This window comes from Pseudomonas citronellolis (assembly GCF_900112375.1).
In the GTDB taxonomy this organism is placed as follows: domain Bacteria; phylum Pseudomonadota; class Gammaproteobacteria; order Pseudomonadales; family Pseudomonadaceae; genus Pseudomonas; species Pseudomonas citronellolis.
Window position 1 is genome coordinate 172627 of record NZ_FOLS01000007.1, and the last position, 50936, is coordinate 223562.

Annotated in this window: 31 protein-coding genes (1 of these 31 running past the window's edge); 20 read left to right on the plus strand and 11 right to left on the minus strand. The window is 69.5% G+C overall.

Going from position 1 to position 50936, the window contains the following annotated elements; genetic code table 11:
* Together BM060_RS32320 and BM060_RS09185 are read left to right on the plus strand one after the other, a co-directional pair.
* Positions 1-192, plus strand: partial view of a retention module-containing protein gene (locus BM060_RS32320; RefSeq protein WP_135499931.1) — the end only. Its footprint begins 13809 nt before the window's first position; the window shows 192 of its 14001 coding nt (coding positions 13810-14001); the start codon falls outside the window, past its left edge; its stop codon occupies positions 190-192.
* Between the two features lie 64 nt (positions 193-256).
* Complete coding sequence (locus BM060_RS09185; protein WP_074979342.1) at positions 257-589, plus strand: tryptophan synthase subunit beta; 333 nt, start codon at positions 257-259, stop codon at positions 587-589.
* A 396-nt stretch (positions 590-985) separates the two neighbouring features.
* Here the strand turns inward: BM060_RS09185 and lapD are convergent, their stop codons facing one another.
* A complete protein-coding gene (lapD, locus tag BM060_RS09190) occupies positions 986-2938 on the minus strand; it encodes a cyclic di-GMP receptor LapD (protein ID WP_074979344.1) in 1953 nt (650 codons plus the stop codon).
* A gap of 10 nt (positions 2939-2948) precedes the next feature.
* Complete coding sequence (lapG, locus tag BM060_RS09195; protein ID WP_135499930.1) at positions 2949-3650, minus strand: cysteine protease LapG; 702 nt, start codon at positions 3648-3650, stop codon at positions 2949-2951.
* A gap of 443 nt (positions 3651-4093) precedes the next feature.
* On the opposite strand from lapG, the gene BM060_RS09200 reads away from it, so the two are divergent.
* The 9 genes from BM060_RS09200 (at position 4094) to BM060_RS09240 (ending at position 26847) form a co-directional block, all read left to right on the plus strand.
* Positions 4094-15421: a cadherin-like domain-containing protein gene (locus BM060_RS09200; RefSeq protein ID WP_074979346.1), complete on the plus strand. Its 11328-nt coding sequence runs from the start codon at positions 4094-4096 to the stop codon at positions 15419-15421.
* 47 nt (positions 15422-15468) lie between these two features.
* A complete protein-coding gene (locus BM060_RS09205) occupies positions 15469-17073 on the plus strand; it encodes a TolC family protein (RefSeq protein WP_074979348.1) in 1605 nt (534 codons plus the stop codon).
* Positions 17057-17842: an efflux RND transporter periplasmic adaptor subunit gene (locus BM060_RS09210; RefSeq protein ID WP_074979350.1), complete on the plus strand. Its 786-nt coding sequence runs from the start codon at positions 17057-17059 to the stop codon at positions 17840-17842. Before BM060_RS09205 ends, BM060_RS09210 begins: the two co-directional genes overlap by 17 nt.
* A gap of 6 nt (positions 17843-17848) precedes the next feature.
* A complete protein-coding gene (locus tag BM060_RS09215; RefSeq protein ID WP_074979352.1) occupies positions 17849-19189 on the plus strand; it encodes an efflux RND transporter periplasmic adaptor subunit in 1341 nt (446 codons plus the stop codon).
* Positions 19189-21288 carry a site-2 protease family protein gene (locus BM060_RS09220; RefSeq protein WP_174672431.1) on the plus strand — a complete coding sequence of 700 codons (2100 nt, stop codon included), beginning with the start codon at positions 19189-19191 and terminating at the stop codon, positions 21286-21288. Before BM060_RS09215 ends, BM060_RS09220 begins: the two co-directional genes overlap by 1 nt.
* Positions 21289-21874: 586 nt before the next feature.
* Positions 21875-22408: a cytochrome b gene (locus BM060_RS09225; RefSeq protein ID WP_074979356.1), complete on the plus strand. Its 534-nt coding sequence runs from the start codon at positions 21875-21877 to the stop codon at positions 22406-22408.
* Between the two features lie 193 nt (positions 22409-22601).
* Positions 22602-23369, plus strand: coding sequence for an SDR family oxidoreductase (locus BM060_RS09230; RefSeq protein WP_043271625.1), 768 nt, complete (start codon positions 22602-22604; stop codon positions 23367-23369).
* 278 nt (positions 23370-23647) lie between these two features.
* On the plus strand, positions 23648-25465 hold the full coding sequence (locus tag BM060_RS09235) for a DUF1302 domain-containing protein (RefSeq protein ID WP_074979358.1): 1818 nt from the start codon (positions 23648-23650) through the stop codon (positions 25463-25465).
* 17 nt (positions 25466-25482) lie between these two features.
* Positions 25483-26847: a DUF1329 domain-containing protein gene (locus BM060_RS09240; RefSeq protein WP_074979360.1), complete on the plus strand. Its 1365-nt coding sequence runs from the start codon at positions 25483-25485 to the stop codon at positions 26845-26847.
* 900 nt (positions 26848-27747) lie between these two features.
* Here BM060_RS09240 and BM060_RS09245 read toward each other — a convergent pair.
* The 7 genes from BM060_RS09245 to BM060_RS09275 all read right to left on the minus strand — a co-directional run bounded on the left by BM060_RS09245 (position 27748) and on the right by BM060_RS09275 (position 35863).
* Entirely contained in the window at positions 27748-29175 is a 1428-nt protein-coding gene (locus BM060_RS09245) for a DUF1254 domain-containing protein (RefSeq protein ID WP_074979362.1), read from the minus strand.
* Between the two features lie 49 nt (positions 29176-29224).
* Complete coding sequence (locus BM060_RS09250; protein ID WP_074979364.1) at positions 29225-30172, minus strand: SphA family protein; 948 nt, start codon at positions 30170-30172, stop codon at positions 29225-29227.
* Between the two features lie 12 nt (positions 30173-30184).
* On the minus strand, positions 30185-31711 hold the full coding sequence (locus BM060_RS09255; RefSeq protein ID WP_135499929.1) for a DUF1254 domain-containing protein: 1527 nt from the start codon (positions 31709-31711) through the stop codon (positions 30185-30187).
* Positions 31712-31775: 64 nt separating this feature from the next.
* Positions 31776-32600 (minus strand): SDR family NAD(P)-dependent oxidoreductase, encoded by an 825-nt coding sequence (locus BM060_RS09260; RefSeq protein ID WP_074979367.1) that lies wholly within the window; start codon positions 32598-32600, stop codon positions 31776-31778.
* Positions 32597-33637: an NAD-dependent epimerase/dehydratase family protein gene (locus tag BM060_RS09265; RefSeq protein WP_051879013.1), complete on the minus strand. Its 1041-nt coding sequence runs from the start codon at positions 33635-33637 to the stop codon at positions 32597-32599. The genes BM060_RS09260 and BM060_RS09265 overlap by 4 nt, the downstream gene beginning before the upstream one ends.
* 1 nt (position 33638) lies before the next feature.
* Positions 33639-34172, minus strand: coding sequence for a 2,4'-dihydroxyacetophenone dioxygenase family protein (locus BM060_RS09270; RefSeq protein ID WP_051879015.1), 534 nt, complete (start codon positions 34170-34172; stop codon positions 33639-33641).
* A gap of 86 nt (positions 34173-34258) precedes the next feature.
* Positions 34259-35863: an arylsulfatase gene (locus tag BM060_RS09275; RefSeq protein ID WP_083426744.1), complete on the minus strand. Its 1605-nt coding sequence runs from the start codon at positions 35861-35863 to the stop codon at positions 34259-34261.
* Positions 35864-36005: 142 nt separating this feature from the next.
* Here BM060_RS09275 and BM060_RS09280 point away from each other — a divergent pair, with 142 nt between their 5' ends.
* A complete protein-coding gene (locus BM060_RS09280; protein ID WP_159458812.1) occupies positions 36006-36935 on the plus strand; it encodes an AraC family transcriptional regulator ligand-binding domain-containing protein in 930 nt (309 codons plus the stop codon).
* A gap of 4 nt (positions 36936-36939) precedes the next feature.
* On the opposite strand, the gene BM060_RS09285 is transcribed toward BM060_RS09280, so the two are convergent.
* Complete coding sequence (locus BM060_RS09285) at positions 36940-37650, minus strand: Crp/Fnr family transcriptional regulator (RefSeq protein WP_074979371.1); 711 nt, start codon at positions 37648-37650, stop codon at positions 36940-36942.
* A 179-nt stretch (positions 37651-37829) separates the two neighbouring features.
* Between BM060_RS09285 and BM060_RS09290 the strand changes: the two genes are divergently transcribed.
* The 5 genes from BM060_RS09290 to BM060_RS09310 all read left to right on the plus strand — a co-directional run bounded on the left by BM060_RS09290 (position 37830) and on the right by BM060_RS09310 (position 47655).
* Positions 37830-41339 (plus strand): indolepyruvate ferredoxin oxidoreductase family protein, encoded by a 3510-nt coding sequence (locus tag BM060_RS09290; protein ID WP_074979373.1) that lies wholly within the window; start codon positions 37830-37832, stop codon positions 41337-41339.
* A gap of 13 nt (positions 41340-41352) precedes the next feature.
* Complete coding sequence (locus BM060_RS09295) at positions 41353-42747, plus strand: FAD-binding oxidoreductase (protein ID WP_174672432.1); 1395 nt, start codon at positions 41353-41355, stop codon at positions 42745-42747.
* A complete protein-coding gene (locus BM060_RS09300) occupies positions 42744-43967 on the plus strand; it encodes an alpha-hydroxy acid oxidase (RefSeq protein WP_074979375.1) in 1224 nt (407 codons plus the stop codon). The genes BM060_RS09295 and BM060_RS09300 overlap by 4 nt, the downstream gene beginning before the upstream one ends.
* Positions 43964-45412 carry an aldehyde dehydrogenase family protein gene (locus BM060_RS09305; protein ID WP_074979377.1) on the plus strand — a complete coding sequence of 483 codons (1449 nt, stop codon included), beginning with the start codon at positions 43964-43966 and terminating at the stop codon, positions 45410-45412. The genes BM060_RS09300 and BM060_RS09305 overlap by 4 nt, the downstream gene beginning before the upstream one ends.
* A gap of 122 nt (positions 45413-45534) precedes the next feature.
* Positions 45535-47655 (plus strand): PQQ-dependent dehydrogenase, methanol/ethanol family, encoded by a 2121-nt coding sequence (locus BM060_RS09310; RefSeq protein ID WP_074979379.1) that lies wholly within the window; start codon positions 45535-45537, stop codon positions 47653-47655.
* A 10-nt stretch (positions 47656-47665) separates the two neighbouring features.
* Here BM060_RS09310 and BM060_RS09315 read toward each other — a convergent pair whose 3' ends face one another.
* Entirely contained in the window at positions 47666-48385 is a 720-nt protein-coding gene (locus tag BM060_RS09315) for a Crp/Fnr family transcriptional regulator (RefSeq protein WP_081884662.1), read from the minus strand.
* 209 nt (positions 48386-48594) lie between these two features.
* On the opposite strand from BM060_RS09315, the gene BM060_RS09320 reads away from it, so the two are divergent.
* From BM060_RS09320 to BM060_RS09330, 3 genes are read left to right on the plus strand one after another with little or no spacing between them, the layout of a single operon-like run.
* Positions 48595-49362, plus strand: a complete 768-nt coding sequence (locus BM060_RS09320) for a class II aldolase/adducin family protein (RefSeq protein WP_058070924.1) — start codon at positions 48595-48597, stop codon at positions 49360-49362.
* Positions 49363-49372: 10 nt separating this feature from the next.
* On the plus strand, positions 49373-50353 hold the full coding sequence (locus tag BM060_RS09325; protein WP_074979381.1) for a 2-hydroxyacid dehydrogenase: 981 nt from the start codon (positions 49373-49375) through the stop codon (positions 50351-50353).
* Positions 50350-50652 (plus strand): Dabb family protein, encoded by a 303-nt coding sequence (locus BM060_RS09330; RefSeq protein ID WP_074979383.1) that lies wholly within the window; start codon positions 50350-50352, stop codon positions 50650-50652. Before BM060_RS09325 ends, BM060_RS09330 begins: the two co-directional genes overlap by 4 nt.
* Positions 50653-50936 lie beyond the last annotated feature (284 nt).

The following is a 50936-nucleotide window of genomic DNA, read 5'->3' on the forward strand; positions in this document are numbered from 1 at the left end:
CTCAGCTACCTGAAGGTGGACACCGCGACCTCGACCCTGCAGATCAGCACCACCGGCCAGGTGAACAGCTCGACCGACGTGACCATCAAGCTCACCGGCGTCGACCTCAAGACCTACGGCGCGACCTCGGCGGACATCGTCAAGTCGCTGGTGGCAGGCGCCGACCCGCTGGTGAAGACCGAGCACCACTGAGCCCGCCTGGCGGCGCCCCACGGGGCGTCGCCAGGTATCCCGAACACCTGATGGAGACGAGGCGATGCCTTACATCCAGCGTGACGCCGAAGGCCGGCTGATACGCGTCGAAAGCGCCGCCTTCGCCGGCATGAGCGGCAGCCTGACCGACGACGACGAGGAAGTGCACGCCTGGCGCGAGGCCGAATACAGCCTGCGCCAGCTGCAACGCAGCGACCTGGAGATGATCCGGGTGCTGGAGGACCTGATCTCGGTGTTGATGGCCAAGGGCGTGATCCGCATCACCGACCTGCCCGAGGCGGCGCGCTCCAAGCTGCTCAGCCGCACCCAGGCGCGTGAGGCGCTGGGTGGTCTGCATCGGTTGATCGACGAGGAGGAGGATGGGGGGTTGATCTGACATCGCGAACAGCGCTTGCGCCGGCCCGAAGGGGAATGACCCAGTGACCTTCATGTCGCCTGGTCTCCTGAGCGGGTTTCGCTCGGGCTTCTGAAGAAACGTTCCGATGCGTGCGGATATTTCTGCGTAGGTTCCAGGAAGCACGACTTTTCGTAGGATGGCGTTGAGCGAAGCGATACCCATCAGCGCAACCGCATGGGTTTCGCAAGCTCAACCCATCCTACGAAGAGCACCTCGGCACAAGACAGTTGCTCCTACGGCTCCAGGAAGCGCGGGCGTAGGAGCGGACTTTGTCCGCGATTGGACTCACCGGCCACGCCGGACACCCCGGTGACACGAACACCCAACTGTAGGAGCGCGCCCTGCGCGCGAATCGCGGGCAGGGCCCGCTCGTCGCTAACCCCGCCCCCACGGCCGTGGCGCGCCGAACAGTTGCCCCTGCGCCCCTTCGATGCCCATCCCGCGCAGCACGCGGAATTCCGCTTCGGTCTCGACGCGTTCGGCGATCAGCGGCAGGTCGATGCTGTGCGCCGCGTGCTGCATGGCCTCGATGAACAGGCGCTTGTCGTTCTCCACGTCGATGGCGCGGATGTGGCTGCCGTCGATCTTCAGGTAGGCCAGGCCCAGGCGCGCCAGGTTGCCGATCATGCTGAAGCGCCCGCCGAAGTGCTGCAGCGCCAGGCCGTAGCCCAGCTCGCGCAGGCGGCGAGTCAGTGCCTCCAACGCCGCCTGGTCGGGCAACTGGTCTTCTTCCAGTTCCAGCACTAGGCGGCCGCCGTACTGCGGGTGCTGGCGCAGGCGTTCGAAGGCCCGGGCCAGGGCGCGTTCGTCGCGCAGCAGCGCGCCCGAGAGGTTCAGCGCCAGCACCTGGTCGTGGCCGGCCAGGTGCGCCAGGGTCAGGTCGAGCATCAGCAGGTCCAGCTGCGCCGACCAGCCGAAGCGCTCCAGCCAGGGCAGGAAGCGGCCCGCCGCGAGGCTGCCGCCTTGCCCGTCCGGCAGGCGCGAGAGCACCTTGTGGTGCAGCACCAGCTCCGTGTCCTCGCAGGCCACCACCGGCTGGAAGTACAACTCGAAGCGCTTCTCGCGCAGCGCCCGCTCCAGCAGTTGGTGCCAGCTGTGGCGCGCGTCGGCCACCGGCGCCGCCTCGCTGTCCAGCCGTGCCCAGGCACTGTGCTGCTGGCGTTCGGCCTGGGCCAGTGCCTCGTCGGCGCGCAGCATCAGGCTGGCCGGCGCCTCGCCGGGATGGAACGGCACCAGGCCGAAGGCCGCCACCCGCGGCTGGTCGCTGGCGCCGGTGCTGGCCAGGCTGGCGAGCATGCCTTCCAGGCGCGTGGCCAGTTGCTCGGCTTCTTCCTCCAGCAGCCCGGGGGCCAGCAGGGCGAACTCGCCGCCCCGGGTGCGCGCCAGGGTGCGCCCGGCGCCCAGGCCCTGGCTGGCGCGCTGCAGTTGTTCGGCTACCGCCTTGAGCAAGGCGTCGGTGTGCTGGGCGCCCAGGCGCAGGTTGAGCCCGGCGAGGTCGAGCACCCGCAGCAACAGCAGGTAGCCGCTGCTGACCTGGTCCTCGGCGCTCAGCCGCGCCTGCAGCTGCAGGTCGAAGAAGCGCCGGTTGCCCAGCCCGGTCAGGCTGTCCTGGTAGGCTTCGTCGCGCAGCCGCTCGCTGCGCTCGGCCTGTTCCTGGAACAGCGCCTTGAGCTTCTCCACCATCTGGTTCATCGCCTGCACCACGCGGCGCAGTTCCGGGGTGCGCGGCAGCTCCGGCAGGCTGAGGAATTCGCGGCGGGCGATGGCGTGGGATTGCGCCACCATGTAGTCCAGCGGGCGCAGCTGGCGGCGCAGCAGCCAGGCGCCGAGCAGCGCGCTGACCACCCCGCACAGCAGCAGCCAGCCGAGGCTGCCCAGGGCGCTCTGCCAGAGCCTGGCGATGGCGAACATCGGGTGGCTCACCACCTCCACCCGCGCCGCCTGGGTCCAGCCGCGGCTGACCACGGCGTCGCCGCCGGCGGACGGCAGGCCGATCAGCGAGACGAACCACTGCGGCGCGCCCGAGGCCACCGCGTCCGGCACGCCCTGGCGCTCCACCAGCACCTTGCCGGTGGCCAGGTCGACCACGCGGATGCGCTCGAAATAGCCGCTGTCGAAGATCGAGCTGACCATCAGCTCGACCATCGCCGGATCGTCGATGTTCGGGGTGAGCGACAGCCCCAGCGCCGTCGCGGCGTCCTGGGCGTGGGAGCGCAACTGGTTGACGTACTGCTCGCGGGAGCTTTCCAGGCCGACCATGAAGCTGCCGCCGAAGGCCACCACCAGGAACAGGCAGATGGCGATCAGGAGTTGTTTGAACAGGGACATCTCGACTCCGCTACTCGCGCGAGGGGAACCCCTCGGCCTCCATTTTCCGCAACAGGTCCTGCCAGCGCGACAGCCGCTTGCTGTCGCCCACCTGCTTGCCTCCGCCGCCGTCGGCCAGCCACAGCCCTTCGCCGTTGAAGGCGTACACCGGCTGCAGGTCGTCGCGCTGCGAGGCCGGCAGGATGCTGCCGATCAGGTTGTCCAGCACCAGCGGCACCGCTTCGGGCCGCGGGTAGTAGGTCAGCACCATGTGCGCCTGGTTCAGGCGCAGCGCCTTGACGTAGGTGATGCGCAATTTCTGCGCCGGCACCCCGAGGTGGCGCAGGCTGACGTACTTGGCGATGGCGAAGTCCTCGCAATCGCCGGCCCCCTTGAGCAGGGCCTCCACCGGCGTGGCCCAGTAGTCCACCTGGTGCCACAGGCCGAGGTCGTCGGTGAAGCGCAGCTGGCGATTGAAGAAGTCGTTGACCGCCCGCAGCTGCTCCTGCTCGTCGGCGCCCGCCTCGTCGGCCAGCACCCGCTGCCAGGCCTCGATGCGCGCGCGCCCTGCCCCCAGCGGGCCATACAGCGCCTCGGCGCGGCGGGCGATCAGGGTGAAATCCCAGTCCGCCTCCAGCCACCCGGGGAACCATGCAAAGGTAGCGGTCACGACCACGGCGGCCAGCCACGGCAACCTCCGCCGCGGGCCCCCCATTCGCCCGTTCGACAACATCGTCACTTCCTGCCAGCGGACCATCCGGCGCCCCACGGGGGCCGGCGCCGCATGGTGCGGGCTGGCGCTGGAAAAGGCAATGGCAATATGAAATCACCAAGGCATCACAGCGGGTTTTCCCGCCTGCCCGCCCAGCGTTGTTTTCGTCTTCGAAGCCGGTTGTCACAAAATGAATACATCCGGGCCATGGCTGTTTCCAGAGCGCGGCTGCACAGCAGGAAAAGGCGTTCTAGAGCGTCTGAGGAATCATGACCATTGGGTCATGAAATACTGCCGGGAGCATTAATTCGTACGGTGCATATACCTCAGAAACTTCCTTAAGAAATTGATGTAACAAAACTGAGCAAATTCACGATTCCTGGCTAGGCTAATGGCCAGAGAAAGCTCGCGTTAGAAGTCCGGGCGTTGTTTTTCGATCGCTGATTTCTGATGTGGGTATTCGTATGGAAATGTCGAAACCAAGCCGTCCGATCGCTGCATTCCGCCCCCGCAGCCAGGCCTTGGCACTGGAACCCAGAATCCTCTTCGACGGCGCCGCCGCCTCCGCCGCCGACCAGCAGCACCACGCCACCGACCACGCCGACCAGGCCGACGCCAGCCACACCCCCAGCACCCCGGACGCCGCCGCGGCCAAGGCCCCGGGCCAGCCGCGCACCCTGGTGGTGCTGGACAGCCGCGTGGAGAACCGCGAGCAGTTGACCGCCAACCTCGCCGCCAACGTCACCACCCTGGTGGTGGATGCCGGCCAGGACGCCCTGGCGGCGATCAGCGCGGCGCTGGCGCAGCTGGGCAAGGTCGACTCGATCCAGATCTTCTCCCACGGCGCCTCCGGCCAGTTCACCCTGGGCAACCAGACCTTCACCGCGGCCAACCTCGACCAGTTCGGCAGCACCCTGAACGGCTGGCGCGGCGAACTCGACGCCGGCGCCGACATCCAGCTCTACGGTTGCGCCGTGGGCGCCGGCAGCGCCGGCCAGGCCCTGGTCGACCGCCTGGCGCAATGGACCGGCGCCGACGTCGGCGCCTCCAGCAACGCCACGGGCGCCAGCGCCGCCGGCGGCGACTGGAACCTGGAAGTGCGCCACGGCGACCTCGACAAGAGCATCGCCCTGTCCGCCAGCACCCTCGACCATTTCCAGGGCCTGCTGGCCGACGCCGCGCCGACGGTGAGCATCAGCATGCCCGACAGCGACGTGCTGATCGGCGGCCAGTTCACCTTCACCGTCGACCTGAACAACGCCTCCAGCCAGGTCGGCTACGCGCCCTACGTCGACCTGTTCCTGCCGGCCACCGGCAAGGACGGCGACGACGGCATCAGCTTCGTCAGCGCCACCTACCTGGGGCAGACGGTGAAGAGCTACGTCATCACCTTCGACGCCAACGGCAACGCCACCCACCCGCTGGCCAAGGGCCCCGACGGCAACCCGCTGGTGATCACCGCCGCCAGCGTCGGCATGCGCCCGGGCGACCAGATGGTGGTGCTGCAGGTGCCCTACGCCAGCGTGTCCCAGGACCAGCCGACCATCTCCCTGCAGATCACCGCGAGCCTGAGCAACCTGGCCGACACCAGCCTCACCGGCGGCAACCCGGACCTGACCATCGGCGCCCGCGGCGGCTTCGAGTACGGCAACGACTCGCTGAACAACCCCACGGTCGACCCCAGCCTGGTGGAAGCCACGCTGCACCCGCTGGTGATCCACCCGACCCTCGTCGACCTCACCCAGAACCTCGACATGACCGAGGGCGAGACCGCCACCGGCCCCAACTTCACCCACAACCAGACGGTCACCGTCACCCCGGCCAGCGGCCAGACCCTGCACAACGTGGTGGTCACCCAGAACGTGCCGGGCGACGTCCAGGTCACCGCCATCACCCCCGGCGCCGGCGGCACCCTGACCTCCATCACCCTGCGCGACGGCAGCGTGCTGACCGACCCGACGGCGATAGCCGCGGCCATCGCCAACGACAATATCTTCATCACTGCCTACAGCATCACCTACGCGACCCTGAGCGCGCCGGCCACCTCCACCGTGACCTTCTACGTGCCCGAGGTGGGCGCCGACGGCAATGCCGTGCTCGACCCCGCCACCGGCAACGCGGTCAATATCGACTTCGGCGCCCCCAGCGCCACCGGCCAGTGGACGCCGCTGGACCCGCGCGACCTGACGCCGCCGGAAACCGACGTGGACTTCAGCGCCACCGGCGACGGCACCGGCGGCGAGTTCGTCGCCAAGTCCATCACCCTGTACAAGCAGGCGGTGCTGCAGACCGACGTCGGCACCGCCGGCCTGAGCCCGGGCGACACCCTGCGCTACGTGCTCAACGTGGCCCTGTCGGACTACTTCGCCTTCGGCGAGAACATCCTCCAGGAAGGCCAGTTCACCATCACCGACACCCTCGCCGACGGCCAGACGCTGACCGGCCCGCTGACCATGACGCTCAGCCAGAACGGCGCCAGCGGCACCATCAACCTGCTCTACACCGCCACCGCCAACGCCGACGGCACCACCAGCATCGTCATCGACATCGGCGAGTCGCTGCGCCAGGCCTCGGAACTGCTCGGCGCGCTGTTCGGCGACCTGGCCTTCGACAATGTGCAGACCGCCGCCACCACCGCGGTGATCAGCTACAACGCCTTCATCGACCAGGCCTACACCTCCAGCTACCCGCAGAGCGAGATCAACGAAGGCGACAGCTTCGGCAACGACGCCACCGTCACCGCCACCGTACTCGAAGACGTGATCAACCTCGGCGGCATCCAGAGCGACGGCTCCAGCACCAGCAGCAGCATCGCCACCAGCCAGGTGGATATCGACATCGTCCAGGTCAACGGCGGCACCCCGCCGGCTTCCGGCGAACTGCGCCCGGGCGACCTGGTGACCTTCCAGCTGTCCTACGACCTGCTCACCGGCGACTACGAGAACTTCAAGCTCACCGCCTACCTGCCGCTGCCGCTGCTGGACGTCAGCGCCCTGGGCAACCTGGTCCAGGGCGACGGCGTCAACCAGTGGAGCTTCGGCGCCGGCGACAGCGACCCGACGCGGGCGGTCACGGTGTCCGTCGGCCCCGGCAACTCGATCGTGTTCGACTTCGGCGACTACGAGATCAGCCAGACCGCCGGCGGGCGCATCGTCGTCACCTTCACCCTGCGCGTCGGCGACCAGCCCTTCGCCGACCAGCGCTCCCTGGACGTGCTCGCGCAGTCCAGCCAGACCACCACCATCGACCAGACGCCGCTGATCTCCTCGGATGTCGAGGAAGTGGTGTCCATCGCCGAGCCGGTGCTGGACATCAAGCACGGCGTGGTCTCCAGCAGCAACGGCACGGTCACCGGCACCAGCGGCACCTGGACCGCGCCGGGCACCGGCGGCAAGCCCTTCAGCGGCAACGTCACCGACCTTGCGGCGATCGATGGCGACGTCAGCGGCATCGACGCCGGCGACACCCTGCGCCTGGCCACCGCCATCGAGAACAGCGGCGGCGGCGGCGCCTTCGACGTGGTCACCAGCATCACCCTGCCGCCGGACCTGGCCTTCGTCGGCGGCAGCCTGGCCGCGGCCAACCTGCAGATCTACCGCGGCGACGGCACCCTGCTGCAGCTGAACGTGGACTACAGCGTCTCCGGCAACACCATCACCTTCCTCGACGCCGGCGCCGTGGCCTCGCTGCTGCCGGGGCGCTCCGGCACCGCCGCCGACAACAGCGGGCAGAACATCGTCGTCATCACCTACGACGTCACCGTCAATACCGCGGTGGCCGCCAGCCGCACGCTGCAGAGCACCGCGAGCCTGTCCCACTACGCCAGCGTCGAGGGCGGCAGCGACTTCCTCCCCGGCGCCGACCTCACCGAACTGGCCAACCAGCAGGTCGCCGCCCCGGTGATCAGCAAGGTCTTCGCCGGCGGCAGCCTGGACGACGGCGACTCCAGCGCCAGCCACACCACCGGCAGCAACCTGGTGGTCGGCGAGAGCATGCTCTACGACATCGTCGTGCGCCTGCCCGAAGGCAGCACCGGCAACCTCAGCATCGACGACCTGATCCCGCCGGGCATGCGCCTGGACACCAGCTTCAACGGCGGCCAGGGCTACCAACTGATCCTCACCGCCGCCGGCAGCGGCGGCAGCCTGGCCCAGGACTTCGCCGGCAACGTGGTGATCAGCGGCATCGCCGGCGTCGGCGGCACCCTGGGCGCCGACGGCGTCGACGCGCGCTTCAGCTTCAGCGCCTTCGCCACCAGCGCGGACAACAACACCGGCAACAACACCTTCGTCATCCGCGTGCAACTGGTGGTCAGCAACGTCATCGGCAACCAGGCCAACAAGTCGCTGCAGAACAGCGCCAACCTGCACTACCAGGACCCCGACGGCGACACGCCCAACGGCGCCACGCCGCTGGAGCGCCAGGTCAACCTCAGCGGCGGCGCGCCCACCGTCACGGTGCGCGAGCCCACCCTGCAGATCACCCAGACGGTCGACACCGTCCCGGACTTCGTCGGCTTCGAGGAAGGCGACGTGGTGGACTTCACCATCACCCTGCGCAACGGCAACGGCGCCAACGACTACGCCGCCTTCGACATCAGCCTGCTGGACACCCTGCCCAGCGAGCTGGACGGCGTGACCATCACCGGCGTCATCTACTCCGGCGCCACCAACAACGGCGGCGTCGACTTCGTCATCCAGGGCGGCCAACTGGTCACCGCCAGCGGCGCCAACATCGACATCGCCAAGGGCGGCAGCATCGTCCTGCACCTGCGCGGCACGGTGAACGCCAGCGCCGCCGGCCAGGCGGTATTCAACAACGTCGCCCAGGTGCAGTGGACCAGCCTCGACGGCGCCAACGCCGGCGAGCGCAGCGGCGCCGACGGCGTGCTCGACGGCGGCAGCCTGAACGACTACCGGCTCGACTCCATCCTGCCCTTCCCGGTCAGCAACGGCATCCGCATCTCCCGCGTCGGCGGCGTGCAGGACACCCCGCCGGCCACCAACGGCAGCGGCGCCACGGACACCTCCGGGCTCAGCGAGAACGTCGTGGTGGGCGAAGTGATCCGCTATCGCGTGGTGGTGCTGGTGCCCGCCGGCGACAACCCCGACTACCAGATCCGCATCGAGCTGGCCGCCGGGCTGGAGCTGATTCCCGCCGACCTGAACAACATCCTCATCGCCCTGGTGTCGAGCAACCTCGACGGCCTGTCCAGCGACCGCAGCCTGGTCAGCAGCGGCAGCGTCTGGATGCAGGGCAACCAGAACAGCGCCGTGGCCCAGGCGATCAACGCCGACCTCAGCGGCGTGGTGCCCAGCGGCGTGTTCGACGGCAACCCCGGCAACCTGAGCATCGTCACCAACCCCGACGGCACCCAGACGGTGACCTTCAACCTGGGCAACCTGACCAACACCGAAATCAACGACAACGACATCGAAGGCGTGGTGCTGGAATTCAACGTGCGCGTCACCAACGTGGCCAGCAACCAGAGCAGCGCCGCCCTCGGCGTGCAGGCCTTCGAGCACGTGGGCCTGCCGGGCCAGGACGTCGACCGCGGCACCAGCGAGATCATCTTCGAACGCGTGGTGGAACCCGGCTTCAGCGGCCTGGACAAGCAGGTCATCGACATCCAGCCGGGCGTAGGCACCACCGCTACCACGGTATCGGTGAGCTTCACCCAGAACGGCGAGATACCGGCCTACAACGTGCACCTGCAGGACCAGTTCCCCAACGGCAGCAACTACCAGGTGCAGAGCATCCTGATCAACGGCGCGGCGCTGGACCTGGCGAACCTGCCGGCGGGCGTCAGCGTCAGCGCCAACGGCGCCATCTCCGTCGACTTCGAGCGCCTGGCGGTGGGCGACAAGGTGCAGGTGATCTACACCGTCACCGTGCCCAACACCGTGGTCGCGGACGATGCGTCCAGCGCGGCGGTGCTGACCTGGACCAGCCTGCCGACCAGCTTCGAGACCGGCGGCTGGGGCGGCTCGCTGCCCGGCACCGCCGGCAGCGGCGACGGCGAGCGCACCGGCCAGGACGGCACGGCCGGGCTGAACAACTACGTGCTCAGCGAAGGCGCCGGCCTGGGCCTGGTGCAAGGCACCCTGTGGGACGACACCCCGTCGGCGGACAACAGCACCACGCCCGACGGCACCGGCTTCGCCGGGCTGACCGTGCAACTGACCTGGGCCGGCGCCGACGGCATCTTCGGCAACGGCGACGACCGCGTGTTCAGCACCCTCACCGACGCCAACGGCCACTACGAGTTCGCCCTGCTGCCGGCCGGCAACTACCTGATCGTGGTGCCGCAGAGCGTTCAGCTCAGCGCCAGCAACCGCTTCCACGTGCGCATCGATACCGACACCGGCACCAGCGCCAGCGGCCTGGGCAACGTCAGCATCGCCCTGGGCGAAGGCGCCAGCGGCACCGCCGACGCCGGCTACGTGCACATCAACGAGGCGCCGATCAACACCATCGCCGGCCAGCACGGCCAGGAAGACACGGTGCTGCACCTGACCGGGCTGGCCGTTGCCGACTCCGACGCCGGCAACGGCATCCTGAGCATCACCCTCAGCGTGCAGCACGGCGTGCTCTGGCAGAGCGCCACCGCGCCGGGGCCGAACGATACGCCGCCCGGCGGCGCCAGCGGCAGCCTGGTGCTCACCGGCACCCTGCAGCAGCTGAACATCCTGCTGTCGCAGGTCTATTACAAGGGCAACCAGGACTTCAACACCTTCCGCGACCGCGAAACCCTGACCATGCTCACCAACGACCAGGGCAACTTCGGCGACGCGAACAACGACGGCATCCCCGGGCAGAACCCGCAGGACGCCCTGAGCGACACCGACCAGGTGCAGATCATCATCGACCCGGTCAACGACGCGCCCATCGCCAACCCCGACACGGCCAGCGCCGTCGAGGCCGGCGGCACCGACAACGAAACCCCCGGCACCAACCCCACCGGCAACGTGCTGAGCAACGACACCGACGTCGACGTCGCCACCAACAACGATGTCCTGCGGGTGCTCAGCGCCGGGCTGCAGGGCCAAGCCGAGGCCGGGGTGCCGCCGAACAGCTTCCGCATCGTCGAGGGGGCCTATGGCGGGCTGGTCATCTCCAGCACCGGCGGCTTCACCTACATCGTCGACAACGACAACCCCACCGTGCAGGCCCTGCGGCTCAACGGCAACACCCTGACGGAAGTCTTCACCTACACCATCACCGACCTGGCCGGCGCCACCAGCACTGCGACCCTCACCATCACCATCCATGGCGCCAACGACACCCCCGTGGGCGTCAACGACGAAGGCAGCGCGACAGAGGCCGGCGGGGTGAACAACGGCAGCCCGGGCTCCGACGCCACCGGCAACGTGCTGGACAACGACACCGACGTCGACAGCGTGGCCAACGGCGAGACCAAGGCCGTCACCGGCATCCGCAACCTGCGCGAATCGGCCTCCGGCGGCATCACCAACGTCGTCGACGGCACCCCGACGGTCATCACCGGCACCTACGGCACCCTGACCATCAACGCCGACGGCAGCTACACCTACGTGGTCAACAACGACAACACCGCGGTGCAGCGCCTGGTGGTCGGCGACCGACTGTTCGAATACTTCACCTACCGCGTCACCGACGCCGGCGGCCTGAACGACCTGGCCGAGCTGCGCATCACCATCGAGGGCGCCCACGACAACCCGGTGGCCAGCGACGACCAGGCCGTGGCCCAGGCCGCCGCCACCAACGACCCCTCGCTGGAAAGCAACCCCAGCGGCAACGTCATCCTCTTCCCCAGCCGCCCGGGGCCGATCACCCAGCCCGGCGGCAACGGCGTGGACACCGACGTCGACCGCATCGACCGGCCCAGCAGCAACCTGCACGTGACCGGCATCAGCTCGGCCACCGAACTGTCCGCCCCCGGCATGACCGCAGTGGCCGCCGGCAGCACCTCCGGCAGCAACGGCACCGTGATCCAGGCCACCTACGCCGAGCAGAACGGCGCGCAGGTCACCGACCCGGACTCCTTCGGCGCCCTGACCATCGGCGCCGACGGCTCCTTCACCTTCGACGTCAACAGCGACAACGCGACCATCCAGGGCCTGGCCGCCGGGCAGACCATCCAGGTCATCTACACCTACGAGATCACCGACACCGAGGGCCTCACCGACCGCGCCCAGCTGGTCATCACCATCCGCGGGGTGAACGACCCGCCGGTGGCCCAGGTGGTGGTGGCCACCGCCGTGGAAAAAGGCGGGGTGAACAACGCAAGCCCGGGCAGCGACCCCAACGGCGACATCACCACCCTGGCCTTCGACCCGGACGGCGACCCCATCAGCGTGGCCACGGTGAACGGCACGCCCCTGCTCGGCAACGGCCCCACCGTCATCGTCGGCACCTACGGCACCCTGACCATCAACGTCGACGGCACCTACAGCTATGCGCTGGACAACGCCAACCCGGACGTCGAGGCGCTGCGGCTGGACACCGACCGCCTGTTCGAAGGCTTCACCTACACCCTCACCGACGGCAGGGACGGCTTCTCCGACCCGTCCTTCCTGCTGATCGTCATCCACGGCCAGAACGATAACCCGGTGGCCCTCGACGACAGCGCCGGCGCGGTGGAAGCCGGCGGCATCAACAACAACCAGCCGGGCGTCGACCCCACCGGCAACGTGCTGGTCAACGACAGCGACGTCGACTCCCCCGGCAACGGCGAGACCACCACCGTCAGCGCCGTGCGCACCGGCGCCGAGGGCGGCAGCGGCAGCGCCGGCAGCCTCAGCGTGGAACTGCGCGGCCAGTACGGCTGGCTGACGCTCAACGCCGACGGCAGCTACCGCTACCGCCTGGACAACAGCGACCCGCGGGTGCAGGCCCTGCGCAGCAGCGCCGACCAACTGGTCGACACCTTCACCTACACGGTGATCGACACCGCCCTGGCCACCGACCAGGCCACCCTCAGCATCACCATCAGCGGCGCCAACGACACCCCGGTGGCGCAGAACGACAGCGCCACCGCCATCGAGGCCGGCGGCCTGAACAACGGCACGCCCGGCAGCAACCCCACCGGCAACGTGCTCGGCAACGACAGCGACGTGGACGCCGGCGACGTGCTCAGCGTGGCCGGCTTCCGCCAGGGTTCCAGCATCGGCAGCGTGGGCAGCGCCTTCACCGCCACCTACGGCACCCTGACGCTGAACGCCGACGGCAGCTTCAGCTACGTGCTGGACAACGCCAACCCGCTGGTGCAGGCCCTGCGCACCGCCGGCGACACCCTGCAGGAAACCTTCACCTACACCCTGCGCGACCTGGCCGGCGCCACCACCACCGCCACCCTGACCATCACCATCCAGGGCCGTAACGACAACCCGCTGGCGGTCGACGACGGCACCGAGGCCGTCGAGGCCGGCGGGGTGAACAACGGCACCCCGGGGGTGAATCCCAGCGGCAACGTACTGACCAACGACACCGACGTGGACGCCGGCGACAGCAGGACGGTCGACGGCATCCGCACCGGCACCGAGGCCGCCGGCGGCGCCTTCACCACGGTCAGCGGCAGCCAGGCGATCAGCGGCCAGTACGGCACGCTGACCATCGGCGCCAACGGCGCCTTCAGCTACGTGCTGAACAACCAGGATGCCCGGGTGCAGGCGCTGAAGGCCGGCGAGACGCTGGTCGAGACCTTCAGCTACCGCATGCACGACACCGCCGGCGCCAGCGACATCGCCCAGCTCACCCTGACCATCCGCGGCGCCTACGACACCCCGGTGGCCAACGACGACCTGGACCTGGCCCTGGCGGCGAAACCGGACATCAGCGACGGCTTCGACCCCAGCGGCAACGTGCTGGACAACGACACCGACGTCGACGCCGGCGACAGCAAGAACGTCAGCGGCATCCGCAGCGGCCAGGAAAGCGCCGGCGGCACCCTGGTGGCGGTGAGCCCAGGCACCAGCAATGCCAACGGCACCATCATCGACGGCCTCTACGGGCAACTGATCATCGGCGCCGACGGCACCTACACCTACCACGTCGACAACGGCAACCCCATCGTCCAGCAGCTGGGCCTGCTGGAAACCCTCAGCGACTACTTCACCTACGAAGTCCGCGACGGCGGCGGCCTGGTGGACCTGGCCCAGCTGCACATCGTGGTGTTCGGCCTCAACTCGCCGCCCGTGGCCAACCCCGACGGCGCCGACGCCACCGAGGCCGGCGGCCTGAACAACAACGTGCCGGGCGTCGACCCCGGCGGCAACGTGCTGGACAACGACACCGACCTGGAAAACAACCCGCTGACCGTCACCGAAATCCGCACCGGCACCGACACCAGCACCCCGCCCGACGGCGTGGTCGGCACGCCGCTGCAGGGCCGCTACGGCACCCTGACGCTCAACGCCGACGGCAGCTGGAGCTACCGCGTGGACAACGCCAACCCCGAGGTGCAGGCCCTGCGCACCGCGGGTCAGACGCTGACCGACGTGTTCACCTACACCATCGCGGACACCTGGTTCTTCACCAGCAGCACCCAGTTGGTCATCGTCATCCACGGCGCCAACGACACCCCCATCGCCCACGACGACGCCGCCATCGCCGTGGAGGCCGGCGGGGTGAACAACGCCACCCCGGGCGTGAACCCCACCGGCAACGTGCTGGACAACGACACCGACGTCGACAGCCTGGCCAACGGCGAGACGCGCCAGGTGCTCAGGGTGAGCAGCGAGACCGGCGCCGTGGCCGCGGCCGGCAGCGTGCTGCAGGGCCGCTACGGCACCCTGGTGATCAACGCCGACGGCAGCTACCGCTACGAGGTGAACAACGCGGACCCGGTCGTGCAGGCCCTGCGCACCGCCGGCGAGACCCTGCGCGAAGTCTTCACCTACCGCATGCGCGACACCGCCGGCGCCACCTCCGATGCGCGCCTGACCGTGACCATCCAGGGCGCCGACGACAACCCGGTGGCGCGCAACGACAGCAACACCGCCAGCGACCAGATGGTCGCGCCCCAGGCCAGCGGCAACGTGCTGCCCAACGACAGCGACGTCGACGGCGGCGACCGCCTGACCGTGGTCGGTGTGCGCGTCGGCGCGGAAAACGCCAGCGGCGCGGCCGGCAGCGTCGGCCAGGTGCTGGCCGGGCGCTACGGCTTCCTCACCCTCAACGCCGACGGCAGCTACACCTACAGCATCGACCAGACCAACCCCGAGGTGCTCGCCGCCGCCGGCCTGGGCCGGGTGCTGCAGGACGTCTTCACCTACACCGTCGCCGACCTCGCCGGCGCCACCGACCAGGCCGAGCTGACCATCACCCTGGAGATCGCCTCGCCCTACATCCAGCCGCCGGCCGGCCCCTACTTCGGCCAGCGCCCCGGCGACGGCCAGCGCAATGCCCCCGGCCTGGGCCTGGAGCCGGCGATCTTCGTGCTGCCGGAAGTCGAGAGCATCGAGCAGCGCCTCATGCAATCCATGTGGCACGTGGACGGCAACCGCGCCGACCTGTTCCTCACCCCCGAGGTCGAGGCGGACTCGATCGGCGCGGGCCTGGGCCTGGTGCCCGGCCAGTACGTGGCCCAGGCGGTGGCCGAGAGCCGCGAGGCCAGCGAACGGGAAAGGGCCTGGATCGACGGCCGCCACGGCCGCGCCAACCTCAGCGCCGATGGCCTGCTCAGCGAACCCTCGCTCTGGGCGCCGCGCGCCAGCGACCTGGTGCCGGCCGCCGAGAAGCCCGCGCAGACCGCCCGCGGCTTCCGCCAACAGCTCCGCGATGCCGCGCAACGCAGGGGGAGCGCGAATTGAATCGGGATCGACAGAAAAGAACACGCATGGAACAACAAGGAACGCTTATGCCGGGACAACGCCTCAAGGCCTTGAGTGCCATCATCGCCGTCAGCACCGTGCTTGGCGCCTGCTCCTCGCTGATGGAGTCCAAACCCTACGACGAACAGCAGATGCGCCAGCGCGTCATCGACGACCAGGCGCGCATGTACCGCGAGCAGGAGCCGGTGAACGCGCCCATCACCTTCTACGAGGCCGCGGCGCGGGCCCTGAAATACAACCTCGACTACCGCCTGAAGCTGCTGGAAAGCGCCCTGGCCGCCGACCTGCGCGACGTCACCGCCCACGAGATGCTGCCGCGCCTGGTGGCCTCGGCCGGCTACGCCGGGCGCAACAACGACTCCGGCGGCACCTCCATCGGCATCCAGGACCGCCAGGTGTCCCTGCGCCCGTCCACCTCCGAGGAGCGCTACCGCGACATCGACAGCCTGGGCCTGTCCTGGAGCCTGCTGGACTTCGGCGTGGCCTACTACCGCACCCAGCAGAAGGCCGACCAGATCCACATGGCCGAGGAGCGCCGCGAGCGCGTGGCGCAGAACGTCATGCAGGACGTGCGCAACGCCTACTGGCGGGCCCTGGGCGCCCAGCGCCTGCTGCCGGAGGTGGACAACCTCCTGCTGCGCACCCACCGCGCCCTCACCGCCGCCCGCGAGGCCGAGAACCAGGGCCTGCTGCCGCGCCAGGACATCCTCGCCTACCAGCGCGCCCTGCTCGACTCGGTGTACATGCTCACCGTGCGCCGCCAGGACCTGGAGTTCGCCCGCGCCGAGCTGGCCGCGCTGATGTCGCTGCCGCCGAACTCGAAGATGCTCCTGGCCGACGCCAGCGAGCCGCCGCTGCCGCTGGTCACCAGCAACGTCGAGAAGCTGGAGCAGCTGTCGCTGCAACACCGCCCGGAAATCATGGAGGAGTGGTACCGCAAGCGCGTCGACGAGAACGACCTGAAGATCGCCAAGGCCCAGTTGTGGCCCAACGTCAGCGTCAACTACGGCTACCAGTACGACTCCAACAAGTACCTGTACAACAACCACTGGAACGAGACCGGCGTGCAGGTCTCCATCAACCTGCTGCGCCTGCTGCAGTACCCGGCGCTGAACACCGCCCAGCAGACCCAGGCCAAGACCGACGACATGCGCCGCACCGCGCTGTCCATGGCCATCCTCACCCAGGTCCGCGTCGGCCTGCTGCGCTACCAGCTGGCGCGCCAGGAAGTGGAATTCGCCGACGACAGCCTGCGCGTCGACAAGAGCCTGCTGGACTACGCGCAGAAGGCCCGCAGCGCCGCCCTGGGCACCGAGCTGGAACTGATCCGCGCCGAAGGCCGCTACCTGCTCTCGCGCTACCAGCGCGAGGCCGCCTACTCCGACGCCCAGGCCGCCTGGGGCCGGCTGTACAACTCGGTGGGCTTCGCCGTGCTGCCGGACAAGGTGGAGAACCACGACGTGAAGACCCTGGCCCGGGAAATCCAGCGCACCCTGGAACAGGAGACCGGCAGCAACCTGCTGACCGCCAGCAGCGCAAGCCTGCCCGGCAGCAACCTCTCTGGCAGCAACCTCTCCAGCAACGCCCCCTCCAGCAGCCACGAAGGAAGCGCCAATGCCGCACAGCCGTAAGCCTTGCCTGTCGTTCCTGCCGCTGTTGTTCCTCGCCCTGCTGCCGTCGGCGTTCGCCGCCGACGGCGATCCCACTCTCCCGCCGCCGGCCGCCGGCGACGAACCCAACGCCATCCGCGTGCTGCTGGTGTCGGACCTGGAAACCACCCTGTCCAGCCAGATGAACGGCACCCTCGGCGAACTCAAGGCCAGCCTCGGCCAGAAGGTCGGCAAGGACGCCCTGCTGGCCCAGCTGCAATGCGTCGAAGTGCAGGCCCGCGCCAAGGTCGCCGCCGCCGAGCTGGGCATGGCCCGGCAGAACCTGGCGGCCAAGCGCAACCTGCAGAAGCTCGACGCCGCCGGCGAACTGGAAGTGGCCATGGCCACCACCGAGGTGAGCAAGGCCGAGGGCGCCCTCACCCTGGCCCGCGCCCAGGCCGGCTACTGCCAGGTGCAGGCGCCCTTCGCCGGGCGCGTGGCCAAGGTCTACGTCAAGCCGTACCAGACCGTGCAGGCCGGCGCGCCGCTGTTCGACCTGGTCAGCGACGGCGCGCTCAAGGTACGCCTGAACGTGCCCTCCACCCTGCTGCCGCAGCTCAAGCCCGGCATGCCGGTGGAAGTGGAGATCCACGAGACCGGCAAGCGCTATCCGGCCAAGGTCAGCGCCATCAACGCGCGGGTCGACGCCGTAGCCCAGACCGTCGAGCTGGAGGCGCGCCTGGATGCGGCCTATCCTGAACTGATCGCGGGCATGAGCGGTACCGCGCGCTTCCCCGACGCGCAAGAGTAGGCAGCCATGAGCGAGATGTTTCCGCCACCCCAGCTGCTGCTGAGCCTGGCCAACCTGCGCGACCGCGCCCTGGCCGCGGAGTCGCTGAACGCCCTGGCCTTCTCCATGGCCAACGACCTCTACGCGCTGCTGCGCTTCCACCAGGCGCTGGTGCTGGCCCAGCACGGCCAGCAGCTGGAGCTGCTGTGCATCTCCGGCCTTGCGCGCCCCACCGAGGACTCGCCCTACCTGGTCTGGCTGCGCCGCGCCGGGCGCTGGCTGAGCGGCCAGGTGGCGGACGCCGCGCCGCGCTGGCTGCCCCGCGAAACCCTGGAAGTGCCCGAGGACATCGCCGAAGGCTGGGCCGAATGGTGGCCCAGCGGGCTCTGGGTCATCCCCCTGCATGACCGCCACGGCCAGCGCCTGGGGCTGCTGGTGTTCCTCCTCGACGAAGCCCCGGCGCCCTCGGTGGAGAACCTGCTGCAGGGCGTGTTCCAGACCTGGGCGCACTGCTGGGCCGCCTTCGGCAGGCCGCGCTCGCTGCGCTTCTGGCGCCCCAGCCGGCGCCAGTTGTTGCTCGGCGTGGCGGTGCTGGCGGTGATGCTGCTGGTGCCGGTGCGGCAGACCGCGCTGGCCCCGGCCGAAGTGGTGTCGCGCAACGCCCAGGTGATCAGCTCGCCGATCGACGGGGTGATCGCCCGCATGCTGGTGCGGCCGAACCAGAGCGTCGAGGTCGGCACCCCGCTGTTCGCCCTCGACGAAACCACCCTGCGCAGCCGCGCCGAAGTGCTGGCCAAGGAAGTCGCGGTGGCCGACGCCGAGCTGCTGGCGGCCAGCCAGCGCGCCTTCGACAACCCGCAGAGCAAGGGCGAGCTGGCGGTGCTCAACGGCACCGCGCGGCAACGCCGCGCCGAGCTGGCCGCGGTGCAGGCGCAGCTGGCGCGCACCACGGTGCTCTCGCCGCGCGCCGGGGTGGCGGTGTACAGCGACCCCAACGACTGGCTGGGCAAGCCGGTGGTCACCGGCGAGCGCATCCTCCAGGTCGCCGACCCCCGCCAGCCGGGCATGCGCATCCAGCTGCCGGTGGCCGATGCCATCGCCCTGGACAGCGGCGCGCCGGTCACCCTGTTCCTCACTGCCTACCCGCTCTCGCCGCTGCACGGGGAAATCCTCGAAACCAGCTACGAAGCGCGCCCCGGCGACGACGGCGTGGCCTCCTACCGCCTGCTGGCCAGCGTCGAGGGCGCCCCGGCCCACGCCCGCCTGGGCCTGCACGGCACCGCCAAGCTCTATGGGGAGCGCGTGCCGCTGGGCTACTACCTGCTGCGCCGGCCCCTGGCCGCTGCCCGCGCCTGGACGGGCTGGTGATGGACGCCGCCGCCGACGACCTGCCCACGCCGCCGCTGCGCGACGACCTCGACATCGCCGAGGCCGGCAGCAATGCCGACGGCGAACCGGCCTGGGTGATCCACGACAACGTCACCAACCGCTTCTTCCGCATCGGCTGGCTGGAATTCGAATGCCTGCTGCGCTGGGAGCAGACGCCGCGGCGCATCGCCGAAGACATCGCCGAGCAGACCGCGCTCAAGCCCGACGTCGAGCAGGTGCTGGGCTTTCGCGCCTTCCTCGAACGCCACCAGCTGGTGCGCCCCGGCGCCCAGGCCCTGGAACGCCTGCGCGAGGCCAGCGAGGGCAACCAGTTCCTGACCTGGAAATGGTGGCTGCACCACTACCTGTTCTTCCGCATCCCGCTGCTGCACCCGCAACGCCACCTGCGGCGCCTGGCCGGCGCCCTGGGCTGGCTGTTCCACCCCTTCATGGGCGTGCTGGTGGTGGGCCTGGGGCTGCTCGGCATCGTCCTGGTGGCGCACCAGTGGGACACCTTCCGCCACGACGTGGTGGAGTCCTTCTCCACCGAGGGCCTGCTCAGCTTCGCCCTGGCCCTGGTGGTGGCCAAGACCCTCCACGAAATGGGCCACGCCCTGGTGGCCACGCGCCTGGGGCTGAAGGTGGCGCACATGGGCATCGCCTTCGTGGTGATGTGGCCGATGCTCTACACCGACACCGGCGAGAGCTGGAAGCTGCGCAACTCGAAACAACGCCTGGCCATCGCCAGCGCCGGCATCCTCACCGAACTGGGCCTGGCCGGGCTGGCCACCCTGGGCTGGGCGCTGAGCGACCCGGGCCCGCTGCGCAACGCCCTGCTCTACCTGGCCACCACCAGCTGGGCGCTGTCCCTGGCGCTGAACGCCAGCCCCTTCATGCGCTTCGACGGCTACTTCATCCTCTCCGACCTGCTCGACTTCCCCAACCTGCACGAGCGCGCCACGGCCCTGGCCAAGGTCACCCTGCGGCGCAACCTGCTGGGGCTCGACGAAGCCTGGCCGGAAGCCTTCCCGGCGCGCCAGCGGCGCCTGCTGGTGACCTTCGCCATGGTCACCTGGGTGTACCGCCTGGTGCTGTTCCTCGGCATCGCGGTGACCGTCTACCTGTTCTTCTTCAAACTGCTCGGGATCTTTCTCTTCGCCGTGGAAATCTCCTGGTTCATCGTGCAGCCGATCTGGCGCGAACTGAAACACTGGTGGCAACACCGCGGCGAAGTACGCCGCGGCCGCCGCCACCTGTTCCTCCTCCTGCTGGCGGCCGCCCTGTTGCTGGTCGCGGTGCCCTGGCGCAGCCAGATCCACGCCGTGGGCCTGGCCCGCGCCGAGCACCAGGTGCGCCTCTACGCGCCCTTCCCGGCGCTGCTGCAGCAAGTGCGCAAGGCCGGCCCGGTGCAGGCCGGGCAGACCCTGGTGGTGCTCGACCAGCCGGATATCACCATCCGCCTGGCCGGCAACGAAGCCAGCATGCAAGGCTACCGCGCCCGCCTGGCCGGCCTATTGGCCGACCCCGCCGGCCTGGCCGAGGAAGCCGCCACCCGCCAGCGCTACGGTGTGCAATTCCAGGAAGCCCGCGCCGCCCGCTCGGAAATCGCCCGGCTGAACCTGCAGGCGCCCTTCGCCGGCCAGTGGCTGGACCTGAACCCGGACTGGCGCGGCGGCCAATGGATAGGCACCCGCGAACCCCTGGGCGTACTCATCGACCCACGCAGCTGGCAGGTAGACGCCTACGTCGGCCCCGACGAAATCCAGCGCCTGGGCGAAGGCAGCCCGGTGCGCTTCTACCCCGAGGGCGTACCCCGGGCGATCACCGGCAAGGTCCTGCAGATAGGCACCACGCGCATCGGCCAGCTGGGCCAGCCAGCCCTGGCCTCCCGCCACGGCGGCCCGCTGGCGGTGCAGCCCCACGGCGACCAACTGGTGCCCAGCAGCCCGCTGTTCCACGTGCTGGTGCAACTGGACGAAGCCCCACCGAACCTCCACGAAACCCGCGGCCACCTGCAGATCGAAGGCCAGCGCCGCAGCTTGCTGGCGGACGGATTGATGCATCTGGCGGCGGTGTTCATGCGCGAAAGTGGGTTCTAGCGCTGCCTATCGCTCTGCGTGCCGCCGGGGCTTCACCGGCCACGCCGGACACCCCGGGGGCACGAACAGCCCCCTCTCCCGCTTGCGGGAGAGGGCTGGGGAGAGGGCGCTCTTAACCCCAGCACCGCCATCACCGGGAAACCCCATTCGCAAACAGACACCTGCGACCCCAGGAACGCGCAATCGCGCACGCCGTCGCGGACGGAGCCTTCTGCGGGCACAGGTCTCCTCGTAGGATGGGTTGAGCGAAGCGATACCCATCACCGCAACCGCATGGGTTTCGCAGGCTCAACCCATCCTACGAAGAACGCCTCGGAGCGGCCTGGGAAGCACGGGCGTAGGAGCGGACTCTGTCCGCGATTGGCTTCACCGGCCACACCGGCCCCTGGTGGCACAAACAGCCTCCTCTCCCGCTTGCGGGAGAGGGCTGGGGCGAGCTCTTGCCCCCGGAGCCAACGCCCCTCACAACAAATTGCAACGCCTTCCCCCAATAGCCGCCACCCCCTTCGGTTACCCTCCTGCGCTCCCGCTAGAAAAACGCCCCGCCCACCCGAGGCCGGGCCAGCGTCCGCAAAGAGGAACCCCCGTGACCCAAGCCCGCTACACCCCCACCCAGATCACCCTGCACTGGCTCAGCGCCCTCCTGGTGCTGACCATCATCGCCCTGCCCTACGGCAAAGACCTGTTCGCCGGCCTGCTCGGCGGCGTCGGCGGGGTGTTCACCCTGCACAAGTCCCTGGGCCTGACGGTCCTGGCGCTGACCGTCACACGCCTGCTGGTCCGCGCCCGCCATGGCGCGCCGCAGCTGCTGCCGGCCGACGAGCGCCTCACGCTGCTGGCCGCCAAGGCCGGCCATGCCCTGCTCTATGCGCTGCTGATCCTCATGCCGCTCACCGGCCTGCTGTTCGGCAAGCGCCCGGTGAACCTGTTCTGGCTCGTGGAAATCCCGCCGCTGCCGCTGTCCGATGCCGCCCGCGAGGCGGCCAAGGCCTTCCACGTCACTGCCCAGTACCTGCTCTTCGCCCTCATCCTCGGCCACGCCGCCGCGGCCATCTGGCACCACCACGTGCGCCGCGACGGCGTGCTGCGCGCCATGCTGCCGGCCCGCGAGCAGGCCTGAGGCGCCAGCCGGGGCCGGCACGCCACATGCCGGCCCCATCATCCCCATTCATCATCCTGATCGCACTTCCGAGCGATATCGCCCCACCGCCCCGCTGCCTATCCTCGCCTGGCCGGCCCCGCCCTTAGACGCGCCTCCTGATCCGACCGGGGGCGGTGGCCGGCCCCTTTCGCAACCGTTCCCGGAGCAGCCCATGTCCACACCCGCCCCCTTCGACCTCAGCGGCAAGGTCGCCTTCGTTTCCGGCGCCAGCCGCGGCATCGGCGAAGCCATCGCCCACCTGCTGGCCCGCCAGGGCGCCCAGGTCATCGTATCCAGCCGCCGGCTGGAGGGCTGCCAGGCGGTGGCCGAAGCCATCCAGGCCGCCGGCGGCAAGGCCAGCGCCGTGGCCTGCCACATCGGCGAGCCGGAGCAGATCCAGGCCACCTTCGCCTGGATCCGCGAACGCTTCGGGCGCCTCGACATCCTGGTCAACAACGCCGCCACCAACCCGCAGTACGGCAACGTGCTGGACACCGACGTCGCCGCCTTCCAGAAGACCGTGGACGTCAACATCCGCGGCTACTTCTACATGTCGGTGGAAGCCGGCAAGCTGATGCAGGCGCAAGGCGGCGGCAGCATCATCAACGTCGCCTCGGTGAACGGCATCAGCCCCGGCGAGCTGCAGGGCATCTACTCGGTGACCAAGGCCGCGGTGATCAGCATGACCAAGGTCTTCGCCAAGGAATGCGCGCCCTTCGGCATCCGCTGCAACGCGCTGCTGCCGGGGCCCACCGACACCAAGTTCGCCGCCGCCCTGGTGCAGAACCAGGCGGTGCTCGACGGCATCCTGCAGCGGGTGCCGCTCAAGCGCGTGGCCAACCCCGAGGAAATGGCCGGCGCCGTGCTCTACCTGGCCAGCGACGCCTCCAGCTACACCACCGGCATCAGCCTGGCGGTGGACGGCGGCTACCTCATCTGATCCGAGCGCCCGCGGGCGCCCTTCTGACCTGCGAACGCACCGGGCCCTGGCCCGGTGCGCGCGTTGCCACGGGGAATTCCTTCAGACGATTCCCACGCCCCACCGAACCAGTGAATGAAGGACCATTCATCGCATTGCTGAACCCCGCTGAAACCCGCGCCACAGCACGACTCATACCTTCTTCCGACACGCCACTCGTACTTTCGCGCGCTTATCCGCCCCCGGCGCTCCACATAGCTTGTGCCTGCAGTCTTCCACCCCCTGCACTGGAGCGTTTCATGAGAACAATAACAAGACCTGGATTCTTCCAACCGCAGCTGCTCGCGCTGGCCGTCGCCCTGGGCGTGGCCGCCCCCGCCAAGGCTGTCAACTTCAACATCGGCGAGATCGAGGGGCAGTTCGATTCCTCCCTGTCCATCGGCGCCAGCTGGAGTACCCAGAGCCCCCACCAGGACTTCATCGGCTACAACAACGGCGGCAACACCGCCACCCACACCACCGACGACGGCCGCCTGAACTTCGAGAAGGGCGAGACCTTCTCCAAGCTGTTCAAGGGCATCCACGACCTGGAGCTGAAGTACGGCGACACCGGCCTGTTCGTCCGCGGCAAGTACTGGTACGACTTCGAACTCAAGGACGAGAGCCGGCCGTTCAAGGACATCGACGACGACGGCCGCGACAAGGGCGCCCGCTCCTCCGGCGCGCAGCTGCTCGACGCCTTCGTCTACCACAACTACGACATCCAGAACCTGCCGGGCAGCGTGCGCCTGGGCAAGCAGGTGGTGAGCTGGGGCGAGAGCACCTTCATTCCCAACAGCATCAACAGCATCAACCCCATCGACGTCTCCGCCATCCGCCGCCCCGGCGCCGAGATCAAGGAAGCGCTGCTGCCGGTGAACATGTTCTACCTGTCGCAGAGCGTGACCGACAGCCTGTCCGTCGAGGGCTTCTACCAGCTGAAGTGGGAGAAGACGGTACTGGACAACTGCGGCACCTTCTTCGGCACCGACGTGGTCCCCCACGGCTGCAACCTGAACAACGCCAACAACGCAGCCCCCGGCTTCGGCGCGCTGATGGCGCAGTTCGAACCCATTGCCGCGGCCGCCGGCCAGGGCTTCATCGCCAACGACGAAGGGGTGATCCTGCCGCGCAGCGGCGACCGCGAGCCGGGCGACAGCGGCCAGTGGGGCTTGGCCCTGCGCTGGATGACCGACGACGTCGAATACGGCGCCTACGCCATGAACTACCACAGCCGCAACCCCTACTACAGCAGCCAGACCGCCAACGGCGCCACCCTCGCCTCGCTGGGGCGCATCCTGGCCGCCACCGGCGCCGCCTGCGGTGGCCGCCCGGGCTGTTCCTCGCTGGTCCAGGGCATGGCCCTGAGCACCGTGCTGGGCAACAGCAACTACTTCATCGAGTACCCCGAGGACATCCGCCTCTACGGCCTGAGCTTCGCCACCAGCCTGCCCACCGGCACCGCCTGGAACGGCGAGATCAGCTACCGGCCGAACATGCCGCTGCAGATCAGCACGCCGGACGTCACCCTGGCGGTGCTCAACCCGATCGCGGCGACCAGCTCGCCGAACATGCCCAACGTGCCCGGCGGCGACAACCACGGCTACGAACGCAAGCCGATGACCCAGGTGCAAACCACCTTCACCCACTTCTTCGAACAGGTGATGGGCGCCGACCGCCTGACCCTGGTGGGCGAACTGGGCCTGACCCACCTGAGCGACCTGGAACCCACCAGCGCCATGCGCTACGGCCGCTCCCCCGAGTACGGCCAGTGGGCGCCGGGCAACACCCACGGCTTCTACACCAACACCTCCTGGGGCTACCGCGCCCGCGGCATCCTCGACTACGGCAACGCCATCGCCGGCATCAACCTGAAGCCGAACATCGCCTGGTCCCACGACGTGGAAGGCTACGGCCCGACCTTCAACGAAGGCGCCAAGGCCATCAGCCTCGGCCTGGATGCCGACTACCGCAACACCTACACCGCCAGCCTGTCGTACACCAACTTCTTCGGCGGCGACTACAACACCCTGATCGATCGCGACTTCCTCGCGTTCAGCGTCGGCGTGAACTTCTGATCCGCGAGGACTCAACGATGAACAAAGCACTACGAGTGATCGGCGCATTCACCCTGTCCCTGCTGGCCGGCAGCGTGCTGGCCGCGGTATCCCCGGAGGAGGCCGCCAAGCTGGGCGCCAGCCTCACCCCGCTGGGCGCGGAGAAGGCCGGCAACGCCGACGGCAGCATCCCGGCCTGGACCGGCGGCCTGGCGCAGAACGCCGCCGAGGTGGACGCCAAGGGCTTCCCCGGCAACCCCTTCGCCAGCGAGAAGCCGCTGTTCACCATCACTGCGCAGAACGTCGAGCAGTACAAGGCCAAGCTGTCCGAAGGCCAGCTGGCGATGTTCAAGCGCTACCCCGACTACAAGATGAACGTCTACCCGACCCACCGCAGCACCGTGGTCCCCGACTTCATCAACCAAGCGGCCAGGACCAGCGCGCTGAAGACCAGCCTGGTGGAGGGCGGCAACGGCCTGCAGGGCTTCGCCGACAGCCGCTGGGTGGCCTTCCCGATTCCCAAGGACGGACTGGAAGTGGTGTGGAACCACATCACCCGCTTCCGCGGAGTGAACATCCTGCGCGCCTCGGTCACCGCCGCGCCGCAGACCAGCGGCAGCTTCACCGCCATCCGCTACGAGGAAGACCTGGCGGTGCCCAAGGGCATGGCCGACCTGGACGCCAAGGACGCGGAGAACCTCCTGTACTACTACAAGTCGCGGGTGACCGAGCCGGCACGCCTGGCCGGCAACGTGCTGCTGGTGCACGACTCCCTGGACCAGGTGAAGGAACCGCGCATGGCCTGGCAATATAACGCCGGCCAGCGCCGCGTGCGCCGCGCCCCGCAGGTGGCCTACGACAGCCCGACCACCGAAGTGGACGGCCTGCGCACCTCCGACGGCCTGGACATGTACAACGGCGCGCCCAACCGCTACGACTGGAAGCTGGTGGGCAAGAAGGAAATCTACATTCCCTACAACAACTACGAGCTGGCCTCGCCCAAGCACAAGTACGACGAGATCCTCAAGGCCGGCCACATCAACCAGGACCTGGCGCGCTACGAGCTGCACCGCGTCTGGGTGGTGGAAGCCAACCTGAAGCAGGGCGAGCGGCACATCTACGCCAAGCGCCGCTTCTACGTCGACGAGGACTCCTGGAGCATCGCCCTGTCCGACCAGTACGACGGCCGCGGCCAGCTGTGGCGCGTGGGCGAGGCCATGCTGACCCAGGACTACAAGCAGCAGGTGCCCTGGTACGCCCTGGAGTCCCTGTATGACCTGATCTCCGGCCGTTACGCGGTCAGCGGCATGATGAACCAGGAGAAGAGCTGGATCCGCTTCGGCGAACCCTCCTCCGCCGCCAAATTCACCCCGGCTGCCCTGCGCAGCGACGGGGTTCGCTGAGCAGCAGCACCTGTGGTTTTGGGCGACCTTCGGGTCGCCATTTTTTTTGCGGTCCGGGCCACCCGAACCATGGCGCCTCCAGTGCTCTTCGTAGAAGCGGACCTTGTCCGCGATAGCCGGAACCACCGGCGCGGTTCGCGGATAAGATCCGCTCCTGCGCACCCCCACCCACGCCATTCCCATGTAGGAGCGCGCCCTGCGCGCGAATCGCGGGCAGGGCCCGCTCCTACAGGTCGCCGTGAAGCCCGGTATTCCTCCCTGTAGGAGCGAGCTTGCTCGCGAATGAGCCCCGCAGCGGAGTTTGTTCGCGAGCAAGCTCGCTCCTACGAAAAGACTCGCGGAGGAGCGCCCTCTCCCCAGCCCTCTCCCGCAAGCGGGAGAGGGGGCCGTTCGGGGTGGTCGGATAGTTCAGCGTCAACCGCCGAGTTCGTAGGGCGCATAACCGTTCGCGGTTATACGCCGCATCTCGGCGCGGGGTGCAGAACAGTTGCGCCTACGCCGCCCCACCCGCGCCATTCCCATGTAGGAGCGCGCCCTGCGCGCGAAATCGCGGGCAGGGCCCGCTCCTACACAGGTCGCCGTGAAGCCCGGCATTCCTCCCTGTAGGAGCGAGCTTGCTCGCGAACGAGCCCCGCAGCGGAGTTTGTTCGCGAGCAAGCTCGCTCCTACGAAAAGACTCGTGGAAGAATACCCTCTCCCCAGCCCTCTCCCGCAAGCGGGAGAGGGGGGCCGTTCGGAGCGGTCGGGTGGTTCAGCGTCAGCCGGCGAGTTCGTAGGGCGCATAACCGTTCGCGGTTATCCGCCGCATCTCGGCGCGGGGTGCAGGACAGTCGCACCTACGCCGCCCCACCCACGCCATTCCCATGTAGGAGCGGACTCCGTCCGCGATCCGCCGCGCCGCTAGCGGGCGCGGGTCACCTGCGGCAGCGCGTAGCTGCCATCGAGGATGCTGGCGTCCGGCTGGTACAGGCGCAGCAGCAGGTAGAAGTCGCCCTTGGGCGCCGGCAGCCAGTTGGCCTTGCCTGCGCCGGCCGGCTGGGCGTGCTGGATTGGAATGCTGATCGAGCCGTCCGCGGCGACTTGCAGGCCCGGGGTGTCCGAGCCGACCTTGTAGCGGCCGATGGGGTTGTCCACCAGCATCTTGTCGCCGGCGTTGTAGATCGTCAGCGACCAGAACGCCCCCACCGGCGGCGCCTTGGCGAAGGTCAGGCGGTACGGGTTCTCGCCGTTGAGCGGCTTGCCCTGCTCGTCGGTGAAGCGGATCGGGTAGACCGCCTCCTCCGCCAGGTTGCCGCCCAGGTAGGCGCCGGCCATGACCGAGCGGCCCGGGTAGTCGTAGCCGAACTCCTTGACCAGGGCCACGTTCCAGCCATTGCGCAGCACGGTGGAGGTCATGGTGGCCTTGCCGGCCACCAGCGGGCCGTCGGCCAGGGCGCGCTTGAGCCCGCGCAGTTGCTCGGCGGTCAGCTTGCTGCGGTCGAAGCCGTGCTCGGGGGTGAGGCCGATGCGCGCCAGTTGCCCCACCAGCGCCTGGTCCACGGTCTTCATGCGGTTGTGCTGCATGGCGTAGCCCAGGTGGGTGAAGAAGCCCAGTTCGTCGCCATCGATCGACGGCAGCGCCGGCAGGCTTTGCTTCGCCGGCACGTAGCCGGCCTTGCCCAGCTGGCTCAGCGGGCGCAGGTCGAACTGCTTCTGCAGCGCCAGCACCGGCGCCAGGTCCTCGCCCTGGCGGATGTGCACGCGGCCCCACAGCCAGACCTTGTCGGTGCTCACCGGCAGCGCCTTGACGCCTGCCGGCAGGGTGCCCTCCCAGCCCGGCGGCACCAGGGCGAAGCGCCCGGCACCAGTGCCGGTGGCGCGGCGGCCGATGTAGTGCTCCAGGTCGTGGTACATGTCGAAGACGTTGATCACGTAGTAGCGGTCGGCGGTGTCCGGCACGCTCAGCACGAAGGGCTCGTCCAGCTTGACCACCGCGCTCATGTACAGGGTGTCGTTGTTGGCGGTGGGCATGTCCTTGTCCGCCGGGGTGGACAGCGCCGTGGCCCAGCCGATCTGGTTCAGCGGCCCGCGGTAGCTGGTCGGCGGCTTGTTCGCCGGCACGTCGATGTACTCGCGCAGGATCCGCTCCAGGCGCACCAGCGGGTAGCCCCAGGTGTAGGCCATCACCCCCAGGTTGTAGGCGTCGATCTCCTGGGCCTGGGCGACCTTCTGCGGCGTCATCACCAGGCTGACCTGCGGATCGGCATAGCTCGGCGCGGCCAGGCAGTGGCCGGCGGCCAGGGCGACGGCCACGCTCAGCGCGGACAGCATCGTGCGTGTGGCTTTCATCGTGAACTCCTTGCTCTGGGTTGGAACTGGTGCGGCCCCCGTCTGCGCGTCAGAACGAAGACAGGGGCACGGAAAGCGTCAGGTAGGCGGCATGGCCTTCCAGGCGGTTGTAGGCGCCCTGCTCCTTGTAGGCCTTCAGGCGCAGCGACCAGGGCCGCGCGCCGGGGAAGTTCCAGGCCAGGGTCGCGCCCAGGGCCCGTACACGGCCCCGGAAGGGCCCGAGGCTGGCGCCGCGGCCGCTGTCGCCGGTCAGCTGGCGGTAGTGGTAGCCGACCAGGCCGGCGGAGAAGCGCGGGCCGAAGTGCTGCTCGGCCGCCCATTCCAGGTGCGCCTCGTTGCCGCTGCGGTAGTCGGTGGCGGGGTTGGCGGCGTTGACGGTGACGCCGGCGGCGACGGACAGGTCCAGGCCGATGGCCGGGTCGAACCAGGTCAGCGCGGCGAAGGGGTCGGCGCCCCAGTGGTGGAAGGCGAGGTTGGCCAGGGCCTGGTCGTCGTAGTCGCCGGCCGGCACGTTCAGCGACACCCCGCCCTGCCAGTGGAGGTTGCCGCGGTGCCAGCCGAGGAAGGCCGCCAGCACCGGGTCGCCGTAGGTGTAGTTGGAGGCGTGCACGTCGCTGGCGAAGCGCCCGCCCTGGGGCCCGGTCAGCTCGGCATCGACGTCGAGGCCGGGCCCGCCCAGGGGCTGGCTCCAGGACAGCCCCAGGTTGCCGCCGAGCAGTTGCGCGGGCGTGGACCAGAGCAGCGTCGGCATCGCCAGCCAGGTTTCGACCTGGATGCCGGCCACCACCTTGCCGTTGAGGGGGAAGTCCCGGCTCGCCCCGGCGCTGCCGTCGTAGCGGTAGAGGTCGTTCTGCAGGTACAGCCCCGGCGGCGGCAGCACCCCGGCCATGGGGCCGCGGGAACCGAGCAGGTAGAAGCCGGCGCCGTTCTCCACCGCCCAGCCCTGGCCGGCGCCGAACAGCAGGCAGCCGGCCAGCAGGGTGGATTCACGTCGCATGCCAGGCGCTCGTCATGGCAGCAGGTGGCTGCCCATCGCCAGGCCGATGGGCGTGGCGCTGGGCGCGGCCGCGGCGGCCGGTTCGTCGAGTCGCTCGAAGTCGGGCATCTTGAACTGCTTGTCGAACAGCGCGTCGGTGCCGCCGTAGAAGCGCAGGGCCGGCAACGGCCGCTTGCCGCCGGTGGGAATCCAGTTGGACTCCAGGCCCTTGGGCGCCTGCGGGCCGACGTAGAGGGTGACGCTGCCGTCGGCGTTCTTCTTCATCTTGTCCAGGCCGTAGGAGTCCAGCGTGGTGCGGTTCTGCCGGGTGTAGATGAAGGCCATGGTGGCGCGGTCGTAGACGGTCAGCGACCAGAACTGCTTCACCGGCATGTCGGCCGGCACCACCAGCCTGTAGCTGGCGCCCGCCTCCAGCGGGCGGCCCTGGCTGTCGGCCATGGCCATCAGGTAGTAGGCCGCCGGCCGCTCGGGCACCTGCCGCGGCACCAGGGTGCACCAGAAGAACGCCAGGGCGCGGCCGTCCACGTCGAGGCGCCCGGGGTAGTCGAAGCCGAAGCCGCGGTTGGCGTCCGGCAGCAGCAGCGGCACGTACTGGCGGTCGGCCCAGTAGTAATAGTCCCGGGGCAGCTGGTCGAAGCGCTGCTGCAGGTAGTACCAGACGTCCACCACGGCCTGGCGCATGGCCCGGCGGGTCTTCTCGTCCGGCTGGTAGGGCTTGCCCTGCTCGATGCCCAGCGAGGCCAGCAGGCCGAGCATGTGCTTGTCCTCGGGCTGCACCGGCTCGTAGGTGACGGTGTCGTGGAGCAGCTGGAAGTAGCGCTCGTCCTGCGGCAGCAGGGACGAATAGCGCTGTTTCACGGGGTCGGCGAAACGCTGCTGCGGCGGCTTGGCCGCCTGCGACAGGTAGTACATCTTCAAGCGCTTGGCATAGGCGTAGGCGTCCGCCGCGCTCTTGCCCGGCGCGCGCACCGAGCGGAAGGCGAAGACGATCCGCCGCGTCGGCGACACCACCTGGCGGTAGCCGGCCGGCACCGTGCCCTTGAAGTCCGGGCCGGTGAGCAGCAGCTTGTCGCCGCGGCCGGCGTCGATGCCGGAGGGGCCGATGTCGGCGATGGTCCGCTGCCAGGCGTCCACCACCTGGCCGTAGAGGCTGCCGTCCGGGCCGGCCGGCGGCACCTCCAGCACCACCGGCTCGCGCTTGAGGTCGGAATAGGCGAAGACGTAGGGCGTGGAGCTGTTGGCGGTCCAGGTCTCGAACTTGGGCGTGGCCGTGCCGGACATGGCGACTATGTCGTTGTCCTTGATGCCGAGCCCGCCGAGGGTGGCCTCCCGCCCGCCCTGGGTCTGCACCCTGGGCAGCGACCAGAGCACCGCCTCGAAGGCGCGCTGGTACTTCACCTGGTAGTCGAAGTCGCTCACCGAGGGCTTTTCCCCCGCGGCGGGTTGCCCGCCCACCGGTTCCGTGGTGACGGACTCGGCCGCCTGGCCCTGCAGGGCCAGGGCCAGCAACAGCGGCATCATCAGAGTTCTACGCGACATGGGTGGCTCCCCTGGAAATGACGGACGGGTCGCCGGCCACGGCCCCAGCCGCGGCCGGCGCGGCTCAGCGGCGCTCGGCCTGCAGCGCCTTGGCGAGGGTCTGGTCGGTGAGCCAGCGCAGCAGCGAGCTGGTCTTGCGCGCCATGCCCCGCAACAGCCTGGCGCGCAGGCCCGGGGTGATCATGAATTCGCGCTTGCGCAGCCCGGCGAGGATGCCGGCCACGGCTTCCTCCACCGTCAGCACCCCGGCGGTGGCGTTGAGCGCCTCGGTGACCTTGCTGCCGTGCTGGCGCTCGTAGGTCAGCAGCGGCGTGGCGATCTCGCCGGGGCACACCACGGAGACGTCGATGCCGCGCGGCTTCTGCTCCAGGCGCAGGACCTCGGCCAGGCCCACCACGCCGAACTTGGAGGCGCAGTAGGCGGCCTGGGTGTAGCCGCCCATGATTCCCGACAGCGAGGCCACCAGCACCAGGTGGCTGCCCCGCTGCATGTAGCGCAGCGCGCCGGCGGCGAAGTTGCGGCTGCCGATCAGGTTGATGCGCACCACCAGCTCGAAGGTTTCCGCCGGCAGCTCGGTGAACAGCGCGGTGCGCAGGATGCCGGCGGAATTGAAGGCGAAGTCCGGCGCGCCCATTTTGGTGGCGGCGGCGTCCACCGCCGCGTCCACCTCGGCGGCCTTGGTGATGTCGACGATGAAGGCCTCGACCTTCTGCTGCGGCTGCCGGCACAGGGCGCGCAGCTCGGCGAGCACGCCCTCGTCCACCCGCAGGTCGAACAGCGCCACGCTGGCGCCCTCGCCCACCAGGGCCTTGGCGACCTGCAGGCCGATGCCGCTGCCGGCGCCGGAAATGAAGGCGACGCGCGGCGCGCCGTGGATCCACTGACTCATGCCTGGCTCCCCAGTCCTGCTGTTGCACTTGCGGCGCCTGCCGACGCCTGGCGTTGTGTACGGAAATGCTCGGCCAGCTCCGCCATGGCCGCCTCGAAGCTCACCGGCGGCCGGTAGTCGAGCAGGCGCCGGGCCTTGTCGATGGCGAACTCGTTGGGCCCGCCCATCAGGCGGAAGGTCTGCCGCGTCAGGTGCGGGCGCTGCGTCTGCTTGCGCAGGTGCCCCCACCACTCCAGGGCGCTGGCCATGAAGCGCGCCAGCCAGTTCGGCAGGCTTTTCGGCGGCGGCGTCTGCGCGGCCTGGGCCAGGGCCTCCAGGTAGGTCTTCCAGGTCACGCCGAAGCCGTCGGCGGCGATGAACACCTCGCCATGCACGAACGCCGAGCGCGCGGCGGCGATCAGCAGCGCCACCAGGTTGTTCACGTGCACCAGCCCGGCATCCCAGTCGCCGGAACCCAGCAGGCAGGGCGCGCCTTCGCGCAGCACCTGCACCAGCGAGTTCACCCAGGGCATGCTGCCCACGCCGAAGACGTTGGCCGGCCGCACGATGGTGCCCTTGAGCCCGCGCGCCACGCCCTCGCGGGTGACGCGCTCCTGTTCCTGCTTGCAGAACTCGTAGGCCGACGACGGCACGCCGACCGGGCTGTCCTCGCTCAGCCGGCCCTTGGCCAGGGCGCTGGCGAAGGCGCAGACGCTGGTGGTCACCACGAAGTGCGCGCCCCAGCCCAGGGCCAGTTCGATGGCCTGCTCGGTGCCCTTGACGGTCACTTCCACGTGGGACTGGGTGCTGCCCCAGTCGCTGACCACCGCGGCCAGGTGGAAGATGGCGTCCACCGGGCCGATCCGCTCGCGCAGTTCGAGCAGCCGGCGCACGTCGCCGACCACCACCCGGACGTTATCGCCCCACTCCGCCGGCACGGCTTCGCCGGGCATCATCAGGGCGACCACGGCCACCTGCTCGGCCAGCAACTGGCGCACCAGGTGACGGCCGATGAAGCCGCCGGCGCCGGTGACGAATGCGCTCTGCAAGCGGCTCATCTCACTCACCGAGCACGATCAGCTTGTCGCAGCTCTTGCCTTCGGCCGCGCACAGCGCGCGGTAGACGGCCAGCGCGGTCTTGGCGTCGAGGATGCGGATGACGTCGCCCTTCTCGTCGATGTCGACGTTGCTGCCGAAGATGGCGAACCAGACGTCGGCGATCTCCGTGGCGTCCTCGGCCACGCACAGGGTGTGCAGCGAATGCGCCGGCTCGTAGAGGTAGGAACCGGCCTTGTTCACCTTGTCCGGGTATTCGCGGTAGAACCACTCGCCCTGCAGGGTGACGGCGAACACCGGGCCGGTGTGGTAGTGGGTGTCGACGCCGAAGCCCGGCTTCATGCGGGTGCGGTTGATCCACAGGTTCTGGTTCAGGTCCACGTGCAGCAGCTGGATGGTGGAACCGTCGGGCAGGGCGACCCAGGGCAGGTCGTCCTCCAGCAGCAGGATCGCCTCGCGGGCGTGGTCGCGGGACACCACGGGGGCGTTCTGCATGGCGGCGAAGACTTGCATGGCGGCGGGGCTGAGCTGGCTCATCGGGGGTAAAACTCCGGTCTTGTTGTTCTGCGCGCGACGGGCGCGCGGGGGTAAACCTGGCGGCCGTCGGGCGGCCGCCGGGGGAATCATTTTTCGGCCTGTTTGGTGATCTGTTCCTTGAGTTGGTCGAAGCTCAGCGACACGCCCTTCTGCGCCGGCGGGAAGTCCCTGAAGGTCTTCAGGTGCGCGACTATGGCGTCGGTCATGCGGTTGAACAGGTAGGTCTTCTTCTGCAGCAGGTTGGCGCGCGGGCCGGGCGCCTGGTCGTAGCTCTCGAAGGGGTCCTGGCGGATGTTGAACAGCCAGGGCATCTCCAGCGTGGTGGTGCTGCCGTAGTAGCCGTCGCGGGTATAGAAGTGCGCCTTCCACTGGTCCAGGCGCACGGCCTGCAGGCGGCTCTCGGCGTAGTAGAAGATCTCGTGGCGCGCCGACTGGTCGGTCTTGCCTTCCCAGTAGGCCAGGTTGTCGAGGCCGTCGATGTAGTTCTTCTTCACCACGCCGGTGCCCAGGTCGTCGCCCTTGGCCAGGCGCTCGCGCACGTCGGGCATGCCGGCGGCGGCCGCCAGGGTGGTGAACAGGTCCTCGTGGGACTGGATGCCGTTGAGCTCCTCGCCCGCCGGGATGTGCCCCGGCCAGCGCACCATCATCGGCACGCGCACGCCGCCTTCCCAGGTGGTCATCTTGGTGCTGCGGTAGGGGCTGGTGCCGCCGAACGGGTAGGTCTCGTGCTCCGGGCCGTTGTCGGTGGAGTAGATGACGATGGTGTTGTCGGTGATGCCCAGGTCGTCGAGCTTCTTCAGCACCGTGCCGACGTCCTCGTCATGCTGCAACATGCCGGCGCAGTGTTCGTCCTCGCCGCTGGTGAACTGCTTGCAGCGCTCCAGGTACTGGTTCGGCGTGTGGGTGAAGACGTGCATGCGCGTGGTGTTGATCCAGGCGAAGAACGGCTTCTTCTGCGCCACGGCCTTGTCCATGAACTTGAACGAGGCCTGGATCAGTTCCTGGTCGACGGTTTCCATGCGCTTGCGCGTCAGCGCGCCGGTGTCCTCGCAGCGTTGCCTGCCCCATTTGCCGAAGCGCGGGTCCTCGCCGGACGTCTCGCTGTCGGTGGCGTAGCAGTGCAGCACGCCGCGCGGGCCGTAGCGCTTCTTGAAGCCGGGGTCGCTCGGGTAGTCGACGTCCTCCGGCTCTTCCTCGGTGTTGAGGTGGTAGAGGTTGCCGAAGAACTCGTCGAAGCCGTGCACCGTCGGCAGGTGCTCGTTGCGGTCGCCCAGGTGGTTCTTGCCGAACTGGCCGCTGGTGTAGCCCTGGGTCTTGAGCACCTCGGCCAGGGTCACGGTCTGCGGCTTGAGGCCCAGCGGCCCGCCCGGCTGGCTGACGGTGGTCATGCCCGAGCGGATCGGCAGCTGGCCGGTGATGAAGGCGGCGCGCCCGGCGGTGCAGCTGGGCTGGGCGTAGTGGTCGCTGAAGATGGCGCCGCCCTTGGCGATGCTGTCGATGTTCGGCGTGCGGTAGCCCATGGCGCCACGGCTGTAGGCGCTGAGGTTCCACATGCCGATGTCGTCACCGAAGATCACCACGATGTTGGGCTTGTCCGCCGCCTGGGCGGCGCCGCCCAGCACGGGCAGAACGAGAAACAGCAGGCGCGCGGCCAGGGTCGCGGCGCGGCGTGGCAGGTATTTGCGGGTCATGTTTCTTATTCTCGGTTTATCATCAACGGCGGGGCGTGGCTGGCCGCCAACAGGCAAGGCGGGACAGCACGCTCGAACGGCCACATGAAACGGCAAGAGGACGCTGGCGAACATGCCAGAAAGGGACAAAAACCGAACCAAAGTGGCCACGCCGGTCCAGCCGCGGCACCGCGGCGCCATGGGCCGGGTGCTGGCCCGCTACCTCGGCGAGCACAGCGACGCCGAGGAATTCGACCGGGCGCAGCTGGAACGCCTGTGGCAGCGCGCGGCGCACCTCGACCCGGCCATCGGCCTGCACCTGTTCAGCCATTTCCTGCCCAGGGAGCGCTTCGTGCTGGTGCCCCTCACCCTGTGCTGCTCCGACGTCGGCGAGGCCTTGCGGCACTGGCAGCGCTTCGCCCGCCTGGGCTCGGACCTGGACAACCTGCGCATCGTCGAAGCCGATGGCGAAGTGGTGCTGGAGGTGCAGATGCAGGCCTCGGAGCGCCTACGCCGGCACTACAGCGAACATGCCCTGGCGATGACCATGACGCAGATGCGCGAAGGCTGCGTCGAACCCGTGCTGCCGCTGCGCGCCGAGTTCGCCTACTCGCGGCCGCCCTACCATGCCGAGTACCAGGAGTGGTTCGGGCCGAACCTGCAGTTCGGTTGCGAACGCACCCGCCTGGTCTTCGACAGCCGCGTGCTGGCGGTGCCGATGCGCGGCCACCACCCGGTGCTGGTGGAGCTGATCGTCAGCGGCCTGGAACAGCGCCTGGCGCGCCTGCAGCAGTTCAGCGGGGCCGCCGCGCGGGTGGCGCAGCACATCCGCGGCGAGCTGGAAAGCGGCGCCGCGCCCAGCCTGGAGAGCGCCGCGGCGGCGCTGCACATGACCCCGCGCACCCTGCGCCGGCGCCTGCTGGAGCAGGACCTGGGCTACCGTCAGGTGCTGGCCGCGGTGCGCACGGAGCTGGAGCAGTACCTGGAGCTGCAGGGCCTGGACCGCGAACGCATCGCCACCCGCCTCGGCTACGCCGACACCGCCGCCTACCTGCGCGCGCGCAAGCGCTGGCAGGAATGCCAGGAAGACTGAAGCCTCACACCCGGGCCAGTTCCTCCAGCCGACCCTGGTCGAGCAGTACGATGCTGCCGTACTTCTGCGCGATCATGCCGTCCTGGCCCCACTGCTTCAGCAACTGGCTGACCCGCTGGCGGGTGCTGCCCAATAGCAGCGCCAGGGTCTCCTGGGACAGGCGCAGCTCGATGGCCAGCCCGCCCCCGGCGTTGGCCGAGCCGAAGGCCGCGGCCAGCGCCAGCAGGCGGCTGGCCAGGCGCTGCTCCAGCGTCTGGGTGGAAAAGGCCTCGAACCCCACCAGCAGCGCGCGCAGCAGCGAACTCTGCAGGTGCAGCAGGAAGCGCGAGAAGGCGGGATGGCGGCCGATCAGGCCTTCGACGTCCGCCGGGGTGAGCTGCAGCACCAGGGACGGCATGGCCGCCTGGGCATCGTGGATGCGCGGCAGGCCATCGAGCAGCGACACCAGGCCGACCCAGCAGCCCGGCTCGTAGAAGTTCAGCACCGCCTCCAGGCCGTCCCGGGAAGTGCCGCTCAGGCGCAGCGAGCCCTCCAGCACTATGTACAGCCCATCGGCCCTGTCGCCGCGGCGGAACAACCGCTGCCCGGCCGCCAGCCGGCGTTGCCGGCCGTGGGCAAGGACATCGTCGCGCACCTCCGCCGGCAGCAGGGCGAACGAGGGGTTGCCCAGCAGCGTCCGCAGGTGGCTTGCCGATACCTCGGAAGGGGTAGTCATGAGTACTCCTACAGCGTCCTCGCATTGCAAATACCTAACAGTCTCCGGCGGTATCGCGCCGCACTATTTTTCCAACGATCGTCGTGGCGCCACGAGCCGCCCGGCGGGCACGCCCTGCCCGCCCCGTCGCTTGTACCGCGCACAAGGCGCCAGAACAAGAATAAGCAGGAGACACCGTGATGAATGCCCCTCTGCCTCGCCAGGGCGTCAGTCTCGACGACAAGTTCGAAATCCGCGACGGCTGGATCTACCTCACCGGCACCCAGGCCCTGTCGCGCCTGCCGTTGCAGCAGCGCTGGCGCGACCAGGCCGCGGGCCTGGACACCGGCGGCTTCATCTCCGGCTACCGCGGCTCGCCGCTGGGCCGCTACGACATGGAGCTGTGGGCCCAGCAGGCGCGCCTGGAGGCCAACAACATCCACTTCATGCCGGGGGTCAACGAGGACCTGGCGCTCACCGCGGTGTGGGGCTCGCAGTACGCGGGCCTGCTGCCCGGCGCCAACGTGGACGGCGTGTTCGGCATCTGGTACGGCAAGGGCCCGGGCACCGACCGCAGCGCCGACGCCATGCGCCACCTGGGCAGCGCCGGCACCCACAGGCACGGTGGCGTGCTGGCCATCGCCGGCGACGACCACGGCGTCAAGTCCTCCTCGGTCATCAACTTCTCCGACCCGATCTTCATCGCTGCCGGCCTGCCGATCCTCTACCCGTCGAACACCCAGGAACTGCTCGACCTGGGCCTGTACGGCTTCGCCATGAGCCGCTTCAGCGGCTGCGCCGTGGGCTTCAAGGTGCACAACGACGTGGTCGAGGGCGGCGGCTCGGTGCGCGTCGGCCCCGACTCGCCGCGCATCGTCCTGCCCGAATTGCAGGTTGCCCCGCACCTGGGGCCCCAGGGCCTGAACATCCGCACCTTCGATATCCCGCTGATGGGCGAGGAACGCCTGGTCAACCACCGGCTGCCGGCGGCCGTGGCCTATGCCCGCGCCAACCGGCTCAACCATCTGCTGCAGGAAGTGCCCGGCGCCCGGCTCGGCGTGCTGTCGGCCGGCAAGTCGTACCAGGACGTGCTGCAGGCCCTGGCCGGGATGGGCCTGGACGAGAAGCGCCAGCGCGAGCTGGGCCTGCGCATCGGCAAGGCCGGGCTGATCTGGCCGCTGGACCCGCAGTTCGTCGGCGAATTCGCCGACGGGCTGGACGCCATCCTGGTGGTCGAGGAAAAGCGCGGCATCCTCGAAGACCAGGTCAAGGGCATCCTCTACGACCTGGCGCTGCCCAACCACCCGCGGGTGGCCGGCAAGTACGCGGCGGCCCAGGCCTTCGCGCCCGAGCATGGCGAGGCGGTGCTGCAGGGCTGGGGCGAGCTGTCGCCGACGCAGATCATGCACGCCATCCACGGGCAACTGCGCAAGCTGCACCCCGAGCTGCCCGCCATGGCCCTGCCGCCGGCCACCAACAAGCTGCCCGGCCTGCCCGACCCGGCCTCGCCCAATCGCAACCCCGGCTTCTGCTCGGGCTGCCCGCACAACCGCTCGACCCAGGTGCCCGACGGCTCGCGGGCCATGGTCGGCATCGGCTGCCACGCCATGGCCGTGCTGCACGACCCGATCAAGACGCCGCCGATGTTCACCCAGATGGGCGGCGAAGGCATGCACTGGCTGGGCCAGCACCGCTTCACCCGGGAAAAGCACGTATTCGTCAACATCGGCGACGGCACCTACTTCCATTCCGGCTTCCTGGCCATCCGCCAGGCCATCGCGGCCAAGGCCAACATGACCTACAAGGTGCTGTTCAACGGCTTCGTCTCCATGACCGGCGGCCAGCCCATCGACGGCGAGCTGACGGTGCCGCAGGTGGTCAGCGAGCTGATGGCCGAGGGCGTCCGGCACATTTTCGTGCTGACCGACGACCTGGCCAAGCACCCCGCCGGCAGCCTGCCGGCCGGCGTGCCGCTGCTGCACCGAGCCGAACTCGACGCGGTGATGCTGCGCTGCCGCGAGATCGAAGGGGTGTCGGTGATCGTCTACGACCAGCCCTGCGCCACCGAGCGCCGGCGCCTGCGCAAGCGCGGCAAGTGGGCCGACCCGGCCAAGCGCAGCTTCATCAACGCGGCTGTCTGCGAGGGCTGCGGCGACTGCTCCAGGGCCTCCAACTGTCTGTCCATCGAGCCGCTGGAAACCCCCTTCGGGCGCAAGCGCAAGATCAACCAGAGCTCGTGCAACAAGGACTACTCCTGCGTCGAGGGCTTCTGCCCGAGCTTCGTCACCGTGCACGGCGGCAAGCTGCGCAAGACGCGCACCGCGGGCGTAGGCGCGGCGGACTTCCCGGCCATCGCGGAACCGGCGCTGCCGGCGCTCGCCGGCGACTTCTCGCTGCTGATCACCGGCGTCGGCGGCACCGGCGTGGTCACCATCGGCCAGGTGCTCGGCATGGCCGCGCACACCGAGGGGCTGGCGGTCTCGGTGCTGGACGTCACGGGTCTTGCGCAGAAGTACGGCGCGGTGATGTCCCACGTGCGCATAGCCGCCGACGCGCAGCGCCTGCATGCCACGCGCATCGCCACGGCCGAAGCCGACACCCTGGTGGGCTGCGACCTGGTGGTGACCGCCGGCGACGAGGCGCTGCTGCGCGTACGCCCGGGCCGCACCCGGGTGATAGTGGCGAGCGACCTGGTGCCCACCAGCGACTTCGCACGCAACCCCGACTGGAAGATGGACGCCGGCGCGCTGGTCGAGCGCATCCGCCAGCGCTGCGGCGACGGCCAGCTGCTGGCCATGGAGGGCCTGCGCATCGCCGCGCAACTGATGGGCGACAGCATCGCCGCCAACATGTTCATGCTCGGCGCGGCCTGGCAGCTGGGCAGCGTACCGTTGTCCCACGCGGCCATCATGCGCGCGCTGGAACTCAACGCCGTGCAGGTCGACTTCAACAAGGCCAGCTTCCTCTGGGGCCGCCGCGCGGCGGTCGACCTGCAGGCGGTGGAACGAGCCGCCTGCGCCGGCAAGCCGGTCGCGCCCGCACCGCGCCTCGACATGTCCCTCGACGCCATCGTCCAGCGCTCCATGGCCTACCTGGCCGAGTACCAGGACAAGGCCTATGCCCGGCGCTACAAGGCGCTGGTGGACCGCGCCATGGCGGCCGAGCGCGGGCAGGGACTGGGCGAGCGCTTCAGCACGGCGGTGGCGCGCTACTACTTCAAGCTGCTGGCGATCAAGGACGCGTTCGAAGTCGCCCGCCTCTACGCTTCCGCCACCTTCAGGCAAGAACTCGATGCCGTGTTCGAGGGCGACTACAAGGTCCACTTCAACGTCGGCGCCTGGCCCTTCGGCGGCCTGGACCCACACGGCAAGCCGTACAAGCGGGAGGTCGGGCCGTGGCTGCTGAAGGCCTTCGGCCTGCTCAAGCACTGCAAGGGCCTGCGCGGCACCCTCCTCGACCCCTTCCGCCACAGCGCCGAACGCCGGCTGGCGCTGCGCCTGCTGGCCGAGTACGAGCGCGAGATCGACGGCCTGATCGCCACCCTCGACGCCGGCAACCTCGACACCGCCGTCGCCCTGGCCTCGCTGCCGGAGAAGATCCGCGGCTATGGCCACGTGCGCCAGCGCCACGTCGAGCAGGTGGAGAAGGAACGCGCGCAGCTCAAGGCCTCGCTGCACGACACCGCCCGAGCGTCCACCGCTCCCCGCTAGGAGAAGAATACCCATGGACCCCATCGTCGAGGCGCTGCGCGCCATCGTCGGCGACAACGGCGTGCTCTGCGCGACCGATCTCGCCAGCCGTTCGGCCGGCGCCTTCCGCGCCGACCACCTGCGGGCGCGGGCGCTGGTGCGCCCGACCAGCACCGGGGAAGTCGCCGCCGTGTTGCGCTGGTGCCACCAGCGCCAGCTGCCGGTGGTGCCCCAGGGCGGCCTGACCGGCCTGGTGCGCGGCGCCGATGCCGGGCCCGGCGAGATCATCCTGTCGCTGGAGCGCATGCGCGCCATCGAGGCCATCGACGCGCAACAGCGCACCGCCACCGTGCAGGCCGGCGTCACCCTGCAGGCCCTGCAGGAAGCCGTGGAGGCCCAGGGCCTGGTCTACCCGCTGGACCTGGGCGCGCGCGGCAGCGCCACCCTGGGCGGCACCGCCGCCACCAACGCCGGCGGCACCCGCGTGCTGCGCTACGGCATGACCCGCGACATGGTGCTGGGGCTTGAGGCCGTGCTGGCCGACGGCACCGTGGTGTCGTCCCTGCACCCGCTGATCAAGAACAACACCGGCTACGACCTCAAGCAGCTGTTCATCGGCAGCGAAGGCACCCTGGGGGTGATCACCCGCCTGGTGCTGCGCCTGCGCGAGAAGCCGCTGGCCAGCCACACCGCGCTGCTGGCAGCGCCGGGCTTCGATGCTGTGGCCGGGCTGCTGCGCCACATGGACCGCGCGCTGGGCGGCTCGCTGTCGTCCTTCGAGGTGATGTGGCAGTCCTTCTACCGCCTGGTGACCACGCCGCCGGCCAGGAGCCTGCCGCCGCTGGGCCAGGAGCACCCCTTCTACGTGCTGGTCGAGGCCCAGGGCAGCCAGCGCGAAGCCGACGGCCAGCGCTTCGAGGCCGCGCTCGAAGCGGCCCTGGAGCAAGGGCTGCTGAGCGACGCGGTGCTCGCCCGCTCCGACGCCGACGCGCAGGCCTTCTGGGCCCTGCGCGACGACGTGGAACAGGTGATGCGGCACGGCATGCCGCTGGGCTTCGACATCTCCCTGCCGATCGCCGAGATGGACGGCTACGTGCGCCAGGTGCAGCGACTGTTGCTCGCGGAAGCCAAGGCGCACTGGCTCTACGTGTTCGGCCACCTGGGCGACGGCAACCTGCACCTGGTCGTCACCCTGCCCCACGCCGACCTCGAACGGTTCAAGCCGCGTATCGAAGCGCTGGTCTACGCGGAACTGCGCGCGCGTGGAGGCTCGGTGTCGGCCGAGCACGGCATCGGGCTGGAGAAGAAGCCCTGGCTGTCGATCACCCGCAGCCCGCAGGAACGCGCGCTGATGGGCGCGATCAAGCGCGCGCTGGACCCCGCCGGCATCCTCAACCCGGGCAAGCTGCTCGACGGCGGCGCGCCATGACCTGCATCACCTGCATCGAGGACCTGCGTGCCCTGGCGCAACGCCGCGTGCCGCGGATGTTCTACGACTACGCCGACTCGGGCTCCTGGACCGAGAGCGCCTACCGCGCCAACCAGGCCGACCTGCAGCAGTTGCTGCTGCGCCAGCGCGTGGCCATCGACATCGACCGGCGCAGCACCGCCACCACCCTGCTCGGCCAGCGCGCCTCCATGCCGCTGGCGCTCGCCCCGGTGGGCGCGCTGGGCATGCAGCATGCCGACGGCGAAATCCTCGCGGCGCGCGCGGCGCGGACCTTCGGCGTGCCCTTCACGCTGTCCACCATGAGCATCTGCTCCATCGAGGACGTGGCCGAGCACGCCGGCCCCGGCTTCTGGTTCCAGCTCTACGTGATGCGCGACCGCGCCTTCGCCCGGCGCCTGGTCGAGCGCGCCAGGGCGGCCGGCTGCACGGCGCTGGTGCTGACCCTCGACCTGTCGCTGGTGGGCCAGCGCCACAAGGACCTGAAGAACGGCCTGACCGACCCCTCGCGCATGAACCTGCGCCAGTTGCTCGACGTGGCCAGGCACCCGCGCTGGGCGCTGGGCATGGCCGGCACGCCGCGACGGGCGTTCGGCAACGTGGTCGGCCACGCGCCCGGCATCGACAGCATGGCCGACATGGCGCGCTGGCGCGGCGGCGAGCTGGACCCGTCGCTGAACTGGGCCGACGTCGTCGAAATCCGCCGCTGGTGGGACGGCCCGCTGCTGCTCAAGGGCATCCAGGACGTGGACGATGCGCGCAACGCCGTGGCCCGCGGCGCCGACGCCATCGTGGTCAGCAACCACGGCGGGCGCCAGCTCGACGGCACCCAGTCGAGCATCCGCGCGCTGCCGCCGATAGTCGAGGCGGTCGGCGCGCAGACCGAAGTCTGGATGGACGGCGGCATCCGCAGCGGCCAGGACGTGCTCCGCGCCCGCGCCCTGGGCGCGCGCGGCTGCCTGCTGGGGCGCGCCTTCGTCTACGGCCTGGGGGCCCTCGGCGAGGCCGGCGTGAGCCGCGCGCTGGAGATCATCCACAACGAACTGAGCCTGAGCATGGCCTTCTGCGGCCACACCGACATCGACGCCGTCGGCCCGAGCATCTTGCTGCCCCCGTGCCCCTGGCCGGGGGCCAGCGCCCTCCCGCACGGCCCGCTCCATCCGGGACGGGACGCGCGGCTACCCACCGGAGACCTTTCATGACCACGCAACCCCCCATCCAGCGCCTGGAGCGCCTGTTCGCGTTGCAGAAGGCGGCTTTCGCCCAGGACATGTTCCCCAGCGCCGAGACGCGCATCGAACGCATGTCGCGCATCGTGCCGATGATGTACAGCTACCGCGCCAGGATCCACGAAGCGCTGGCGGCAGACTTCGGCAGCCATCCGGGCGCGGCGGCGGACCTCACCGAAATCCTGCCGATGGTCGAGCGCGTGCGCTTCGACTGCGCCCACGTCCAGCAGTGGATGAAGCCCATCGCCAAGCCGGTCGACCCGGCCACCCAGGGCGAGTCGCGGGCCTACGTGCAGTACAGCCCCAAGGGCGTGGTGTGCAACATGGCGGCGTGGAACTTCCCCTTCGACGTCGGCGTCGGCCCGCTCATCGACATGCTCGGCGCCGGCAACCGGGTGATCCTCAAGCCCTCGGACCTGACGCCCCACAGCGGCGCCCTGCTGCAGGAAATGTTCGCGGCCTACTTCGCCGAGGACGAGGTCGCGGTGGTCAACGGCGACCTGGAGCTGGCCCGGCACTGCGCCACGCTGCCCTGGGACCACCTGCTGTTCACCGGCGGCACGGCGGTGGGCCGCGAGATCATGAAGCGCTGCGCCGAGAACCTGGTGCCGGTCACCCTCGAACTGGGCGGGCGCAACCCCACCATCGTCGGCCGCGACAAGCTCGGCGACGCGCAGACGCTGGCGGCCATCGCCGGCATCAAGGCCATCAAGCGCGGCCAGCTGTGCATCACCGTCGACCACCTGCTGGTGCCCGAGGACGGCCTGCAGGACTTCGTGAAGGCCCTGAGCGAAGTGATGCAGCACAGCTTCGGCCACGACAACGGCGCCAGCAGCGCCAGCGGCATCATCAACCAGCGCCATGTCGAGCGCCTGCAACGCCTGCTGGAGGACGCCCAGGGCAAGAGCGAGCAGGTGATCCGCATCGGCCGCGAGATGGATGCCGGCACCCGCGACATGCCCTTCCACATCGTGGTCAACCCGCGCGACGACGCCCAGGTGGTGCGCGAGGAAATCTTCGGTCCGATCCTGCCGATCCAGACCTACAAGGACACCGACGACCTCGTCACGCGCATCAACCAGGGCGACACGCCGCTGGGCATCTACCTCTTCAGCGACGACCCGGCGCTGCGCCAGGCGATCGCCACGCGCACCCGCTCGGGCGGCGTGTGCTTCAACATCGCCGTGATGCAGGGCGCGCTGGCCGCCATGGGCTTCGGCGGGGTGGGCGCCAGCGGCATGGGCCGGCACCACGGCGAGGAAGGCTTCCGCGAGTTCTCCAACCCGCGCGGCTTCTACGAGCGCCGCGCCGGCGGCAGCTTCGAGCTGATCACGCCGCCCTACGGCGCCGCCACGCGCCAGCTGATCGACACGGTGGCCTACCCGCAGGTGGCGGCTGCGCTGGGGCTCGAACCGTGACCGGCACTGCGCGTCACGCCTGACGGCCAGCCCCGGCGGCGGCCTGCCGCCGGGGCACCGTCCTGCACACCGAGCCTCGCCCGAAACGAGCCGCCGCTGGCGGCGCCATGAGGGAACGAACCATGAAAGCACCTTGGAATACCGGGGCGGCGCTGCTGCTCGCGGCTCCGCTGGCCTGGGCCGGCGGCCCGGCGGCGGTCGACGCCCAGCGCCTGAACGCCGCCGACAGCGAGCCCGGCAACTGGATGAGCACCGGCCGCACCTACGGCGAACAGCGCTATTCGCCGCTGGAGCAGGTCAACGAGGGGAACGTGGGGCAGCTCGGCCTGGCCTGGAACTACGGCTTCGGGCTGGACCGCGTGGTCGAGGCCACGCCCCTGGTGGTGGACGGCGTGATGTACACCACCAGCGCCTACAGCATCGTCCACGCGCTGGACGCGCGCACCGGCGAACTGCTGTGGAAGTACGACCCCGGGGTCTACCGCGGCATCCAGGGCTCGGGCTGCTGCGACGCAGCCAACCGCGGCGTGGCGGTGTGGAACGGCAAGGTCTACGTGGGCGTGTACGACGGCCGGCTGGAAGCGCTGGACGCGCGCAGCGGGCAGCGCCTGTGGTCGGTGGACACCGTGCTCGACCACGCGCGCAACTACACCATCACCGGCGCCCCGCGCATCATCAAGGGCAAGGTGGTGATCGGCAACGGCGGCAGCGAGTTCGGCGTGCGCGGCTACGTCACCGCCTACGACGCCGAGACCGGCAAGCAGGCCTGGCGCTTCTTCACCGTGCCGGGCGACCCGGCAAAGGGCGACGAGAGCGACACCATCGGCATGATCCGCAAGACCTGGTTCGGCGACCAGTACTGGAAACAGGGCGGCGGCGGCACCGTGTGGGACTCGATGGCCTACGACGCCGAACTCGACCTGCTCTACCTCGGCGTCGGCAACGGCGCCTTCTGGAACTACGGCCAGCGCTCGCAGGGCAAGGGCGACAACCTGTTCCTCTCCTCCATTGTCGCGGTCCGCCCCGACACCGGGCAGTACGTCTGGCACTACCAGACCACGCCGGGCGACGCCTGGGACTACACCGCCACGCAGCACATCATCGTCGCCACCCTGGCCATCGACGGCAAGCCGCGCAAGGTGGTGATGCAGGCGCCGAAGAACGGCTTCTTCTACGTGCTGGACGCGGCCACGGGCAAGCTGCTCTCGGCCGCCCAGTACGCCCCCAAGGTCAACTGGGCCAAGGGCGTGGACCTGGACAGCGGCCGGCCGCTCATCGACCCGGAGGCGGCCGACTACTGGAGCAAGGGCGAGGCCAGGCTGGTGTTCCCCGGCTCCCAGGGCGGGCACAACTGGCACCCGATGAGCTACAGCCCGAAGACCGGCCTGGTCTACATCCCCACGCAATCGACGGCCGACATCCACCACCCGAAGGCGAAGCTGGATACGCCCGCCAAGGGCCAGTGGAACACCGGGATGGAAATCCCGCCGATGCCCCGGGACAGCAAGAGCATCGACGAATTCGCGCAGATCTACACCGGCAAGCTGCAGGCCTGGGACCCGCTTCGGCAGAAAGAGGTCTGGTCGGTGCCCTACGCGCAGATCGCCAACGGCGGCACCCTGGCCACCGCCGGCAACCTGGTGTTCCAGGGCACCCACGATGGCCGCCTACTGGCCTACGCGGCCGACAGTGGCAAGCTGCTGTGGCAGCGCGAGGTGAGCAGCGGTGTGGTGGCCGCGCCCATCACCTACAGCGTGGACGGCGAGCAGTACGTGACCTTCAGCAGCGGCTGGGGCGGCGCCTACCCGATCACCTTCGGCGCCCTGTCCGAGCGCACCCGCGGCGTGCCCGACGCCCGGGTGTTCACCTTCAGGCTCGGCGGCAGCGCGCCCATGCCCGCGGTCCGGCGGCGCGCCATCGTACTGCCCGAGCCGCCGCCGCTGAGCGCCGACGCGGCCACGGTGGCGGCCGGCGACCAGCTGTTCCGCCAGCACTGCGGGGTGTGCCACGGCCTGGGCGCCTTCAGCGCGAACGTGATCCCCGACCTGCGCTACATGACGGCGCAGACGCACGAGGACTTCCAGAGCATCGTCGCCGGCGCGCGGGCCGGCCGGGGCATGCCGCCGTTCGCCGGGCGGCTGGCGCCGGAGCAGGTGGAGCAGATCCGCGCCTACCTGATCGAGCGCGCCCACGACCGGCGCGCCGAACTGCAGGCCGCGGGCCAGCCGGCGGCGGGCACCTAGGTTCGCTGGGCTAGCGGTCCGGCCGCTCCTGGGCCAGCGTCTGCAGGGCGTCCGGGCGCAGCAGCAGGAGCTGGCCGTAGCGCTGGCGGATCAGGCCCTGCTGCTCCCACTGCTTGAGCACCTGGTTGACGCGCTGGCGGGTGGCGCCGATGAGCTGCGCCATGGACTCCTGGGACAGCCGCAGGTCCAGGCTCACCCCTTCGGCCTCCTTCGCCCCGAAGGATTCGCTCAGCCCCAGCAGGCGCCCGGCCAGGCGCTGCTCCAGCGACTGCGTGGAAAACGCGGAGAAGGCCACCAGCATGGCGCGCAGGCGCGACACCTCCAGGTCCAGCAGCATGCGCACCAGCGCCGGGTGCCGATCGCACAGCTCGCCCAGCGCCAGCGGGCTGATGTGCAGCACCTGGGAGGGCACGTGGGCATGGGCGTCGTGCAGGCGGTTGCTGTGGTCGAGCATCGACACCTCGCCCAGCCAGGTGCCCGGCTCGTAGAAGTTCAGCACCGCCTCCTGGCCATCGCGGGTGGTGTTGCTCAGGCGGATGATGCCCTGCAGCACGATGTACAGGCCATCCGGCGGCTCGCCGCAGCGGAACAGCTGCTGGCCGGTGTTCAGCGCGCGCACGCCGGCGCGGGCCAGCATGTCGTCGCGAACCTGCTCCGGCAGGCCGCCGAACCAGGGGCTGGCCAGCAGCACGGCGAGATGGGACTCCGACAACATCGAGGGGAAGGTCACGCCTGAAGGCTCCATGGAATCCGGGACGTTGCCGCCATTATTCGGCCGACGGGCGAACCAGCACAAGGCGCATCGGCGGCCTCCCCCAAACGGCCGCGACGGCGGAGCGGGCGCCGGCGTGACGGACGTCAAATTCAGGACAGTCGCCGGCCCCCGCCACGCCTTAGCCTCGGGCGCTCCACCACAACACCTACAAGAAGGAATGCCCCATGGCCCACGAACTCGCCCTCCCCCATGTCCGCGACCAGGTGAGCGACGAAGAATGGCAACTGCGCGTCAACCTCGCCGCGTGCTACCGGCTGGTCGCCCTGTTCGGCTGGACCGACCTGGTCTTCACCCACATCAGCGCCCGCGTCCCCGGCCCCGAGCATCACTTCCTGATCAACCCCTACGGGCTGCTGTTCGACGAGATCACCGCCTCCAACCTGGTGAAGATCGACCAGGACGGCAACAAGGTGATCGACAGCCCCTACGACGCCAACCGCGCCGGCTTCGTCATCCATAGCGCCATCCATGCCGCGCGCCACGACATCCAGTGCGTGCTGCACACCCACACCCGCGCCGGCGTCGCGGTCAGCGCCCAGGAATGCGGCGTGCTGCCGATCAGCCAGCAGTCCACCTTCGTGCTCTCCTCGCTGGCCTACCACGACTACGAGGGCGTGGCCCTGCGCGACGACGAGAAGCCGCGCCTGCAGGCGGACCTGGGCAACAAGCTGTTCTTCATGCTGCGCAACCACGGCCTGCTCACCGTCGGCCGCAGCGTCGCCGACGCCTTCCTCAACATGTACACCTTCGAGACCACCTGCCAGATCCAGCTGGCGGCCCAGGCCGGCGGCCAGCTGGTGCAGGTCGATCCGCAGATCATCGACGGCGTGGCCGAGGTGGTCGACAAGCAGACCGGCGGCCAGGGCGGCGACTTCGTCTGGCCGGCGCTGCTGCGCAAGCTCAACCGCATCGACACCAGCTATCGCGACTGAGGAGCCAGCGATGAACAGCATTCCCTGCATCGCCCTGTCGCGCCAGGTACCCGATGCGCTGTTGGGAAGCCTGCGCGAAAGGGCCGAGCTCCGCATGCCCGAACGCGGCCTCCCGGATGACCTGGGCGAGCTGCTGAGCGGGGCCGACTACGCCCTGGTGCTGCCCGCCGACCGCATCGACGCCGCCCTGCTGGAGCGTTGCCCGCGCCTGAAGGTGCTGAGCACCGTCAGCGCCGGCTTCGACCACATCGACGTGGCCGCCTGCACGGCCCGCGGCATCCGCGTCTGCAACACGCCCAAGGCGGTCGCCGCGGCCACCGCCGACCTCGCCTTCGGCCTGCTGCTGGCCGCGGCCCGGCGCATCGTCGAGGCCGACGCCTTCGTCCGCGGCGGCGGCTGGCGCGCCGACTCCTCGCCGCTGTTCGGCCAGGACGTGCACCACAAGCAGCTGGGCATCCTCGGCCTGGGCAGCATCGGCATGGAAGTGGCCAAGCGCGCCCGCGGCTTCGACATGGACGTCACCTACTGCAACCGGCGGCGCCTGCCGGTGGAGGAAGAAGTCCGGCTCGGCGTGCGCTACCTGGACTTCGACAGCCTGCTGGAGCAGAGCGACGCGCTCATCCTGCAACTGCCCTACAGCGCCGCCACCCACCACATCATCGGCGCGCCGCAGCTGGCGCGGATGAAGCCCGAGGCCATCCTGATCAACACCGCCCGCGGCGGCCTGGTGGATGAAACCGCCCTGGCCACGGCCCTGCGCGAAGGCCGGCTGGCGGCGGCCGGGCTGGACGTCACCGAAGGCGAGCCGGCGGTGAACCCGGCGCTGCTCGGCCTGCCCAACCTGGTGCTGTCGCCGCACAACGGCGCCTCCACCCGCGAGACGCACAAGCGCATGACCCTCGAGGCCTTCGACAACCTGCTCGACGCCCTGCAGGGCGCGCCGCTGCGCAACTGCATCAACCCGCAACCAACAGAGGAGTGCTGCCCATGAGCGTGCATTGCGTAGTCGTGTCCTGGCTGAAAGAGCCGGGCAACCTGGAACACATCGCCCAACTGACCGCCGCCTGCGAAAGCCTGCGGCAGATCCCCGGCGTCAGCGAAGTCCGCTTCGGCCCCCGGGCCAACCTGGGCAGCGTCGGCTCGGACGACAGCTTCGACTTCGCCATGATCGTCAGTTTCGAGTCGCTCAAGACGGCCCAGGACTATGGGCCCCATCCCAACCATATGCAGGCGGCGCAACTCACCGTGCAACTGGCGGAGCGGTTCCAGAGTTTCTATTTCGAGACCTGAGTTAATCGCGGACAAGGTCCGCTCCTACAGTCCAGGGAGGCATGGTGTCTTTCCTGTAGGAGCGAGCTTGCTCGCGAATGGTGTTTCCCGGATGCATTGATGTTTTAGGGTGACTCCGCTCCCTCTCCCCAACCCTCTCCCTGAAGGGAGAGGGGGCTGTCCTGAGCGACGCGTCGGTCAGGCGCCATCCTCACACCCCTAACCCCACCCCGTCATTCCCGCGAACGCGGGACGCGGCTCCATCGCGAACAGCGCTTGCGCTGGCCCGAAGGGGAATAACCCAG

What these genes read in the sequence shown, in the direction of transcription:
- lapG (WP_135499930.1), bottom strand. Translation starts at nt 3,650, where the DNA reads ATGTTGTCGAACGGGCGAATGGGGGGCCCGCGGCGGAGGTTGCCGTGG.
- BM060_RS09330 (WP_074979383.1), top strand. Translation starts at nt 50,350, where the DNA reads ATGAGCGTGCATTGCGTAGTCGTGTCCTGGCTGAAAGAGCCGGGCAAC.
- BM060_RS09320 (WP_058070924.1), top strand. Translation starts at nt 48,595, where the DNA reads ATGGCCCACGAACTCGCCCTCCCCCATGTCCGCGACCAGGTGAGCGAC.
- BM060_RS09220 (WP_174672431.1), top strand. Translation starts at nt 19,189, where the DNA reads ATGGACGCCGCCGCCGACGACCTGCCCACGCCGCCGCTGCGCGACGAC.
- BM060_RS09265 (WP_051879013.1), bottom strand. Translation starts at nt 33,637, where the DNA reads ATGAGCCGCTTGCAGAGCGCATTCGTCACCGGCGCCGGCGGCTTCATC.
- BM060_RS09305 (WP_074979377.1), top strand. Translation starts at nt 43,964, where the DNA reads ATGACCACGCAACCCCCCATCCAGCGCCTGGAGCGCCTGTTCGCGTTG.
- BM060_RS09295 (WP_174672432.1), top strand. Translation starts at nt 41,353, where the DNA reads ATGGACCCCATCGTCGAGGCGCTGCGCGCCATCGTCGGCGACAACGGC.
- BM060_RS09200 (WP_074979346.1), top strand. Translation starts at nt 4,094, where the DNA reads ATGGAAATGTCGAAACCAAGCCGTCCGATCGCTGCATTCCGCCCCCGC.
- BM060_RS09205 (WP_074979348.1), top strand. Translation starts at nt 15,469, where the DNA reads ATGCCGGGACAACGCCTCAAGGCCTTGAGTGCCATCATCGCCGTCAGC.
- BM060_RS09210 (WP_074979350.1), top strand. Translation starts at nt 17,057, where the DNA reads ATGCCGCACAGCCGTAAGCCTTGCCTGTCGTTCCTGCCGCTGTTGTTC.
- BM060_RS09240 (WP_074979360.1), top strand. Translation starts at nt 25,483, where the DNA reads ATGAACAAAGCACTACGAGTGATCGGCGCATTCACCCTGTCCCTGCTG.
- BM060_RS09325 (WP_074979381.1), top strand. Translation starts at nt 49,373, where the DNA reads ATGAACAGCATTCCCTGCATCGCCCTGTCGCGCCAGGTACCCGATGCG.
- BM060_RS09300 (WP_074979375.1), top strand. Translation starts at nt 42,744, where the DNA reads ATGACCTGCATCACCTGCATCGAGGACCTGCGTGCCCTGGCGCAACGC.
- BM060_RS09185 (WP_074979342.1), top strand. Translation starts at nt 257, where the DNA reads ATGCCTTACATCCAGCGTGACGCCGAAGGCCGGCTGATACGCGTCGAA.
- BM060_RS09260 (WP_074979367.1), bottom strand. Translation starts at nt 32,600, where the DNA reads ATGAGTCAGTGGATCCACGGCGCGCCGCGCGTCGCCTTCATTTCCGGC.
- BM060_RS09230 (WP_043271625.1), top strand. Translation starts at nt 22,602, where the DNA reads ATGTCCACACCCGCCCCCTTCGACCTCAGCGGCAAGGTCGCCTTCGTT.
- BM060_RS09235 (WP_074979358.1), top strand. Translation starts at nt 23,648, where the DNA reads ATGAGAACAATAACAAGACCTGGATTCTTCCAACCGCAGCTGCTCGCG.
- BM060_RS09215 (WP_074979352.1), top strand. Translation starts at nt 17,849, where the DNA reads ATGAGCGAGATGTTTCCGCCACCCCAGCTGCTGCTGAGCCTGGCCAAC.
- BM060_RS09270 (WP_051879015.1), bottom strand. Translation starts at nt 34,172, where the DNA reads ATGAGCCAGCTCAGCCCCGCCGCCATGCAAGTCTTCGCCGCCATGCAG.
- BM060_RS09285 (WP_074979371.1), bottom strand. Translation starts at nt 37,650, where the DNA reads ATGACTACCCCTTCCGAGGTATCGGCAAGCCACCTGCGGACGCTGCTG.
- lapD (WP_074979344.1), bottom strand. Translation starts at nt 2,938, where the DNA reads ATGTCCCTGTTCAAACAACTCCTGATCGCCATCTGCCTGTTCCTGGTG.
- BM060_RS09245 (WP_074979362.1), bottom strand. Translation starts at nt 29,175, where the DNA reads ATGAAAGCCACACGCACGATGCTGTCCGCGCTGAGCGTGGCCGTCGCC.
- BM060_RS09250 (WP_074979364.1), bottom strand. Translation starts at nt 30,172, where the DNA reads ATGCGACGTGAATCCACCCTGCTGGCCGGCTGCCTGCTGTTCGGCGCC.
- BM060_RS09255 (WP_135499929.1), bottom strand. Translation starts at nt 31,711, where the DNA reads ATGTCGCGTAGAACTCTGATGATGCCGCTGTTGCTGGCCCTGGCCCTG.
- BM060_RS09275 (WP_083426744.1), bottom strand. Translation starts at nt 35,863, where the DNA reads ATGACCCGCAAATACCTGCCACGCCGCGCCGCGACCCTGGCCGCGCGC.
- BM060_RS09310 (WP_074979379.1), top strand. Translation starts at nt 45,535, where the DNA reads ATGAAAGCACCTTGGAATACCGGGGCGGCGCTGCTGCTCGCGGCTCCG.
- BM060_RS09290 (WP_074979373.1), top strand. Translation starts at nt 37,830, where the DNA reads ATGAATGCCCCTCTGCCTCGCCAGGGCGTCAGTCTCGACGACAAGTTC.